This is a genomic window from Pseudomonas sp. Pdm06, from assembly GCF_014851795.1.
Taxonomy (GTDB): Bacteria; Pseudomonadota; Gammaproteobacteria; order Pseudomonadales; family Pseudomonadaceae; genus Aquipseudomonas; species Aquipseudomonas fluorescens_AA.
In genome coordinates this window covers 1-57,671 of sequence record NZ_JACVAH010000009.1, presented here as the reverse complement: position 1 = coordinate 57,671, position 57,671 = coordinate 1, and the positions used below count along the sequence as shown (strand labels likewise).

The window sequence follows — 57,671 nt, the reverse complement described above, 5'->3', positions numbered from 1 at the left end:
GCATGGTCAGCAGTTTCTGGTTCTGCGGCTTCTTTTCTTCGAACCGGTTCAGCGAGGCAAGCAGATCGATCCGGCGCCGTTGCGCGTCGGCGATGACTTTTTGCCGGACGCCTTTGGAGCCGCTGCCGCGTAATCGCAGGCGCGTATCGATATGCCATGTGCCGTGCGCATCGCTCATCAGGGGCGGGCCCTCGCGGGTGGGATCTTTCCCATCGACGATAGAGACCGATTCGCCTTCGACTTTTACTTTGAACCAACTCCCCGCCATTTTTGCGTACCAGTCCCCGCTTCGTTCGTAGAGCCCTTTCAGCGCGCCTTCGGCCTGGAGTTGTCCGGGCTCGGCGGGCTCGTCGATGCTCAAGGCGTCCAGGAGCCGGGTGCTTTTCCTCGCCCGGCCCATCAAGGCGCCACTGGAACGGATGGCCTCGTAGTGTTCGGTCGGCTGCGCCGTACTCGACAACGGTTCGAGCTGTTCTATCACCAGTTCGTGCTTGGGTTTTGGCAGGCTCTCCAGTTCGCGCACCTCCTTCGGTGCCTGTGCCCGATGCGGACTCCTGGCGGCCCTGGCGCGGTCGATGGCGTGGGTGATGATCGCCAGTGCGATGTTCAATAACAGATCGGCGAACGCCTCCCACTTGGCCGGGCGATTGGCTTCGTCGTTGCGCTGCGTCAGCTTGTCGATGTCGTCCATGATCTGCCAGAGCCAGACTGCAGTGCCGACAGTGGTCCCGAGGTAAGGCAAGGCCAGGTTGAAAATCAACCAGCCTGCCCGCTTGAAGGTCTCCCAGCGATTTTCACGGTTGGACACCGCTTGCCGATCGGCCAACTCCACCAGGGCATCGGCATTGGCCTTGAACAACAGCGGCAGAAAGTCCGCCCCAAGGGTCTTGTCAGTCAACCTGACGGGGCCGCTATTGGCCAATGAAGTCAACGGGGCGGCCACGAACGCCACGATGCTCCAAGGGGAGGGCAGCACGTCGGGAAAGACGAACCGGCCGTAATCGTCGCGCACCCCATCGGGCAACCACGCCAGCACCGATTGACGCAAAGAAGGGGTTTGCCTGATCGCGTACAACAGGTTGCTGAACGCCGGGTATTGGCTCAACTGCGGCTCCATCATGGGGCGATACAGCAAGCAGGGCCCGGCGCTCAAGTCCTCGGAGCCGATGATGAACATGTTGGCCACGACATCCTCCGCGTCGCCCAGTTGCAGCTCGGGCACGAAGGCCAGTTTGCGCAGGACGATGGTTTTTCCGTCCACCTTGCGATTGGCTTCTTCGGGCGCCATCAGTGCGGCGACGTAGCGGTAGCCCCGGTCGTCCAGGTGACCCTGGCCACGGATCTTGCATTCCAGCGCGAGCATCGGGAGCTGGATGCGTAATTGGGAGGTGTAGAGCTTTTCGCGGCGGCTCGACTCTGCCGGATCGTCGAGCAGTTTGTGCTTGATCAGCTCGGGGTAGACACGACCGATGTCGACCTGGGTGATGAGGTTCTCGACGTACTCGACGGTCATCCAGTCGGGCAGCTCGGAGTCGTCCATGAACTTGACGATCTTGTCGCCAAGGGGAAGGGCGATAAGGTTTTGCAAGGCGAGCTCGACGAGGCTGAAGCGGGTGGTCTCGATCTTGCCGGGCACCACGAAGCTGCCCCAGACCACGGGGCTGCGCACCTCGATCTCGATTTCCTCCAGGTCGAGCTTCGAGGCGTCGGCATGCTCCGAGACCATCTGCTGCTTCAGCCGGTTTAACGCGTATTCCTTGAGGGGAGGAATTCCATCCAGGTAGGTTTTGCCGGCATGGACCTGGTTCAATATCGACAGGCTTTTCATGTGCTGGGCAAACAGGATCTGGTCGGACGGCGAGGCCCCCAGCAACCACTCGGGCATTTGCCGCTGGAACCAGGCCACGAGCGCGTCTTCGTCCGCTTCTTCGCCGTTGGCCGGGGCCGGTGTGCTTTCGTAGGTGGCCCATGTTTGCGGAAAGGTCCCGATGATCCCGACTTGCCCGGCGATCAACCCGCAGACCTTGTAATCGAAAATGTTGCCGTCGGGCTCGTACAGCCGCCATTGGATTTTCCGGTAGGTGATCGAGCCAAAATGAGACGGCAAGGATTTCCCCAGATCCTGCCGTGAAGCGAACTTCTCATAACCGTTGATAAGTGAGTACGTCAGGATGACTTCCTTTTTATCGACGGTGCCGATCAGCACCACGAGCGAATTGTCACCCAGGCGTTTGACCTCAGGCCCATCAATGTTATCGATGTCGATCAGATACGCGTGGGAGTCATAAGGGTCGTTGTCCTTACGGTCCTTGCGGTCGGGGTGATGGAACAATTGCCTGGCCATGGCGCATTCAGTCGCTGTCCAGCCCTTGACGTGCCCGACGTCCCAGGCCTTGCGCAGGGTGTTGGAGAGTTCATGCCAGAGTGGGCCGGACTCGCCCTGCGGCGCATTCCAATACGCCAGTTGCTGCTCCTGACAGGCGGTCAGCATGGCCGGCACAAGTTCGTTGAGCAGGCGTCCGATCTGGTCGATGCGCACCGGCAAATGCACCTCGGGGTGGGTGAGCGGCAACTGGGTGAGGAAGTGCAAGCCTTCGATCAGCAGCACCGGGTCGCTTTTTTCGTTCACCAGCCCGGCCAGCATCTCGCTGAGGGTTTCGTAGCGGGTCGGGCGCCGCACGATTTCGTCATCGACAATGTCCCAGACCGGCTCGCCGACCACAGTGTTGTGCGGATCGAGGTTGAGCGTGGGGTAGAGCTTCTTGAGGGCATCGCGCAACAGTACGGACGCGACCTCCGGATACGTCGGCCCTGCGAGTAACTGATTGAATACCGCTTCCTTGGGGTCGGCTTTGGGCCTGGTGATAGACGTAGATGTCATCTGAGTCTCCCTGTCTTGTGATCCATGGCGTTCCCGGCGCGAAACGCTCGGGGTTTTCCATGCTAGGGCGGCTCAAAACGGAGAAGGTGGTAACTATGTATGGGGCGTGGAGGTGGCGGGGATAACGCCTGTGGGAGCGAGCTTGCTCGCGAAAGCGGTGTATCAGGCGCCGGTGATGTTGAATGTGCCGGCGTCTTCGCGAGCGAGCTCGCTCCCACAGGTTTTCTGTTTAGCTTGATGAACTCACTGGCCGGACTTGATCCGCGTCCAGGCCCGTGTCCGCGCCCGTTCGGCATCCCGTGGCAAGGGTTGCAAGGTGTAGAGCGTGGTCATGGCCGCTTCGGTCGGGTACAGGTTGGGGTTGTTGCGGATCGCCGGGTCGACCATCTCGGTCGCGTCCTTGTTCGGGTTCGGATAGCCGACAAAATCACTGACCGGCGCGATCACCTGCGGTTGCAGCAAATAGTTGATGAAGGTGTAGGCGTCCCCTGGGTTGGCGGCGCCTTTGGGAATGGCGAGCATGTCGAACCAGATCGGCGCGCCTTCCTTGGGCAGGCGCATGTCCACCGTCACGCCGTTCTTGGCCTCCTTGGCGCGGTTGGCCGCCTGGGAAAAGCTGCCGGAGTAACCCACGGCCACGCAAATGTCGCCGTTGGCGATGTCGGCCATGTACTTGGACGAGTGGAAATAGGTGATGTGCGGGCGAATCTTCATCATCAGCGCTTCGGCCTTGGCGTAGTCCGCCGGCTTCTTGCTGTTGGGGTCCAGGCCCAGGTGCTGCAAGGCCAGGGGCAGGATCTCCGATGGCGAATCCAGCAGCGCCACGCCGCACTGCTTGAGCTTGCTGATGTTCTCTTCCTTGAAGATCAGGTCCCAACTGTCCACCGGCGCGTTGTCGCCCAGGGCGGCCTTGACCTTGTCCGGGTTGAAGCCGATCAGGATGGTGCCGTACATGTAGGGCACGGCGAACTTGTTGCCCGGGTCGTTGGCTTCGATCAGCTTCATCAGCTTGGGATCGAGGTGGTTCCAGTTCGGCAGCTTGCTGCGATCCAGGGGCTGGAATACCCCGGCCTCGATCTGCTTGGCCAGGAACACGTTGGACGGCACCACCACGTCATAGCCGGAATTACCCGTCAGCAGCTTGGCCTCCAGGGCCTCGTTGGTGTCGAAGATGTCGTAGACCAGCTTGACCTGGCTGTTCTGCGCCTTGAAATCCTCCAGGGCCTTGGGCGTGATGTAGTCGAACCAGTTGTAGACGCGCAAGGTGCGCTCCTCGGCCTGGACAGCGCCGCAAAGCAGCGCGGCGCACACGGCTGGAGCCATAAAACGCTTGAGTCTGTTCATGCTGTGATTCCTCATGGGGCGCTTTGGAAACCTTCAAGAACGTTCACGGCATTGATGCCGATTTCTGCCACCGCGTAGCCGCCTTCCATCACGAACAGCGTCGGCTTGCCGAGCGCCGCGATGCGTTTGCCCATCGCCAGGTAATCCGGGCTGTCGAGCTTGAATTGCGAGATGGGGTCGTCCTTGAACGTGTCGACACCCAGGGACACGACGATGACATCGGCGTCGTAACCCCGGATTTGCCCGCAGGCCTGCTCCAGCGCCGCGCTCCAGGTGTCCCAGCCGGAGCCGGCCGGCAAAGGGTAGTTGAAATTGAAGCCCTCGCCCTCGCCCTCGCCATGCTCGTCGGCATACCCCAGGAAAAACGGAAACTCCGCCTCCGGGTGACCGTGGATCGACGCGAACAACACGTCGCTGCGCTCATAGAAAATCGATTGGGTGCCGTTGCCGTGGTGGTAATCCACATCCAGGATCGCGACCTTCTGATGGCCCTGGTCGAGAAAGGCCTGGGCGGCGATGGCCGCGTTGTTGAGGTAGCAATAACCGCCCATCAAATCGCCGGCGGCGTGGTGCCCCGGCGGGCGGCACAACGCAAAGGCACTGCGCGCGCCGCGCTGGATGTCCGCCTGAGCGGTGAGGGCCACTTGCGCGGCGCTGTAGGCCGCTTGCCAAGTGCCAGCGGTAATCGGCGCACCGCCGTCGAAACTGTAATAACCCAACTGGCCATGCAGGCTCGTGGGGATGACCGAGCGCAGCGTTCGCGCCGGCCAGGTAAAGGGCAACAAATCACCGTCGCGGTTGTACTTGGCCCAGCGGTCCCAGGCACCTTTGAAAAACTCCAGGTACGCCGCACTGTGGATGCGCTGGATCGGCCCCAGGCCAAAATCCTGCGGCGCCTCCACCGGCCCCAGCCCCTGCGCCTTGACCCGCTCCAACACATGATCGGCCCGGGACGGCATCTCGAAGCAGGGCATCAATTGCCCATCCATCAACTCGCAGCGCCCGTGGTGCAGGTGGTGATCGTCTGAGTAGATCGTCAGCATTTTTTTGTTCTCCGCAAGGCTGATTCGGTTAAACACAGTCTTGCGGCGCGGGGCGTTTCAGAGAACGGCAGGAGAGGCCAAAAGGGGATCGAAATGGCCAAAAGGTTTGACCGTAAATCGCCCCTTGTTGGCGCGAGTGTGCGCGGGGTTGGGGCAGGGGGAGCGGTCAGAGCCGGGGGCCAATCAGCTTAGAGATTATGGGCATAGCCGCGTTTTTTCTTGGTTGATTTGGAGTAATAAGCCAGATCGATTTTAAAAAGAGCGCGGACGTGGGCGAGCTGTGCTTTGAGATGAGATCGAGTCATGCGATCAGTATTTTCTGAAAACATAAGGTGGTAAATGGCAGGCCAAGTGACAGCTGCGTCCGAAAAATAGATGTCCTCACGAGGGCCCACGACTGAGATGCACTTTGTAGTAGAGAAAAGTGCAGATAAAAATTTGTCATGGATCATGGAGCAAGCGGATAGGAACAGGCGACGTTTTTTCAGGTGAGGTTCTAGGATTTTTGCAAGATCCGTATAGCCGATCTCATTCTGATTGGTCGTGAACAATCCATCTTCGTTCCCATGAGCAGAGATGTGCAGGTACCGATATCCAGACTTCCCGAACTCTGTAACGGCTTCGATGAACTGGTGTCGTGTCCTGACATAACGGTAGATGGGGTTTTTTTCGTGTAGCCTTAAGACTGAAGAAATAACACCCCCTTCAAAGCGGCCATTGCCCTCATCGTCAGGATTAAGTGTTTCAATAATGAAAACGTCAGGGGTCGAGGCCATTTAGAGGTGCTCAAGTAGTTTTGTTTGTAATGAATAATGCTTTTGATCACGCAAGATTTCGTGATTCAGCTCTGTTGAAAATAGAAAACACTGTTGGTCTTGAATTTGTCGGCGTACCAAGCAACGCCGAGAATATGCTTCATTGCTTCCTTTTCTCCGGAAGGAACATCGTCCCGGTTTTTTAAGAATTCTTCAAATTTTACATTGTGGTTGGGAAATATTTCATTTAGCTCATTTAGTTTTTTTCGTCCATTTTCTACGGTTATGGACTTGCTTTTCTTTGAAAATCTATTGGGGTACAACAAATTGAAAGAGGACGAAAGGCGCCAGTGATTGGATACCCTGAGGTCATTGAAGTAATTGAAATGCCGGTTGTAGATGTTGGTGAGCAGGACAAAATCCACGAGATCGAAGCGTTCATGCCCAATTGGACTGTCTTCGGTAAAAAAACCACCCTCACCAAACAGGTAGCCACGCCACAGTTGCATGTCGATCTCTTTGTGACAGCACACAATTAATATGTTGGTGTCTTCGACTCTGCATTGCTTGACTTTTGCTTGGGTGGATTCCAGAAAATCCTTCATTACGTTATCTAGATTTTTCCCTTCTTTCACTGTGATGCCTTGTGGCGTTAAGCGCTCACGCGCGTCCTTAAGCGCCTGCTCGCGGAGTGCGTTATGGGGCATTCTGTTTGAAAAGGTAAGCGTCACTTCGTCAGGGGGGCGTACTTCATCCTTATAAGAAGCGCATTTTACTTCGAGATTATATTTTTCCCCTTTTACAGTTACGCTGAAGTCAACATCTTTAGGCGACGTGACTTTATCTTCGTAGACGAATGCCACATTGGGGTAGTCGATAAATTCATTCATGGCTGTTAGCTCGCAAGCAGCCTGTATATATTGACTCTCGTTAAAAACCCCGGCGCGAACTTGCAATTTTTCTCGGATGAGACGCTTGACTGCGTTCTCGCCTATCTTAGCCTGAAGCGAATTGAGGATTTTATTCAGCGCATGTAGGTACTCGTCGTAATGAATGCTGGTTTTTACAAGGTAGTGCTGGTTGTCAGTAATTTCACTCAGGTGATCGAGGAGCATGCGTCATATTTCCTTGTTCATTTGTTAGCTGAACGAATGCGCGGGTTAACGGGGGAAGCCCCCTGGGCATTGGCTATTCAGGTTTGATATCTGGAAGCGAAAGGGCTGCACGTATTGCGTTCAAGGACGCGTAGAAATCCTCAGTGTTGCCGAACGCCCCTCTGTAGATCTTGTGAACGAGAGCCTCATCTTGCTTGGCGATCTCAATGAACACGGCAAACGTCAAAGAGATGCCCCGTGGCAGCCGGAAGTAACCTTTGTCTATAAGTTGCTTGGCACGCAGTTCAAGCAATGGGAGGTTCGCCTTGAACATAGCATCCACCTTATCGATGCTGTCCAGTTTGAGTTCGCCGCTGAGGTAGCGGTCGTACCGAATGGTGTGGTCGCTTTCATACCATTCCGAAAGAATCTCGATGCCGAACTTTTTCGCCAGCTCGGCATCCATCGCCGAAACCAGCAGATTCGACCGGGCGTAGGTGGAGATGTAGGTGTAGAACTCCCGCTCCAGGGTCTCAAGGATCAAGGCGTTTTTCGATTTGCCAAGGGTATTGGCGACGGCGGCGATGGTCTTGTCCAGGCTGCTGCTCAGATTACGTAGCGTGAACGAGACAGTTTCGGGCTTTTCAACATCGTTCATAGGGAACAACTCAGGTAACGCTCCTTCGAAGCGGAGGAGGAGCAACCATTATTCAATTTTGAAATCATTGTGTCAAAATTGGTTCTTAATTTTTATTTTGGTTCTTTTCTTTGATGTTGAATCTTTTCTGGTTTGGGACATGCCTTATCCTAAGACACGCAGCGCTGTCCGAAAGGCCTGGAGGGAGATGCTCAAGCCAATACCATGGCTGATCTAATTTCAGTGGTGGCAGCTTGATATTTGTTCAAGGTAATCTCATTACTCACAATTGGAGAGACCGCATGGATGATGTCGATCAAATTGAGCGCGCAAGAATCAAAGCGTTTTACAAGATGCTTGTGGATCGGCTCGGCACAGATGTCTGGGCTGAGCGCAAAGCCACCTATGTGAAACGCATACGAGAGAGGGAGTCCAATTTCAACATCAAGTTGCCGATAGAGTCCCAGCTCTTCATACCAGCAGACGATGACATCGATTGGTACATCCTCGCGTCATACCTAGCCCATGATTTCCCTTTTAGTGACTCCCCCTATAGCAGCAGGCGTGTTTACACCTATGCTATGGCCATCGGCGCTGTTGCTGATCAGCTTCAAAACGTGCCCAACATAGGTGCTGTTCTCGACAAGATGCTGGCGAACAACAATCAGCCAGAAAAGCAGTTATTTGAGCTATTGACCGCCTCTTTCTACTTAAAGAATGGCTACGAGGTTTCCTTCATCCCCGAAAACAGCATTATTTGGCCTAATGGGAAAAAGAGATCCCCAGACCTGCTCGTCAAAATGGGCGAGGTGGAGTTTTACGTTGAATGCAAGCGGGCGGATAAGCAAACGAAGTATTCGCGGTCCGAGGAGGAGGCCTGGGCAAGCATCTGGGCTCAGTTGAGCCATCACATGCTCAAGACCGCGCCGTGGAGCATCATCGATCTAACGTTCCATAATCAGGTCGCCGATGCGTCAACGGACGAGGTTATCAAGGTGACGGACCGGGCTATCAAGGCGGGCGGGGAAACAGTGAGAGTTGGCTCGATTAGCGGGAAAATCCGCGCTATCGATAAGATGAGCCTCAAGCGCCACTACAAGACGTTCTCTGTCAGGGCCTGCAGCCCTCAGCAGGAGCTGCTGGTGTTCGGCGATATAGATAGTAATGAAAAGCGAAGCATCGCGACCATCGGTGCTCGGGTCATTCGACCTGGTACGCAAAATGACATTCTCAACATGTTTCTCAAAGACGTTGACCGTTGCGTAGGCTCCCAATGGAGGTGTGACAATGAGATGTCGCTATCTCTACGCTCTAAGCACTTTAAGGGCTTGGTCAATGATGGCGTGACCCAGATTCCTCCAGATCGGCCCGGTGTAGTGCACGTCTGGTATGAGACTCGAGATGGGGTGGAAATCGAGGAGCTACGCCGGGACAAGAACGTCGACAACATTTCCAGCTTCGACGCTTCTGGCACAACAGTGCTTGGGGTCTTCGTGCATGCCGTTAATTACTACCCTTTCGAGGACAACTACGAGTGGGCCGAAACGGTACAAGACTTTGCCCGTGTTCCAGACTTGATGGATCTCTTCCCTTTACAGACCTTGATGCTCGCTTCTGGCCCGGCAACTGCGGTGGAGGGCACCACTCATTGGGCACAAGACAAAGCGGCAAAAGTCTCGCAGTGACTAGGGAGCCGTCTCAATAAATGCGACGGGAGCTGGCCAACCTACATCTGAGCAATTTCGATATGAGTCGTGATCATGAAGGACCCGAACTGCGGCCAAGAGTATTCATCACCAGCCTTATTCAGCCCGGCGATGTTGTTCTGACGACCACCCCCGAGCGGCTGAGCCAAGCGATCCGAAAGATCACTGGCGCGGACATCTCGCACGCCATGATCTGTGTGGGTAAGTCGAGCGTGATCGACTCTACTGGCGACGGCGTTCATGCACGCAACCTTGCCCGGATCATTCTTGAACCGGGCTGCTCTGGTTATGTACTTCGACCGGTAAAGCCACTGACGACTGATCAATTGCTCGCCGTCATATCCTTCGCCAGGGCTGCGGTTGGAACTCGGTACACCAAGGCCGGCGCAGCAAAGAGTGTGTTGGCTGGTTTCGTGGCCGGTCGCAGGCAGTTCTGCTCACGCTTGGTAGCGCAAGCCTACCGTAGTGCTGGCATAGACCTAGTGTCGGAGGCTGACTTTTGCCACCCCGGAGAACTCCAGAAGAGTAAGGCGCTTGTGAAGGTGCCTGATGTGCTTAGGAACCTCAGCGCAGGAGAAGAGGCCTACTGGCGTGAAGATTTAGACAACGTCCAGGTTATGCGCGACGCGACCAACGTTTTGCTTCGGGAAGCGCGCAAACTGTTCTCTGAGATTGAGTCACTCAACGACATCGATGCCTATCTGATGGAGCATGGGGAGGGAGATGCGCACTTGGTGCAAGCCCTGCAAACCTCACGGTATCTGGGGTTGTGGCATGAGGAATTTGAGAGAAGCTCCTGGCAATACCACGTCGCTTTGATGGAGGGACACAATGCCTCGGAGGAGCACAAACGGAAATATTGCGAAGAGCTGCTCGCAGACCAGAAGTTAGGACAAAACCGTTTTGTTCTAAATCACGGGCGCTATGTAGGCTTAAACGCAGAGCATCCTCGCAAGTACTTCGCCTTACAGGTGGAGCTATATGACTGCTTGGCCAGTTTTCACGCCCGACGCATTAAGGCGGCTACCACATGGCTGGAACGTAGAGGGCTGCTTGAGCCCGTACCTCGCAAACTGCTCTGCCCACACTCATCTGAGTGGTTTGCTTCACTACGCGATTGGGATCCGAAACAGGCGGCTATGACAGAAGCGACCATTACAGCGGCGGGGAGCTCGGATGTGTGCAGCATTTGCGCAGATGATCCAGCTCGCGATTATGCCTTTGTGAGTCCTCCGGTGGCTGGGCCAGGAACAATTCGGCTCTGCGACGACTGTTTAGACATCCAATCTAACGACAATCCACTGGAGCCTTTCTAACCGAGCATGCCGACCACGGCTTCTACTTGAGCGCCGAGTATTTACGATTGGGAAGAAGTAACCGGGCAAGAGGCTGATAGCTGACAGGGCTTCCAGTTCGATTGTCAAAGTATGCACAGCGCTTACGCAGGAACATAGGTCTTGAGAAATCCATGCAGAAGTCCATTAACCTTGCTGCTGCATTCGCTAAATGCGTCAGCTGCGTCCTTGAGGTCCTCAATGTCGAGGACTCTCTTAGAGCTCAAACAAGCTTCACCATTCGGCCCGGTACAAGGTTTTTCTTTTCGAACATGCACCAACCGTGCAAACTCCTGAGCCACTGCGCTGAGCTAATTACGCCCGGCTGAGCTGGGTATTATTGTGCACCAGATCAATGAAACGCTTCGCGATTCGCTCCGCGGTAAGTTCATCGTCCACGATCTTGTGTAGTGCTCCCGGTTTAATTCTCTCGCAGCACGAAACCACGTCCCACTCGCAAATCGAGAAGCAAAACGCGACCTGACCTAGGGCCTTCGTAATTCGGCTTCACAGGTTGACGATTGCGGTGACCTTTCATATGCAGTGTTTATGCTGAATCGAAGTAGTCATGAATCATTCCTTAGTTCGTAGAAACCCTAAACCTTGGAGATTAGGATTCGTAAGTGTCCGTTCCTGGTCGGTTGCTGTCTGTGGTTAGAGGAAGCTCGCCGCGCCGTCTTAAAACATACCAAAGACTCACCAACAATTTCCTATTGGAGCGAGCCTGCTCGTGGGGGCTGCACGTTATGCTTCCTCAAATTTATACGGTCCGTGGCGAATAAGCTTGCTCCCTCGCCACGGGGTTGATGGTGAAGCGGCTATTGTGAAACGACGTTTTCCAGCGCTTAATTGTCTGCATTCAACTCCGTTCGATAGTCGATGGGTGCCAAGGGTCGAGCCGTCATAGCGAAATTTTTCTTAATTTTCTTCCTTTGGCATAGGATTTTTTTCGTGTGCCAAGGAAATCTTAAGTTGAACCCAATTTGCTTATTTTTCTTAACTCGCTGGCACTCTTTTAGATGACCACGCAGAGCTACCGCTAATATCCCCTTGGCCGGAATAGGAAAAAGGCATATCGATTAACCGATATGCCTTTTTCTTTGCATTGGCTGCTAGCGTGGATCGACGTTATCCAGCACTCGGTTCGCCAGCAATGAGCTCAGTTCAATCAGTTGCTGGATGCCGAGGGCGATGTGGCGGCGGGGGCCTTCCAGGTCGAAGGCCAGGTTGCTGATCATCGCGTCGGCGGATGCCAGGTTTTCGCTAAGGTTGGCGAGCAGGCATTCGTTGTCGGCGTTTTTTGCCACGGTGAATAGCTGGCCCGGTTTGGATGCATCTTCGGACTTTTCCGGTTTTGGTAGCAGGTAGTAATCCAAGGCGCGTTTAGCAGCTTCGTCCTGCGTTTTGTTTTTGCTACCGGAACGGGGAGCGTTTGGGTCTGTTTCTGGAGGATTTGGAGTTATCTTGAACATATGCATTTTTCCCTTTAGTAGGCCGCAACCATCTCGCTACTAAACGAAGGGGTGGCAGCTGTGCGCAAGTTAGTAGACCGGTGGAAAACACATAAAAGCCCGGCGCGCCCGAGGGCGCCATGCGCACAGCCACCATCAAGTGCAGATAACGCCTGACTGATGAGACTCATGCAACCATTATGTATTTCCAACCAGGGCTACTAAACCCGACCACTGATGGGCAGTGGCAGGGAAAACGATAGAGGCTAGAGACAAGGCGCACAAGCGGGCGGATTCTGGCGTAGTTGTAGGCAATGGCGCAAGGATTCGTAGCTTGGTGGAGGCGTTGCGGAGGGAGAATAAACAAGCCTTTGTAATGCCCAGGATTCGGGGCGAGGGAGCTTGCTCTCGTTCGGTGGCACAGTGATTTTTCTGTAGGAATGAGCCGACTGTTTTGGGGTGATTTTTTCGTCCAGCGGGATTGTGGTGCGGTGAGGGGGAGGCGACATAACCCGGCATTCGGCTCGGCAGCAATGAATGAGTTTGAGTAGTCGTTGGGCGTTGGGGGGGGAACCGTACGGTGAAATTCCTTGATGTTCTACAAGCTGATCCTAACTGGTACCAGAGTCTTGATAGATCAAAAAATGATCGATTATTAGCTGGTTTGGTATGTTTAGCTGTCCAGCTAAACATGCAATTAGAGCTAAGGTAATGCACGTACAGGAAGTTTTGCTGCTGCTCGATGCCTTGGTGTACACCCACGGCCGGAGCGTGCTGCACGGCGACATGAAGCCGAGCAACGTCATGTTGAGCGAGGAGGGCCTGCGTCTGTTCGATTTTGGCTTGGGCCTGGCCGAGGAAGGGCCCTCGCGGTACCTGCCGAACCTGAACCGTGAGCGCCTCAACGCCTGGACGCCAGGTTACGCGGCACCTGAGCTGCTTGAAGGTGCACGCCTGTCAGCGGGTGCCGATGTCTATGGTGTGGCTTGCGTGCTGTATGAACTGGCGAGCGGCCAACACCCGTTCCGACGGTTACCCGCCACCGAGGCCCGCGATGCCCGGTTGGAGCGCGGGCTCAAGGCACCGCGCCACCTGCCCAGGCGTTGCTGGCCGGCGCTGCGAATGGCGTTGGCGTTTGATCCGGGGCAGCGGCGTATTGGTGCGGCTCAGTTGCGTGATGCCTTGGGTGATGTTTCGTCTTGGTGGTGACATTCCCCTTGTGGGAGCGAGCTGTTCGCAATAGCGGTCTTGTCTGACCCGGTGATGTTGAAGGTGCCGCCGTCATCGCGAGCAAGCTCGCTCCCACAGTTTTTTCCGAGTTGTTCATAGGCATTGCGTTCACGCAAATCCCTTGTGGGAGCGAGCTTGCTCGCGAAGGCGGCAGTACGTTACACACCTAAATCCGGCCCTTCTCGATCTGAAGGTGTACGCGATCCGTGGCCAGAGATCGCTCCGTAGGGTGGCGCAGCCGACGTAAACCGGCTGATGCGGTTTTTTCCGGAGAAATGCGTCAGCCTGTTTTGGGGCGGCTTCGCCGCCCAGCGGGAGCAAGCTCCCTCGCCACGGGTTGGTGGTGTTGCGGCTATCGTGGGTCGACGTTATCCAGCGCTCGGTTCGCCAGCAATGAATTTACCTTTTCTGGAACAGCCAAGCGCGATCAATAAAAAAGCGTCGAGACATTACTGCCTTGACGCTTCGTTTTGTGCCCTTGTCCTTTGTCTACCCGTGCGCTCCGAGATGTATCGGCAGGCACATAGGGTCTTTACATAAGTTTTTTATCCAAAGTGTGACTGTACAGGCCGGGGTTTTTAAGTCCTTCTAAAAGGCTGTCACGCTCCGCTTTTAGTGGTGCTTTTTTCTCCTCACTGGCTCCACTTTGCAAATCGGCTTCTATTCGCTCCAATCTGGTTTTCGTGTTTTTTATCGCTATTTCTCGGGCTTCAGCCTGGGTATCCATTGCCTTGATGCACCAAGCCGAGAATTTTTTCTGGCCCTCATTCGGGTCTGGCAATAAAAGAGCCGACATGCACAATTGCTGTTCATCATCGGCAAGCACAACGTTATTAACAATCCCTTCGACTGTTTTTGCTATTTGTTGTATGTGGGCGTCTGATCGTTGGCTACCCATGCCAGTGGTTTCTATTTTTACCTTTATTTCTCCGTCTGCAATGACGCCTTTTGTATCGGCTATTGCGCTGTCGATAACGGTTCTATCGTCTTTCAGGTTTTTGATTTTTTCCGCCAGGTCCGATGCGGTTTGATCCATTTCCGAGGTATCGGCCTTGGCGTCCGCTTTTTTTGCGTCACTGATTTTTTTGTCTACGGCCGTCTTCTCTGTTTCCAGGGCAGAAATTCTATCGCTGACCTTTTCTCTCTCTGCTCTTTGTTCGGAAAGTGATTTTGTCGCTTCGGCCCGCCCACTTGTGGTGAGGGCTATTGGAGGGGCCTTCACCGTTCCTGTCAGTTGCTCAATCGCCAAAAGGGCCACTGTATTTTTTTGGAAGCGCCTCATGAGAAGGTCATATTGAGCGGCGCTTATCGCGCCAGACATGTAGCTCTCACACAAGCGATAGCCGAAATCACGGAGCAACTGGATGCTTTGTGTGCGTATGCCTGTGAATGCGGCTCCATCCTGCATGGCGAAAGCCAATTCACCGCTTGCCTTACCTGGATACCCCCCTTTTGCCGCCAACTCATAAGCAAGGGAGGCCATTGCATCGGGGCTGGGTTCTGCACAGACAAACACCCCGTTCTTTTTGTGCTCCTCCGAAACGAGCTTTCCGGTGGTGTCGTATTTTCTGGTTACGTTCTCATTGGGGGCTACCAGTATGGCTCTCTGTCGAATATCGCTCAGGGAGCTTTCCCCACGAGAAACATCAAAAGTTCGGTAGATGCTGTTCAGGTTGGCGCAGCCGGCGATAGACATAATGATGAAAGCTAATAAGGTCCCCTTCATGGCGCATGGCTCCCTTTGCTTGGCGATGATGGCACTCTGGTATAGCTCATGGAGTCGATGTCCGCGACTGAGCCGAGCAAAAGAATGTTGGGAGGCCAAGCCAAAGCGCATTTTTTTCGGCAAGCGGGGGCGGCTTCGCCGCCCAGCGGGAGCAAGCTCCCTCGCCACGGGGATTTGTGCTTAACCTGCGTGGCTGTACAAGATGTTGTAGAACGAGGTGTGCTCATCGTTGATCAAGGCCAGATCCTGCCCCGTGGGAATTTTTTCGAACAGCGCTTTGTCGACCCCCATCCGACGCCGGATGATCACCTCCAGCAATTGGCCAAACAACGCTTCATCACGGACGTGTTTTTTCAGTTTTAGAACGTCGCGAGGTTTGTCTTTCAGGATGTGAAAGGCGTAATTCATCACAACCATATTGGAGACGAACAGGTTTGCCGTTGACTGAAGCGGATTGACCGCATCGATCAACGCATCAAATATTTTTTTCGGGTCCTGAGCGTACGTGAGCAGAAATACATCGGGGTACATAAGCTCGCTGTGGCGATCATTGATCGCGAAGCGGTAATGAGTCTCGTCGGGCTCGGTGAGTAATCTGACGGTGCTTGTTTGAAAGGTTTTCAACGTACTGAGCAGTTCATGCTCTTTCCTGCTGTCGGCCTTGATCGTTTTGTAGACCCGATCAATCACATCCAGAAAAGCCACGGGCCCCAGCCCGTCGGTCGCCATCATCAGTTGATCGCCTTCGATGCTGAACCGGCGATAAGCCTCGTCATCAATGCTCAATTCGAAAAGCAGGAACCTGAGCATGTAGTTCCTCAGGTGCGCGTCCGCATCCAGGGCGCTTTTCTTCAAGCTGATCAGCTGGATCAGGTAGAAGAAAATAAAGTACTGCTTGTTGGTTCGTTGACGGTTGTCGATTTCAAGCAGGTAGCCAAAACGCGACAGGACCAGCAGCAGGGCGTAGCAGTCGGGTTCTGTGAAGCCGTTCTTCAACATGGCTTTTTCGAAAGCGCTGACGGAAAACAAATCATGCCAGCGGCTAACGCTGAAGGGCGCGCCATTGCGTTTTCTGGCGACAGCGGTCAGCAGCGCAGGCTCGTCTTCTTCGTAAAAAACAGCACCCAACGCCTTCGGATACGGCCGGACGTTCAGGAAGTTTTCAAGCTTGTAGGAGAGAAGATCGAATATGTCCATCTGGCGTTATCCGCAGGTCTTCCATTTTCCGTTCGGGCCTTTTTTCTCGACACGAAATGACGTAATGGTTTTATTGAATTTATCCAATAATCGGAAACCGATGCCTCTGGCCTTGGGCTCATTCGTCTTGGACAGCACGCCATCTTTCAGGCCCGTCTCTTTATAGTCAACGGTAGAGATGTCCTTGTGATTATTGAGCATGCTCACACCTTCGTTATTGACGGTGGCCACTACCCGATACTTCTCATTGCCTGGGTTGAATCCAGGGTTACTGTCCTGGTTGACCCACACCGCTTTCTCTCCTCGAATATTCGGAACCAGGCCACCTTTGCCCCCGTTGGCAGCCTTGGACGAGACGGTTTCGCTTTCGCCCATGTACCGGATAATCTCATTCTCTTTGAGCCCCAGCGGGTCGATCCAGGTAAATGGATTCGGTGCGTAGCGATAGAGATTCAGGCTTGCCGCCAGGCCCAACGGGTCGGGCGTGGTAAAGCGGCCTATGTCGGGATCATAGAAGCGGAAGGTGTTGTAGTGCAGGCCCGTTTCCCGGTCCAGGTACTGCCCCTGAAACCGCAGGTTCTGCTCTTCGATGTAGTACGGTTCACGGACTTCATCAGTGGTGTTGCCCCATACCTGGTAGCGAGCGTGCCATAGCGGATGGCCGTCACTTTCCGTCAAGGCTTGTGGCAAACCATTGGGGTCGTTGTGGTAATAGCGGATGCGTTGATGTTCATCGATGCCGTCGACGCGGGCCAAGGGTTCGTGACTGTCGCCGATGTAGAGGTACAGGCTGGTCAGGCTATTTTTATGTTCCTTGAGTAGCTGCAGGCCATCCCAGTCGAAACGCGTGCAGGCGATGAGACGTCCGTCGTCATCGTGTTCGGTTTTCTCAATCCTTCGGCCCAACGGGTCGTAGCGCATCCTGACGATGCTTTCACCGTCGGACTTGTGCGTTCTAACTTCAACCAGCCGATGATCCGAGTCGTAGCTGAACCGCTGCAGGCCATGCCGGCTGCTGCGCTTTTCAATCATTCGGCCAAAGCCATCGTAGCGATAGTGCTTATCCTGATAGCGCTTGAGTTGGTTGTGCGTAACCCGCCCACTTGTACCCGGTGAACTGTCGAGGAGATTGGCGGCGGCATCGAAGGAAAATGTTTCATTCTGGCTTTGCCGAGTGCCCTGGCTTGCCAGGATCCGGCCCGTCACATCGTAGTGCAGCAATTGGCGTTGTTGACCTGTTGGCAGCCGCTCAAGGCGCCCCACCAGGTGGTCACCAGGATCAAACTCGAAATGGGTCTGATCGGTGGCAGGGATCAACGCCGGTTGGCGGGTATGCCGACGTTGGCGGCTGCGTAAGCGCCCGCTACGGTCGTACTCACTCCGTGTGCTGATTTGGCCTTGGGTGCGTAGCACCTCTCGATGCAGCCGATCGCGTTCGAAGTCGCTGATGACGTGGCCGTCGAGGTTGATTTGGTGCAGATGACCACTGCCGTAGTACAAACGGTTGACCCAACGGCCATCGGGTAGGTGGGTCTGGATCAGGTTGCCGAGTTCATCGTAGTGATGCTTCAGAACACCTGCTGAACTCTGCTCCTCGATCAGATAACCCAGAGCGTCATAGGCAAAGCCCAGTCGTTGTTCGTTGCCGTCGTTATCGATGACCGTGGCTTCGATTAACTGATTCAACGGGCTATAGCTGTACCGGGACTGTCCATCCGGTGTGATTCGGGTTGTCAGCCGGCCAATGGCATCACGTTCTAACTGATGAACAAGGGGCTTTTCACTGGGCTGATGACCACCTCGCGGCGCGGCGACGGTTTCGACTCGCTTTACGTTGTTGAGAGCGTCGTACGTGTAGCCCTTGGCGCTGCCATCAAGGTTGCGCTGTTCGGCCAACCGATCCCCTGCATCCCAGGCAAACCGGTAGCTTTCGCCATTCTCGTTGGTCAGCGCTTGCAGCCGGCCGAAGCTGTCGTAGACAAACTGCACCTGCCGGCCCTGGGCGTCGGTGCGTTGGCGGACCTGGCCGCGGCGGTTGTGTTGGTAGAGCGTGGTGTGCCCGGCCGGGTCGGTGTAGCCGGTGAGCTGGCCGGCGGTGTCGCGCTGGTAGCGCTCGGTGCGGCCGTCCGGCAACTGGCTGCCGAGCAAACGCCCCTGGGCGTCGTAGCTGAATTGGGTGCGTTCGCCGAGGGCGTCGGTGATGGTCTGCAGGTAACCGCGGGCGTCGTAGCTGAAGCGCGTCGGGTAACCCGAGCAATCGACGTGTTCCACCAATTGGCCGAACGGGCTCCAGCGCAGTTTTTTGCTTTTGCCGGTGGCGTCGATGATTTCCACGACCTGGCCGTGGGCGTCGTGGCGATAGCGGGTGACGTGGCCCAGCGGGTCGATTTGCGCTGTGCAGTTGCCGCGTTGATCGTAGCGGTATTTCCAGCTGTGGCCGGCGGGGTTGGTGTCCACCCGCGGCAGGGCCCAGTGTTCGAGCCAGAGGGTGGATTCGCTGCGGCCCAACGGGTCGGTTTCGCTGATCAGGTTGCCAGCGTCGTCGTAGTTGAATTGGTACTGGCCGCCTTGTGGATTGGTGGCGCTGAGCAACTGGCGTTCGTCGTTCCATTCGAACAGCCAGGTCTGGCCGAGGTTGTCGGTGTATTGGGTGATCTGGTGCTGGCTGTTCCACTGCCGGGTGCTGACGCGTTGCAGGCTGTCGCTGATGCGGGTGATGCCGGCCTCGAGGTCATAGTCGAACTGGTAGGTGTCGCCTTCGTCGGTCCAGTGCCGGACCACGCGCCATTCCTGGTCGTCGATCAGGGCCCATTCGTAGAAGCAGTGCAGGCCGGTGGGCAACTGGTGCTCGACCATCCGTTGCCCGGCGTCGTAGCGGAAACGCCGTTGCACCTGGCCGCTGGCGTCGCGCACTTCGGCGAGGGTGTTGGCCGCGTCGTAGGCGTAGCTGACCAGCACCTCCCGCGTTTGGTCGGGGTAGAGGCGCTCGATGTGGGTGACGCGTTCGCCTGCGCGGATCAGCTCGACGTGCACCAGGTCGAAGGTGTCGCGCAGCCGTACCAGGCGTCCGGCGTCGTCGTAGTCGAGGTGGATGCGGTTGTCGTTGCGGTCGCCCAGTTGGCTCAGGCGCAGGTGTGAGGGGTTGGCGGGTGAAGGTTCGAACAAACGGTACAGGCCGTTTTCGCTTTCGATCAGCAGTTGCCCGTTCACATGGCGGCGCACGGCCAGGCCTTCGCCGGCGCTGAACACCGCGCCGCCCAAGGGGATGGAGCCCATGTCGATGGGCCGGCCCTGTTCGTCGGTGTAGACCAGGGTTTCGCCGCCCTCGGGGTGGCGCTGGATTTCCACCTGCACTTCGTAGGCGACGCTCCAGCCGGCGCCGAACAGACTGTCGTGGCGTTCGTCGCGGCTGTTGTAGACGCGCTGCCAGTCAATCGGCAGGATGCCGGGCAAGACGAAATCCAGGTCCTCGTCAGCGCCCAGCACCTTGGCCCCGGTGGCGGCATGCACTGGGTTCGACGAACCCATGGCCGCATTGGCGGCCGCGTTCGCCGCGCTGCTGGCGGCCATGGACACCGCGCCGCCCACCAGCATGCACGGCAGTTTGCTGAAGAACTTGCCCTTGCCGCCCTTGAGCATCAGCAGTGCGGTGACCGCCAGGCCCACGCCCGGGGTCTTGCCGCTGCGAATCTCGCGCACCACCACCGAGCCGCCGCCAATGGTCACGTCAGGGGAAATCAGCCCAGCCGACACCACCGTGGCATCGCAGGTGCTGCGGTCGCCGCTGCGCACGGCGGGCTGGCCGTTGATGGTGACCTTCTCCGAACCTTCGGCCATGAACTGCGGTGGCATGGGTGGGTGCTTGGTGCAGATCACCAGGTCTTCCGGTCGGGTCTCCGTACCGGGGGCGGGCGAGGCGACAGTGGGGCGCCACATTTGCGAGAAGAAACTCCCGGCCATGTCCAGGTAACTGGGTTCTTCTTCCGGCTCGGGCATTTCCAGTTCGGTGCCGGCCGGCGCCACATGGGAAAACACCGCACCGGCCGCCCGGGCCGAGGGGATGTTGTTGGTGAAGGTGTCCTTGGAGCCGGTGAGGATGTTGGCCTGCACCGTGGGCGGAAAGAGGGCGTTGCCGATGCCCTCGCATAAATTGCTCAGGCCTTTGTCGGCCCCGGTCTTGCTCATGGCCAGGCCGACGATGGTGCCCACCACCAGGCCCAGGACGAAGCAACCCAGGCCGCCGGTAACCACGGTAATGCCCGTGGCCGCGACCACGGCGGCGGTCGCCAGGGCGGTGATCGCGATGTTGGCCGCCACCTCCAATACACCGCCCAGGATGTCGGCCATCATCGAGGTGTGGTTGAGTGCATCGCCCAGGCGGGCGGCCCAGAGCGCGTCAGACATGCACGTTGCTCAGACGGGTAGGGTGGCTGGGGAGGGTGTGTTCAAGCAGTTGGATGCCTTCCATTGCATCTGTCCTTGTGGGTTAGGGCATGCTCATCAGGGCCATTCTCAGGCGCTTGATCAGTTTCGGGGTCTTGAGGCAATCGGCCGGGCGTTTGTTGCCCAGGGCGGGCACTGTCTGTTCCAGCCACCATAAGCCTTCCTTGAGCCCCCTTTTGCCGTAGAGCACCACGGCCATGTCGAGGTTGTCATCCATGGCCTTGGCCAGCGCGCGGGCGTTGTCGTCGAGGTAGTCCTCTTCGTACAACCGCACGAAATGCTGCCAATCGGCGTCGCCGACGTATTCGTCTTCCAGTCCCATTTTAAAAACCTGCAAACGAAATCAAGTTGCTGCCGGTCGGGTTTCGCGCCGACGGCGCCAGGATCCCATCATAACCATTAGCCTTGGCCCAGGCGCCGATTTGATGGGTCTGGGTGTATTTGTCGCCGGTAATGCTCTTGAGGGAGACCCCCAATTGTTTGCGCACATCGGCCCGGGTCAGGTCCAGGACGTTGTTGAGCTGCACTTTCTTGCTGACCAGCACCCGTGTGGACAGGTCCACGCCCCAGTGATTGACTTCGCCCATGGCTGTCTTGCGTGAGTTGGCGCCATAGACACCGCCCAGGCCGGGGGCGGTGTAACGGTGCCTGGAGGCGACGTTCCACTTGTGCGCCGTCCAAGTCGTGCTGATCCGCCCCGGCTCTTCAAAGCGATACACCGTTCGGTTGACCTTGCGACCCTTGGGCGGCGTCGAGCATTTCATCAGCCCGAAGGGGTCGATCCAACTCACCGGGTTCGGCGCGTACTGGTAGAGGTTCAGCCCACCGGCTAGGCCGATCGGGTCCGGTGTGGTGAAGCGGCCGATGTCCGGGTCGTAGAAACGCAGGGTGTTGTAGTGCAGCCCGGTTTCGCGGTCCAGGTATTGGCCCTGGAAGCGCAGGTTCTGCTCTTCGATGTAATACGGTTCGCGCAGCTCTTCGGCGGTGTTGCCCCACACTTGGTAACGGGCTCGCCAGAGTGTGTGGCCGTCGGCTTCCGAGAGCTGTTCGGGGAGGCCGTTGAAGTCGTTGTGGTAGTAGCGGACCTTCTGCTGATCACCCAGGCCGTCGACCCTCGCCAGGGGTTCGTGGCTGTCGTCGGCGTAGATGTAGAGGCTGGTCTGGCTGTCGCGGTGTTCCTGCAAAAGTTGCAGCGCATCCCAGGTGAAACGGGTGCGGCTGAGCAGCGTGGCGTTGCGGTCGTACTCGGCTTTTTCGATGCGTCGACCCAACGGGTCATAGGTCATTTTTACGACCGAGCCGTTATCGTTGCGCACTTCCACCAGGCGTTGTTCGGCATCGTAGCGAAAACGCTGGACGCCACGTCGGGCGCTGCGTTTTTCCACCATGCGACCGAAACCGTCATAGCGGTAGCGCTTGTCCTGGTAGGTCAACAAGCGGTTATGCGCGACCTGGCCTGTGCCCAGGCCGTCCAGCAGGTTGGCGGCTGGGTCATAGGCAAAGCTTTCACGCTGGCCTTGAAGGTTGTCCTGGCTGGCAAGGATGCGGCCGGTGGCGTCATAGTGCAGTAACTGGCGATGGGACGCTTCGGGCTGGCTGTCGAAGCGCTCCACCCGTTGATCGCTGGCGTCATAGCCAAACAGCGATTGCGCCACAGGCTGCAGCAGCGTGGATTGACCCTGTTGCCGCCGCTGGCGGGCCCGCAGGCGGCCACTGCGGTCGTATTCGCTGCGGGTGCTCTGGCGCCCCTGGGTACGCAGCACTTCGCGGTGCAGGCGGTCGCGCTCGAAATCGCTGATGACCTGGCCGTCGAGGTTGATCTGGTGCAGGTGACCGCTGCCGTAGTGCAGGCGGTTCAGCCAACGACCGTCGGGAAGCAGCGTCTGGTTCAGGTTGCCCAGTTCGTCATAGCGATGTTCGAGGTTCCCCGCCCAGCCTTGCTCGGTAATCAATTGCCCCAGGGCGTCGTAACGCAAGCCCAGGCTTTGTACTTCACCGGTCTGGCTGGTGAAGGTGATCGCGTTGACCTGGTCGAGCGCGTCATAGCGGTACTCGGTGCGCCCGTCTGCGGTGACTTTCGCCACCAGTCGCCCCATCGCATCGCGCTCCAGCTCATGAATGATGGGGGCTTGGGGGGCGAGGTCCAGGTCAGTGCTGCCAGGCACCGCGAGCGCTTCCACGCGGGTGACGTTGTCCAGCGGGTCGTAGGCGTAGCGCTTGAGGCTGCCGTCCAGGCTGTGTTGGGCGGTCAAGCGGTCGGCGGCGTCCCAGGCGAACCGGTAGCGCTCACCGTTTTCGTTGGTCAGGGCCAGCAGGCGCCCGTAGTTGTCGTAGCTCAGCTCCACCCGGCGACCATGGGCGTCGGTGCGCACCTGCAGTTGACCGCTTAGGGTGTGTTGGAAAGTTGTCGTATGCCCGGCCGGATCGCTATAGCTGATCAACTGTCCGCTTGCGTCACGCTGATAGTGCTCGGTGCGCCCGTCCGGCAGTTGCTTGCTCAGCAGTCGACCCTGGTCGTCGTAGCTGAAAAGCGTCCGCTCTCCCAGTGCGTCGGTGCTGCTGAGCAACAGCCCTCGCTCGCAATAGCTCAACCGTGTGGTGTAACCGGAACAATCGGTGTGTTCGCTGAGTTGCCCAAGCGCCGTCCAGCGCATGCGCTTGCTTTTGCCGGTGGCGTCGATGACCTCCACCACTTGGCCGTGGGCGTCGTGGCGATAGCGGGTGACGTGGCCCAGCGGGTCGGTTTCGCGAATGCGGTTGCCCCGCGCGTCATAGCGGTATTGCCAGGTATTTCCTGCGGCATCGGTTTCAGCCAGGGGCAAGGCCCAGTGTTCGAGCCACAGGGTTGACTCGCTGCGCCCCAGCGGGTCGCGGGTTTCGCAGAGGTTGCCCGCTTCGTCATAGCTGAACTGATGTTGTCCGCCGTTGGGATCGGTCGCCCCCAGCAACTGGCTTTCGTCGTTCCACTGGAAGGTCCAGGTGCGACCCAGCGCGTCGGTGTTTTCGGTAATCTGATATCGGGTATCCCAGCGACGGGTGCTGATGCGCTGCAAACCGTCGGTGATGCGCGTGGTCCCGGCGGCCAGGTCGTAATCGAAGGTGTAGGCGTCGCCCGCGTCGGTCCAGTGGCGAACCACGCGCCATTCCAGGTTTTCAACCAACGCCCATTCATAGAAACAGCGAAGCCCGGTAGGCAGTTGGTGTTCCACCATTCGCCGCCCGGCGTCGTAGGCGTAGCGACGTTTTACCTGGTCGTTGGACTGACGGACCTGCGCCAGATCGCCCTGGCCGTCGTAGCCATAGTGCATCAGCACTTCCCGGCGTTGATCGGCATAGAGGCGGTCGATCCGGCTGACCCGTTGTGGCCAGCGCTCGTCATACGCCAGTGCGATGCGGGTCAGGTCGAAGGTGTCACGCAGTTGCGCCAGGCGTCCGTTATCGTCGTATTCCAGGTGGATACGGTTGTCGTTGCGGTCACCCAGTTGGTTCAGGCGCAGCAGCGCTGCATTGGCTGGCGTGGGTTCGAACAAGCGGTACAGCCCGTCCGCGCTCTCTATCAGCAACTCGCCGTTGGCATGCCGGCGCACGCTGAGGCCTTCACCGGCACTGAACACGGCACCGCCCAGGGGGATCGAGCCCATGTCGATGCGTCGGCCCTGTTCGTCGCTATAGACCAGGGTTTCGCCGCCGTCTGGATGGGGCAGGATTTCGACGCGCACCTCGTAGGGCACGCTCCAACCGGCACCGAACAATCCGTCGCGGCGTTCGTCGCGGCTGTTGTAGAAGCGTTGCCAGTCGATCGGCAAGATGCCGGGCAGGACGAAGTCCATCTCCTCGACATCGCCCAACACTTTGGCCCCGGTGGCGGCGTGCACGGGGTTCGACGAGCCCATCGCGGCGTTGGCCGCGGCGCCCATCGCGCTACTGACCGCCATCGACGCCGCACCGCCGACCAACATGCAGGGCAGGTTACTGAGGAATTTACCCTTGCCGCCCTTGAGCATCAGCAGCGCCGTGACCGCCAGCCCGACGCCCGGGGTCTTGCCGCTGCGGATCTCGCGCACCACCACCGAACCGCCACCGATGGTCACGTCAGGTGAAATCAGCCCGGCTGATACCACGGTCGCATCGCAGGTGCTGCGGTCGCCACTGCGCACGGCGGGCTGGCCGTTGATGGTGACTTTGTCCGAGCCTTCGGCCAGGAACTGCGGCGGCATCGGCGGGTGTTTCATGCAGGTGATCATGTCCAGCGGCTTGGGCACGGCACCGGGCGCGGGCACGGCGACGGTGGGACGCCACATCTGCGAGAAGAAATTCTCGGCCATGTCCAGGTAGCTGGGTTCGGCTTCGGGTGCTTCAAGTTCGGTGCCGGCCGGCGCGACATGGGACTCGATCGCCCCGGCGGCGCGGGCGGCAGGGATGTTGTTGGTCAAGGTGTTGGTGGAGCCGGTGAGGATGTTGGCCTGCACCGTGGGCGGGAAGAGGGCGTTGCCGATGCCCTCGCAGAGGTCGCTTAGCCCCTTGTCGGCCCCGGTCTTGCTCATGGCGAGGCCGACCACGGCGCCCACCACCGCGCCGAGCAGGAAGCAACCCAAGCCGCCAGTGGCAACGGTAATGCCCGTGGCCGCGACCACGGCAGCCGTCGCCACCGCGGTGATCGCAATGTTCGCGGCCACTTCCAGGACGCCGCCGAGGATATCGGCCATCATCGAGGTGTGGTTCAGCGCGTCGCCTAGCCGAGCGGCCCAGAGTGCGTCAGACATGCAGGGTGCTCATCAAGCCTGAACGTCGAACAGCAGCGAACCCTTGATCGTTGCCCAATGCGCCGCTTCGGCATCGCCCAGTTTCTCGGCTTTCACGTAGCTCAGGGCAAGCATTTTGCGGGTGCCGGGCAGCACCAGGGCCAGCTGGAACTGGAAGACCTTTTCATTGCCCTTGTTGAACTGGCTGCGCAGTTCGATGGCTTCGACTTCCTGATTGGCGCCTACGCGCACGGTGGCGCCCGGTTGGCAGCGCAGGTCCTGGACCTGTTTTTCCAGGCGCTTGAGCTGGTCGTCGAGGTTGCTTTGCAGGGTCTCGCCCTCGGCCAGCAAGCTGCGGCTGACGATCAAGGATGTGCCCAGTTCGGGGAACTTGAGGATGTTGATTGTTGCGTCCAGCAATTCGCTGGGCGGCAGCTGGAACTGGAATTCATTGAGGCGGTAAGTCATGGCGCGAAAATCTCGAGGTTAGCCCTTGGGTGCAGGGAACGCGGCTTGGATGTTGGCGTCGATGCTGCCCTTGACGCCCTGGCCGTCCGGCGTGGCTCCGGGGCCGCCACCGTTGTTCAGGTGCAGCACGCCGCCGGTGTTGAACTCGGCATCGCCGCTGGCGTAGAAGCTGATCTGTACGCCGGTCAGGTTGATCTGGCCGCTGGCGTTGAGCTCCAGGATGCTTTCGCCACATACCAGGCGCAGGTTTTCGCCCACTTCAATCACGTAGCTCTGGCTGATGCTGTCGGTCTTGCGCTGGCCGACGGAGAGGATGTCCTCCTGCTTGACGATGCGCAGGCGGTTGTTGCCGATGGTCACCGTCTCGTTGTGGCCGATGCTCTTGTTGCGGTCATGGCCCACCGAATGGCTTTCATCCACCTCGACCACGATGTCCTGGTTACGCTCGGCGTGGATGTACAGTTGCTCGGCGCCTTTCTTGTCTTCCATGCGGATTTCGTTGAAATTCGCTGGCGTGCCGCCCTTGCTCGAACGGCTTTTCATGCCGCTCTGGGTGGCATTGGCGGGCAAGTCATAGGGCACGGTCTGTTCGGCGTTGTAGACGCGACCGGTGATGATCGGCCGATCCGGGTCGCCTTCGAGGAAACTGACGATCACTTCCTGGCCAATTCGCGGGATCTGCATCGAGCCCCAGTTTTTCCCGGCCCATGCCTGGGACACGCGAATCCAGCACGAGCTGTTTTCGTTGGATTGGTCGTGACGGTCCCAGTAGAAATGCACCTTCACCCGGCCGAACTGGTCAGTCCAGATTTCCTCGCCCTTGGGACCCACCACTAACGCAGTCTGCGGGCCTTTGACGATAGGGCGATGGGTGATGGGCAGTGGCCGATAGCTTTGCTGGGCGTCGATACAGATCAGGCTGCTTTCGAACTGCGCCGAAGGCGCGCCACCGCCGGTTTCGCCGCTTTCCTGGGAAATGTAGTAGCGGGCGCCGACGATCAGGTATTCGCGGTTCTGGTCCTGGCGGGTGAAGCCGGTGAGGCTGAACAGATGCCCCGAGCCCAGGCCCCGAGCGTTACCGGCCAGCTCGACCTGTTCGTGCTGGGTCTGCAAGGCTTCGATGCGGGTGCGGGCGTAGTGTTCGCCGTCCTGGCTCTGCACGTAGGTGCCAGGGTAGTCGTACAGGGGATAGTCGCCGGCCGTGTGCGGGCGGGGCATGGCCGAGCGCACGTCGATGCGCGCACTCGGGCGCTGGAAGTCGTAGTCGTTGAGCTCCAGAGAGCCGGGCTGGACTTCCTGGGCCAGGTGCCAGTTGTGAATGTGGTCACGCTCGCGCTGCTGCTCGTTCTTCGGGTAGTACGGTACTGAGCCGTAGCCGGGGGCCGTGGTGTGGGCGCCATAGGCATCGGCCAGCACCAGCACATGCCGGCCCTGCTCATGGCGGAAGAAGTAGTAGATGCCTTCCTGTTCCATCAAGCGGCTGACGAAATCGAAGCTGGTCTCGCGATACTGCACGCAGTATTCCCACTCGCGATACGTCTGGCTCAAGGCGTCTTCGAAATCGGAAAAGCCCAGGTCGCGGAACACCTGCTTGATGATCTGCGGGATGGTCAGGTTCTGGAAAATCCGGCAATCGGAGGTGCGGGTCAGCAGCCAAAACCACGGGCGCAGGGTGGCCTGGTAACTGGCGAACTGGCCCTGGTCGACGTTCTGGCTGAAACGGGCGACGATGCCATGGAAATAACGCTCGCCACCGCCATCGAGTTGCAGGCTCACGCACATGGGCTTGCCGAGCACCTGATTGAGGTCGATGGCGTTGTCCAGCGAGTGCAGCTGCAGCTCATAGTTGAACAGCCGCCCCAGTTCTTCGCCGCCGCCCATGTCCTTGAGCAGCAGTACCTCAGGTCCCAGGGGGCTGGTGATCTTGGCCAGGCGTGAGGCTTGGTTGAATAACATCGCTCATCTCATCGTTGTAATGGCTGCGCCGCTGATTGCCTGAAGACACCGGACGCACTGTGGGAGCGGGCTTGCTCGCGAAAGCGGTGTGTCAGCCAACATTAATGTCACTGACAGATTGCCTTCGCGAGCAAGCCCGCTCCCACACTTGATCCGGTTCCTATCAGGTCAGGCCGCGTCGCTGAAATCGTACTGCAATTCGTTGTCCACCGCGCTGATCCGCACGCCGGCTAAGGCCTTGCCTTCGAGCATGCGGGTCAGGAACTCGCGGCTCATGTCCGGCAGCAGGCTGTTGGTCAGGATGGTGTCGATCATACGCCCGCCGCTCTCGGTTTCGGTGCAACGCGAGACGATCAAATCGATCACCGCGTCGTCGTAGTCGAAGGCCACTTTGTGGGTGCTCTCCACGCGCTTCTTGATGCGGTTGAGTTGCAGGCGGGTGATGGCCTTGAGCATCTCGTCGCTGAGCGGGTAGTACGGGATCGTCACCAGGCGGCCGAGCAGGGCCGGCGGGAAAATCTCCAGCAACGGCTGGCGCAAGGCCTTGGCGATTTCTTCCGGCTCGGGCACGTTCTGCGGATCCTTGCAGACGTCGGCGATCAGTTCGGTGCCGGCGTTGGTGGTCAGCAGGATCAAGGTGTTCTTGAAATCGATCACCCGACCTTCGCCGTCCTCCATCACGCCTTTGTCGAACACCTGGAAGAAAATTTCATGCACGTCCGGGTGGGCTTTTTCCACCTCGTCCAGCAGCACCACACTGTACGGTTTGCGCCGCACGGCTTCGGTCAGCACGCCGCCTTCGCCGTAGCCGATGTAGCCCGGTGGCGCGCCCTTGAGGGTGGACACGGTGTGGGCTTCCTGGAACTCGCTCATGTTGATGGTGATGACGTTCTGCTCGCCGCCGTACATGGCTTCGGCCAGGGCCAGGGCGGTTTCGGTCTTGCCCACGCCGGAGGTGCCGGCGAGCATGAACACGCCAATCGGCTTGCTCGGGTTGTCGAGGCCGGCGCGGGAGGTCTGGATGCGCTTGGCGATCATCTGCAAGGCATGGTCCTGGCCGATGATGCGTTTTTTCAGGTGCTGGTCGAGGTTGAGCACGGTTTCCAGTTCGTTGCGGGCCATGCGGCCCACCGGGATACCGGTCCAGTCGGCGACCACCGAGGCCACGGCCTGGTAATCCACGGTGGGCAGGATCAGCGGGGTTTCGCCTTGCAGGGCGGTCAGGCGCTGTTGCAGGTCCACCAGTTTCTCGCGCAGGGCGTGGCTGGCTTCGCTGCCGTCCTCGCTGTCCACCACGCCGACGCGCTCGCGCAGGGTGGCGCGGGTGGCGAGCAGCTCGTCCACCAGGGTTTTCTCTTCGGCCCAGCGGCTTTCCAGCTCGGCCAGGCGCTCGCGTTCGGCGCTCAGCAGGCTTTCGCTGTGGGTCTGGCGAGTGCCGATGACCACGCCAATCGCGTGCTCACGGGCGATGATTTGCAGCTCGGTTTCCAGCGCTTCGATGCGCCGACGGCTGTCGTCCACTTCGGCCGGCACGGCGTGCAGGCTGATGGCGACGCGGGCGCAGGCGGTGTCCAGCAGGCTCACGGATTTGTCCGGCAGCTGGCGCGCGGGAATGTAGCGGTGGGACAGCTTGACCGAGGCTTCCAGGGCTTCGTCGAGGATCTGCACCTGATGGTGTTTTTCCATGGTCGAGGCTACGCCGCGCATCATCAGCAGGGCTTTGTCTTCCGACGGCTCGGCCACTTGCACCACTTGGAAACGGCGGGTCAGGGCCGGGTCTTTTTCGATGTGTTTCTTGTACTCGGCCCAGGTCGTGGCAGCCACGGTGCGCAAGGTGCCACGGGCCAGGGCCGGCTTGAGCAGGTTGGCCGCGTCGCCCGTGCCGGCGGCGCCACCGGCACCCACCAGGGTGTGGGCTTCGTCGATGAACAGGATGATCGGCTTGGGCGAAGCCTGGACGTCTTCGATGACCTGGCGCAGGCGCTGTTCGAATTCGCCTTTCATGCTCGCGCCGGCCTGCAACAGGCCCACGTCGAGGCTGCGCAGTTCCACGTCCTTGAGGGCCGGCGGTACGTCGCCGGCGACGATGCGCAGGGCAAAGCCTTCGACCACGGCGGTCTTGCCCACACCGGCTTCACCGGTGAGGATCGGGTTGTTCTGCCGGCGGCGCATGAGGATGTCCACCAGTTGGCGGATCTCTTCGTCACGGCCGACGATCGGGTCGAGCTTGCCGCTGCGGGCCTGCTCGGTGAGGTCGACGGTGAAGCGCTTGAGGGCTTCCTGCTTGCCCATGGCGCTGGGGGCCATGGCGCCGCTGGCTTCGCCCGGCACTGCACCGGCATTGAAGCCGTCGCTGGCGGTCAGGGCGTTTTCCGGCGAGTCGCCGACGTATTCGTCAAACCGCTCGCTCAGGGCTTCGACCTTGACCTTGTCGAACTCCGACGACAGGCCCAGCAACGCGTGGCGCAGGCTCGGCGTCTTGAGGATGCCCAGCACCAGGTAACCGGTGCGCACCTGGCTTTCGCCGAACATCAGGCTGCCGTAGACCCAGCCGCGTTCCACGGCTTCTTCGACGTGGGAGGACAGGTCGGTGATCGACGTCGAACCCCGTGGCAGGCGGTCGAGGGCTTCGGTGAGGTCACGGGCCAGGCGCGCCGGCTCGATGTTGAACTGGCGGATGATGCGATGCAGGTCCGAGTCCTGCAGTTGCAGCAACTGGTGAAACCAGTGGGCCAGTTCCACATAAGGGTTACCGCGCAACTTGCAGAACACGGTGGCGGCTTCGATGGCTTTGTAGGCCACGCTGTTGAGTTTGCCGAACAACGCGGCGCGACTGATTTCACCCATGCTCATGGCTCCTTGAGGTCTGTGAGGTGTTGGCCTGTTCGGCGTAATGCCGGGCCAGTATTAAATCGTTGGCATCTGTTTCGGGGCGGCCCAGCCAGGTATTGAACCCCAGGCGGAAACGACCGTTGAGTTGCAGTGCCGGGACTTCGGGCTGTTCCAGGACCAGGTTCAGGTCCCAGTCCAACTCATGGCCCAGGTATTCGGCGACCCAGGCCACCAGCTCGTTGAACGGTTGGCTGCCGGGCAGCATGCCCATGTAGTCAACGAGCTTGAGTGGCCCCAGGCGAATGCGAAATTTGTGCTGGCGATCCCACACGAAGCGGCCCAGGCAGAAGTCCACGCCCAATTGATGAGCGCTGACCCCGACGCGGCTGCGTTCGGGCAGCTCCAGCCATTGGCCGACGTATTCTTCGATCTCCACCGGCAGGCCGAAGTACTCGCTGAGAATCGCCTTCAAACCGTCCGGGTAACGGGTTTGCGCCGACAGGTGGCCGCTGTAGTGCAGCTTCGCCGTGTCGGGGATCAGCCCCTGGTTGAGCAGGCTCGGCATGCCCCGGCCGCTGAGCGCCGCCAGGCGCGCCGACCAGTAGTCATCGTCCGGGCGGTCATGGCTGACGGTCGGCCGTGCTTCGGCCCAGGCCCGGTAGAACAGGCTGAGCAGGCGATGGTGAAACACATCGAGGAAGCGCTTGCTGGTACTGTCGGCGTTGTTGCGCTGGCGTTCGCGCACGTATTCGGTGATGTGCAGCGGCATCGGGCCGTTGGGGCCGCCGAGGCCGAAGAAGAATTGCTCCAGGCGCGCCGGCGTACCGTCGCCGCCCGGTTGCACCGAGGCGAGGGTGGCCGGAGCGAAGGTGCAGTCGGCTTGTTGCCCGAGGCGCAACGGGTCATCGGCCAGGCGCAGGGAATGGCCCAGGCGCGGCAGCTCGGGGGATTCGCACTCGATGCGCCGCAACGCCTGGAAGAAGTCGTATTCCCAGGGTTCCTGGTGCATCGCTTCCAGGGTACTCACAGGGTCGGACGACGTCCGGGCTTGGCTTTCCATCGCATGATCTCGCCGCGTTCGGTGGTACGGATCACCGTCTCGGTAAAACTGTTGATCGACACGTAGCGTGCCAGGAAGCGTTCGAACACCGCACCGAGCAGGAACACCCCGGTGCCGCGAAACGCGTTTTCATCGAATTCCAGGGTGATCTCCAGGCCCCGACCGAACACGATCGGGCCGGGCATCGGCAAGCGCCGGGTGCAAGCCTTGCTGCTGACTTCCCGCAGGCCTTCGATCTGCAATTGCAGCGCCGCGTCGTTGCTGTCGCCGTACAGGCGCAGCAGTTCACGCAGGGCGGCGGCGCCTTGGCCTTGTTCGCTCAACGACAAGTAGTTCAGCGACAACTGGCTGATCAGCCGCCAGGCCTTGGCATCGTGGGCATGGCTGGCCCGTGGGCGACTGGGACCTGCCACGCAACGCACGGCGCCAACCGGTGCACTGTCGGCCAGGGTGAAGTCGGTCTTGCCGTTGCCCACGCCCATGAACAGCGGCAGGTCGCGGTTGGTGCACAACGCCGTCACGCCCAACTGGCGCAGGTCGTGGCGGTAGGGCGCTTGCTGGCTGTCCACCAGGCTGACGAAGGTTTCGCTGCCGATGTAGGTCGAGCGCGGGCCGTTGCGCCGTTGGTCGCTGGACAGCACGCGCGGTTCGCGGCGCACGGTGTAGTAGGCCTGGTCGCGGCCATAGCGGGACGGATCGCGCACGGCGTAGAACGGCAAGAACGGCTGCTCCGGCCCCGTGCCGTGGCCGGTGAGGCCGCTGAGCGAATGCACTTCGAAATCCATCGGCCGGGTGCGGTCGGCGATCACGTGGTGTTCGTTGACCCGCTCCGACAAGTGAATGCGATCCAGGCGCTTGGGGAACAGGTTGATGGCCGGGGTGCAGAACGGCAGGAACTGCGAAGCGCCGACGCTGCCCTCCAGGCTTGGATCGTGACGGTCGAACAGCACGATCAACTCCAGTTCCTGGCCGTCGCAGCGTTTGACCGCGCGGCTCAACTGGGTGAAGTCGACAAACAGGAAACGGTGGGGCAGGGCGAAGTATTCCTGCAACAGGCGATAGCCCTGGAAGGCCCGGGACACCACCGGCAGCGCGGCGTCGGCATCGTCGAAGCCGCGCGAGCGCAACGCATCCTGGGGCAGCCGCTCCACCCAGTCGCCGCCGGGCTTGCGGGCGAACACCGCGCAGGCATTGCCCAGCAGTTGTTCGTAGAGGCGGAAGGGCTGTTCGTCGGCGCCGCTCAAGTACAGCGGCAGGTTGTCCAGGGCCAGGCTGTTGAACGGCAGTTCGGCGCCGGTGCGCAGTGTGATGCGCAGCCCGGCCTTGGCCTTGGGCTCGCTGGCGGCCAGGCGCCCGAGCACCACGGACGGGTTGCCGAAGTATTCGGCCTGGCTGACCTGCAACGGCCACAACGTCACCGCGTGGGCGGTGCGGTACTCGCAGCAGGTCTGGGTTTCGCGACCCAGGGCGGCGCGCAGGACGGTATCGCGGGGCAGCGGGAAGCCACTGCTCAGCGAGCCTTCGTCCGGGTCGGCCTGCATCTGCACCACGGTCATCGACGGTGTCGGCGCCAGGTAATGGGGGTAGGCGATTTCCAGCAGGTTGTGGGTGAAGGTCGGGTACTCGGCGTCGAGCTTGAGCTGCACCCGCGCCGTCAGGTAGGCGAAGCCTTCCAGCAGGCGCTCGACATACGGGTCGGCGCAGTCCATGCCGGACAACGTCAGCCGACTGGCGATCTTCGGGTATTCCTTGGCGAACTCCGCCGCGCTTTCGCGCACGTGGTGCAGTTCCTGGTTGTACAGCTCCAGCAGGCGCGGGTTCATGAGCGTCTCCGCTGGTCGGCGTTGACCACGCGCACATGGCCGGTTTCCAGGTCCAGGTCGGTCTGCAGCATCAGGCGCAGGGGCACCGGTTGGGCCCAGAGGTCGCCCTCGATCTCGAAACTCAAGGCGTTGTGGTTCATCTCGGCGGTCGCCCGGGCTCGTACCCGCAGGGTGTGGCGCAGGATGCGCGGTTCGAAGGTGGCAATGGCCTGGTGGATCAAGGTTTCCAAGGCCGAGACATCGACGTTCGACGCGCTGTTGCCGGCCAGTGCCGGCAGGCCGAAATTCACCACCGAGGTACCCGCGGGGGTGTGCAGCGTGGCATCGGCGTCGAGCAATGACGTGGTGTTGAGCAGCCACGCCAGGTCACGCAGCACCGAGGCTTTCAATTGGGTCAGGGACAGCACGCGTTTGTCGGCGCTTTCCTTGGGGTTGGTCGGATCGTCGTCGGTCAACCGGTCCAATAGGGAGGGCTGGAGGCGATCGCGGGTGGCGATTTCGGTTACCACGTAAAGGGTGCCACGTACATTTTCTGGTCTCCGCCGGAGCCGCAAGCTGCATACAGGCTGACCGTTCCCGCCTCAAAACCTTCCGGCATCTGACGAATAGCCTGCATTTTGCTCAGACAATCGCGGCTGGGGGCGGGCATGTGTTCGCTGCGCCAGACCGCAAAAATCGGGATGTTGTTGAACATTTCCACGCGCAGTTTCTGCTGTTTATCCAAGCTGAAGCCGCACGGCCATTCCATGTCCAGCTTCATGCGACTCTGGTCGGGTTTGACCAGCGTGCATTGGCCCTGATCGTCAACCAGGCTGAGTGACTGGCCCTCGAAAACCGCCTGGGTCGTTGGCGCCCCGGCATGCTCGGCGCACGCGCTCAGGCTGATCAGGCTAGTCGTCAGGCATAAGGCGAGCAGGGGCTTGTTCATTAAATGAGCTCCCAGAACCAGACCTTCTTGGATCGATAGAAAAGGTCGCTGGTTTGGGTCAGGCCACGATTCCATAGATCGATATGGTCGCCGCTACGACCTTCGGCAGTCTCTCCTGATTGCTGAAAGCAGTCCTTGAAGAAAATCAGGCCGGTCTTGCCCATCAATGTCTTTCGATCTTCGGGGCTGTTACTGAGAATAGTTGGATGGCCCAGATGATGTTTCCACAACCAATTCGCCAATGACTCGGCGCCCCTGGCGTGTTCATGCTTACACAGGGGGTCTTTGGTGTAGGTGGATTTGTTGACCTTGATGGTTTTCTCCGCATTGAGCGTCAGGCTCATGCGTATGGCGCATTGGTTTGCCCAGGGACCGTCACAGGGTTTTGCGTCAGGATGGGCAATCAGCAGGTCGGAATAGGCTTTCCACAAATTGATAAACGAAGGCTTGGCCATGACTCAGACACCGAAAGGGAAAAGATTGGATTCGAGCAAGCACCAAACACCCCCGGCGCGTGGCACCGGGGGTATTTTCGATTACACCTTGACGTTCTGACGGATGTTCCAGCCGAACTTGACCGGACCGCCTTCCTTGGTGCCGTCGGCTTTCTGTGGCTGGTAGTCCACCAGCACCTTGGCGAAGTTCAGGGTGACGTTTTCAGTCAGGCGATCATCGCCGCCCGAGCCGCCGGTGCTCAGGGAAGTGACCAGCACTTCTTCCAGGTTGATGATCATGTACTCGACCTGGCTTTCACCGCCGGCCTTGCGCACGGTCAGCTTGACCTTGTCGATGTGCTTGCCGCTGGCGCAGTGCATCATCAGGTTCGGCGAAGCCTTGTCGACGAACTTGGTCAGCGACAGGTCCTGGACGTTGACCTTGCCGGCACCGCCGCCGCTGCCTACGTGCATGTTGCCGGACTGGGACATGCCCCAGCTCCAGTTCAGGACGTCGATCTCGTCCTTGTGGGCCTTGTCCATGGACTCGCCCTTGATGTCGCCGATCTTGATGAAAATATCAACAGCCATGTTTTCTCCCTGTGTGGTTTCTAACCACATTGTTTGGTTGACGCTGACCTTGCGAAATTACGGGTGCTGAACGGGGTGGAAGACGATCTCCAGCCTGCTGGAGATCCCCTGTGGGAGCGAGCTTGCTCGCGATGGCGGCGTCACGTCCGACATCAATGCAAGCTGATCCACCGCTATCGCGAGCAAGCTCGCTCCCACAGGGTTACCGCCACCCGTTTCAATAAGTTTTTACGCGCCCTTGGCCGACGGCAGTTTCGATACCAGGCGCAGCGACACGGTCAGCCCTTCGAGCTGGTAGTGCGGGCGCAGGTAGAACTTGGAGTTGTAGTACCCCGGGTTGCCTTCGACTTCTTCGACGATCACTTCGGCGGCAGCCAGTGGATGCTGGGCCTTGGTGGTCTCGGTGGAGTGCGCCGGGTCACCGTCGACGTAGTTGAGGATCCAGTCCTGCAACCAGCGCTGCATCTCGTCCTTCTCTTTGAAGGAACCGATCTTGTCGCGCACGATGCACTTCAGGTAATGGGCGAAACGGCAGGTGGCGAACAGGTACGGCAGGCGCGCGGCCAGGTTGGCGTTGGCGGTGGCGTCCGGGTCGTCGTATTCGGCCGGTTTCTGCAACGACTGGGCGCCGATGAACGCGGCGAAGTCGGTGTTTTTCTTGTGCAGCAGCGGCATGAAACCGTTCTTCGCCAGTTCCGCTTCACGGCGGTCCGAGATGGCGATTTCGGTCGGGCACTTCATGTCCACGCCACCGTCGTCGGTCGGGAACGTGTGGGCTGGCAGGTTTTCCACTTCGCCGCCCGATTCAACGCCACGGATGCGCGAGCACCAGCCGAAGTGTTTGAACGAACGGTTGATGTTCACCGCCATCGCGTAGGCAGCGTTGGCCCAGGTGTACTTGGAGCTGTCGGCGCCGTCGGTGTTTTCTTCGAAGGCGAAGGCTTCCACCGGGTCGGTCTTGGCGCCATAAGGCAGGCGCGCCAGGAAGCGCGGCATGGTCAGGCCGATGTAGCGCGAGTCTTCCGATTCACGCAGCGAGCGCCAGCCGGCGTATTCCGGGGTGGTGAAGATCTTGGTCAGGTCGCGCGGGTTCGACAGTTCCTGCCACGAGCCCATGCCCATCACGGTCGGCGATGCCGCGGCGATGAACGGGGAGTGCATGGCCGCGCAGACTTTCGACAGCTCGCCCAGCAGCTCGACATCCGGTGGCGACTGGTCGAAGTAGTAGTCGCCCACCAGGCAGCCGTAAGGCTCGCCGCCGAACTGGCCGTATTCTTCTTCGTACATCTTCTTGAAGAGCGGGCTCTGGTCCCACGCGGTGCCCTTGAATTTCTTCAGGGTCTTGTGCAGGTCGGTCTTGGAGATGTTGAGCACGCGGATCTTGAGCTGCTCATCGGTCTCGGTGTTGTTGACCAGGTAGTGCAGGCCACGCCAGGCGCTTTCCAGTTGCTGGAAGTCGGGGTGGTGGATGACCTGGTTGACCTGGGCGGTGAGCTTGGCGTCGATGGCGGCGATGATCGATTCGATCGACTTGATGGCGTCGTTGGACACCAGGTCGGTCTGCGCCAGGGCCTGTTCGGCCAGGGTCCGCACGGCGGTCTCGACGGCTTCGCGGGCGCGCTCGGTCTTGGGTTTGAATTCTTGCAGCAGCAGGGACGCGAACTCGCTGGTTTCTTCTGTCGCGCCGAGGTTCTGTGCGCCTTCGCGGGCTGTATTGTCAGTCATGATCATTGGTCCTGTGCTGGCTTCGGCGCGCTCGCCAGGGCCTGCAACAGCGCTGGGTCCTTGATCGCCTTCATGATGATTTCTTCGGCGCCGGTCTTGCCGTCCATGTAGGTCAGCAGGTTGGCCAACTGGGTGCGCGCTTCGAGCAGCTTGTTCAGCGAGTCGACCTTGCGGGCCACGGCCGCCGGGCTGAAGTCGTCCATGCTTTCGAACGTCAGGTCCAGGCTCAGGTTGCCTTCGCCGGTCAGTTCGTTAGGCACATGGAACGCCACGCGCGGCTGCATGGCCTTGAGGCGCGAGTCGAAGTTATCGACGTCGATCTCGAGGAACTTGCGGTCGGCTACCGCAGCCAGAGGCTCGGCGGGCTTGCCGGCGAGGTCGGCCATGACGCCCATGACGAAGGGCAACTGGACCTTTTTCTCGGCGCCGTAGAGCTCGACGTCGTACTCGATCTGCACTCGAGGCGCGCGGTTGCGCGCGATGAATTTCTGAGAACTTTGCTTCGCCACGTTGCTGCTCCTGGTCGCTTGAGCGACGGTGTTGGCGTCATCGGGGGTGCCGGTGACGTGACTGCGTGATCCGCTCGCTTTTTATTCGCTGTCTGGGCCGCGCAGGTTTTCAAATTGACTCATGCCGTCGGGAATCAGGTTGCGCACAATGGCCGCGAAATCGGCGTGCACCAGATTCTTGGCCCGGTTCAACAGCACCGGCAGCGGGCTGGAGGGCTCATGACGGGTGTAGTACGCGAGAATCCGGTCCAGGCTGCGCAGCACGTCGTCGCGGTTGTTGATGTCGCCGCTGACGGTGTTGGTGCTGTTATTGGTATTACGCGGTGAGCTTGTGACATTTACATGCTCAGCGGGCGCTGCGCTGTTGTCGCTGACGGGATCGGCCTGGGCGTCGTCGCCACTCTGCGGGGCGAACTGGCCGAGAATCTGCAGGGCCATCTTCAACGGTTGCTTCAACGGGCCGAGGTCCACGCCTTGGGCGGAACCGACCTGGTCGCTGACCTGCTGCTCGATGGCTTCGGCGGCGCTGCGGGCTTCGAGCAGGGCGGCGCGGATGACTTCCAACTGCTCGGGGTCGCTGTCGAGCAGGGCCCCGGCGAGCTGTTCGGCACCGAGGTTTTCATCCGGGAAACTTTGCAGGCCACTGGCGTTGGCGGCGGCGCGCAAGCTGACGGCACCGAAGGTCCGCGAACGGGTCAGGATGCTTTCGCGCAGCAGGCGGATGGTGAGATCGGACGTCAGGCCGGCGAGGGCATTGATGCGCACGGTGGGGTCGTTGTCGTCATCGGCGTCCAGGCGCGGATGCAGTTCGGCCCAGTATTGCTTGAGCAATTCGCTGATCAGCGTCAGCACACGGGCCATGCCCGGCAGGCCTTCGAGGGCCAGGGAGCTTTGCATCAGGAAATGGGTGATGCGCAGGTCTTTGCTGCGCTGCAGCAAGTCCAGGCTCTGCTGCTGGATGCTGCGCCATTCAGGGGGTTCGGCAGGCAGGATCGAATCGCCCATGCTGCGCTCGGGTTGGCCCCGGGAGTCGCGTTCCAGGCGCAGGAAATCCGCGTCATATTCCAGATCTTCACCGCACGGAGAAGTCGCGGAAACGGCGGCGAGCAGCAAAGGCACATCCACTTGGATCGATCTCCCTATCACCCGCTTGATAGAAGTCGGGCAGTTCACACGCAAGTTTCGGATGAAACTTCACATGTTCCTTGACGGTAATGGCCCTTTAGATCTGCGATGATCCTAAAGTGCCATCATGTATATTCAAGAAGTTGTGCATTTTTGGTGTAGTACTTATCGCTTGTCAAGGTAAGCTATTTCGCCTGTGTATGCCCTATGTAACAGTTGTGATGCGCTTAACAGCCTGTCCGACCTGCCGGTCGAAGCGGCAACTGACGTGGGGTTTTTGTCACGCAAGCCGGTTATGATCAGCGATCATGCTGGCAAAAAGCCGTTTTTACGGTTGTTGGCAGGTTGCCGGCGGGTGGTCAGGGTCTGAACCCTCACTCCCGCCCGCGCGCGAAGTATTCAGCAAGGAGGCAAGATGCCGCTGTGTTTGACTATCACTAGTTATCACAAAATTACCCCAGGCCAGTGTTCTGAAAAGTCCATGGACCAGGGGGTGATGGCAATTGGCCGTAATTCCGATAATGACTGGGTATTACCGGACCCTGAGCGCCTGGTTTCCGGTAAACATTGCGTTATCCAATACAAAGACGGGCGTTATTATTTGACCGATAACAGCACCAATGGTGTGGAATTGGTCAAGGCCGGCGTTCGCTTGCGCAAGGGCAACAGCGAGCCCCTGCAAGACGGCGAAGTGATCCGCATTGGTGATTATGAAATCCAGGCCCGCGTCGATTTCAACCTGCCGGTCACCGACAGCAATCCGTTCGCCGAATCGCCCAGCAGTTTCGAGGCCTTGATGGGGCAGCAGAGCGCCGCGGCGCATGTGCCGTCGCCGATCCAGGTGGCCTCGCCTGCGCATTTCCAGGGCGTGTCGGCCATGGACACCCTGCCGGACCTGTTCGACTTCTTGGCCCCGAGCAGTGTCCCGCCGGCCACCCAGCCTGACCATGTCCCGGCCGAGCAACACAATTTCCGCCCGCCGACGCCAATTGCCCGGCCGAGCCCGCCCCCCGTGGTCGAGCCGGTTGTACCGCCGTCTGCCTCGGTGATTCCGGACGACTGGGACCCGTTCAGCGACAAGCCTGCACCGGTGGCGGTTGCCCCGCTGCCCGTGGCCCCGCCGCCGGTGCCGCTACCGCCAGTGGTTGAGCCGATCGCGACACCTGTTCCGCAGCCTCCGCTCGTCGACATCTTTGCTGAAATCAGTGCACCGCCGCCGGCACCCGTGCGTGAAGCACCGGTGACCCGCGTCGAGACCCCGGTCGCACCTCCAGTTGCCCCTCCAGTTGCCCCGGTTGCTCCAGTTGCTCCGGCCGCCTCAGTTGCCCCAGTTGCTCCGGCCGCCCCGGTCGAGGCCGCCCAACCCGACTTGCTGCAAGCCTTCCTGCGCGGTGCCGGGCTGGATCAATTGCGCCTGGACAAGGCCAATGCCGAAGCACAGATGGAAAGCATCGGGCGCAGTTATCGCTTGATGGTCGAAGGCCTGATCGATGTCTTGCGCGCCCGCAGCAGCCTCAAGGGTGAGTTCCGCATCCAGCAGACGATGATCCAGCCGGTGGAAAACAACCCGCTGAAGTTCGCCCCCAATGTCGACGAAGCCTTGCTGTTGCTGTTGCGCCACGGCAACCAGGCGTTCATGGCCCCGGACGCGGCGGTGCGTGACAGTTTCGATGACTTGCGGGCCCACCAACTGGCGGTAATGGCCGGTGTGGAAGCGGCCATCAAGCATTTGCTGGGGCGCTTCGAGCCGGCGCAACTGGAGGAACGCATGGCCAAGCCCGGCGGGCTTTCGGGGATTTTCAGCGGCTCGCGGCAGGCCCAGTACTGGCAGCAATTCACCGAGCTCTACAGCAACATTTCCCGGGAAGCCCAGGAGGATTTCCAGGACCTGTTCGGTCGCGAGTTCAGTCGCGCCTACGAAGAACACAGCACACGACAGCGACGCCGTTGAGCGGCGCTGTCCTATAACAATAGAACGGATAGCTCAAACGTCATTGAGGACGCAGGATGATTCCCAGGTTTTTACTCGCAGTCGCCACCGCGCTTCTGCTGACGGCGTGCGCCAAGGATGCGGCCAACCCCCAGCCCGAAGAAGCTGAGGCCGACACCGCCGCCATCGAGTTGCATTTTCATGCCATTGCCGGCCTCAACCCCGGCGCCACCGGCCAGCCGGCCCCGGTCCGGGTGCGCATTTTCGAACTGAAAAATGCCGCGACCTTTGGCCGTTCCGATTATTTCGCCCTGGCCGAACGAGCCCAGGCCACGCTGGGCGCCGACCTGATCGACCAGGACGAGGTGCTGATCCAGCCCGGTCAGCAACTGAGTCTGCAACGCGACCTCGACCCGGCCACGCGGCATATCGGAATACTGGTGGGCTATCGCGAGCTGGACCAGTCGTTGTGGCGCACGGTGATGAATGTCCCGGCGCGCGAATACACCGAATACCAGATCAGCCTCGATGTGCGCGCCGTGCGCAGCGCCGTCGTCGTTCCCCCATCCAGCCCTGCCCAATAAGCAATCGGAGCCCCCATGTCCTGGAACAATCGCGTGGTCTGGTCGGAAGGCATGTTCATTGGAACGCAGCACTTCCAACAGCATGACCGTTACCTGGAAAACCTCATCGACGCACGCAGCCGCCCATTGTCGGCCGGCGCTTGGGGTTTTTCCGAATTGCTGATCGACCAGGGCCTGCTGGCCCAGGGCAAGCTGGCGATCATCTCGGCGCGGGGCCTGTTGCCGGACGGCACGCCCTTCAACATTCCCCAGGATGACCTGGCGCCGACGCCGCTGAACGTCGATGACAACCTGCGCGATGGCCTGGTGTACCTGGCCTTGCCGCTCAAGCGCGCCGGCGCCCGTGACACCGTGGACGAAGGCGAGGACCTCGGCGCTGCACGTTATGTGAGCCAGGTGTGCGAAGTGCGCGACGACAACGCGCCGTTCGAAAACCGCGCGCCGGTGGCCCTTGGCTCCCGGGCCCTGCGGTTGTTGACCGAACAGGATGGCATCGGCGACTACGCCGCCATCGGTGTGGTGCGCATCAAGGAAAAACGTGCCGACCGTGCCTTGGTGCTCGACGACACCTACATCCCGCCACTGCTGGATGTCATCGCCTCCAAACCGCTGGCGGCGTTTCGCAGCGAACTGCTGGGCCTGCTGCATCAACGCGGCGAAGCCTTGGCCGGGCGGGTGGTGGCGTCCGGTGCCGGTGGCGCCTCGGAGATTGCCGACTTCATGCTGCTGCAACTGGTCAACCGCGCCCAGCCGCTGATCCAGCACCTGAGCCAGTTGAGCCCGCTGCACCCCGAGCGCTTCTACAGCGAACTGGTGAGCCTGGCCGGGGAGTTCTCCACGTTCACCGCGTCCGGGCGACGACCGCAGCAATACCCGCCGTACCAGCACGATGACCTGGCGCTCAGCTACGCGCCGGTGATGCAGGCCCTGCGCGAAGCCCTGTCGATGCTGATCGACAGCAAGGCGACGCCGATTCCGATTGTCGAGAAAGCCTACGGCATCCACGTGGCGATGCTGGCCGACAAGACCCTGCTCGACAGCGCCAGCTTCATCCTGGTGGTGCGTGCCGATGTGCCGGCCGAAACCCTGCGCAGCCGCTTCGGCCAGCAGAGCAAGGTCGGCTCGGTGGAGCACATCCGCGACCTGGTCAACCTGCAGCTGCCGGGCATCGGCCTGCTGCCGTTGCCGGTGGCGCCACGGCAACTGCCGTACCACGCCGGCTCCACCTACTACGAACTCGACCGGGGCAGCGACCACTGGCAGCAGTTGAGCAACTCCGGCGGCTTTGCGTTCCACATCGCCGGCCAGTTCCCAGGGCTGAACCTGGCTTTCTGGGCGATCCGAGGATAAACCGCGATGAGCAACGACGATCGTACCCAATTCATGCCGACGCCCGGTGGCCGTGGCGCCGATCCATTCCGCCCGGACCCTGGCCGTCCGGACCCGGCTCGTCCACAGCCGGCGCCGCTGTCGATGCCGGCCGCGCCGGTCCTGACCGGCAAGGCCGAGGGCCTCAACCCGTTGGAAAGCGCCGCCGGCCCGCTGTTGGCCCTGCTGACGCGCCTGCGCAACACCATCGCCCACCCGGCGCCGGCCAGTTTGCGCGCGCAACTGCTGGCCTACCTGCGCCAGTTCGAAGAGCGCGCCGAGGCCGCCGGTGTGGTGCGCAACGATGTGTTGCTGGCCCGCTACGCCTTGTGCACCGCGCTGGACGAAGCGGTGTTGAGCACGCCGTGGGGCGGCACCAGTGACTGGGGCAAGCAAAGCCTGTTGATCACCGTGCACAACGAAGCCTGGGGCGGCGAGAAGGTGTTCCAGTTGCTGGAGCATTGCCTGCAAAGCCCCCGCGAGCGCCTGTATCTGCTGGAGCTGTTGTACCTGTGCATGTGCCTGGGTTTCGAGGGGCGCTACCGGGTGATGAACGACGGTCGCAGCCAACTGGAAGCGTTGCGTGAGCGCACCAGCGCGGTAATCCGCAGCGCCCGGGGCGACTACGAGCGCGAGCTGTCGCCGCACTGGCGCGGTGTCACCGTGGCCCGTGACCGACTGGCGCAATTCATGCCGCCATGGATCGCCGTGGCCATCGGCGCGGCCTTGCTGCTGGCGCTGCTGTTCGGCCTGCGGATGAAACTGGCCTCCGATGCCGAGCCGGTGTTCAAGAACATTCACTTCCTGGGCGAAATCCCGGTGCAGACCATCGACCGCCCCGTGGTGCAGCCCAAAGTGGTCGAGCGCCCACGTCTGGCAGGCTTTTTGGCCGATGAAATCCGCGCCAACCGGATTGCCGTGGAAGACGCGGTCGACCGCTCGGTGGTGACCATCCGCGGCGACGAACTGTTCGCCTCGGGCAGCGCGAGCATCAAGGACGATTTCCAGCCGTTGATGCTGCGCATCGCCGATGCGGTGCGCAAGGTCAAGGGCCAGGTCCTGGTCACCGGCCACAGCGACAATCGGCCGATCGCCACCCTCCGGTTCCCGTCCAACTGGGCGTTGTCCGAAGCGCGGGCCCAATCGGTGCTGCAAATTCTTTCGGCCAAGACCGGCCAGCCCGAGCGCTTCAGCGCCGAAGGCCGCAGCGACACCGAGCCGTTGGCGTCCAACGCCACCCCAGAGGGGCGTGCGCGCAATCGTCGGGTTGAAATCACAGTATTGGCGGAGGGGGTCGAGTGAAGGCGTTTTTCAGTTTTATGACCCGCTGGGTCATCCCATTGCTGGGGCTGATCGCCCTGAGCCTGATCATCTGGTTCGTCGGCCCGCTGCTCGATTGGCTGGTGCCTGAAGGCCGCCGCTGGGCCTTGATCATCCTGGTGTTCGCGGTGTGGATCGCCTACCGGGTGTTCCGCATCATCCAGGCGCGCCGTCAGGCCGCTGAAGTGATGCGCAGTCTGGCCGCGCAAACCCCGCCCGACCCCACCAGCATCGCCACCGCCGAAGAGCTCGAAACCCTGCGCCAGCGCATGGACGAAGCCTTGGCCCTGCTCAAGAAAGCCAAGCTGGGCGGGGACGAGCGTCGCAACCTCTACGAGCTGCCGTGGTACGTGATCATCGGCCCGCCGGGTTCGGGCAAGACCACCGCGCTGGTCAACTCCGGACTGCACTTCCCACTGGCCGCGCAACTGGGCGCCGGTGCCGTGCGCGGTGTCGGCGGTACGCGCAATTGCGATTGGTGGTTCACCGACCAGGCGGTCCTGCTCGACACCGCTGGCCGCTACACCACCCAGGACAGCGACGCGACCATCGACAAGGCCGCCTGGCTGGGCTTCCTGGGGCTGTTGAAAAAGCAACGGGCCCGACGCCCGATTGACGGTGCGTTCATCGCCATCAGCCTGTCCGACCTGCTGCTGGGCAGCGACGCCGAGCGCGCCGCCCATGCTGCGGCGATTCGCTTGCGGATCCAGGAGCTGTACACCCAGCTGGGTGTGCGCTTCCCGATCTACCTGATGCTGACCAAGCTCGATCTGGTGCCCGGGTTCATGGAGTATTTCGATACCCTGAGCAAGGAAGAGCGCGCCCAGGTCTGGGGCATGACCTTCGCCCTGGACGATGGCAAGAGCAACGACAGCCCGCTGGCGCACCTGCAAAGCGAATTCATCGGCCTTGAGCAACGCCTCAACGACCGCCTGGTGGAGCGCCTGCAACAAGAGCGCGACCCGGCGCGGCGCGACCTGATCTACGGCTTCCCGCAGCAGTTCGGCGCGCTGAAAGATTGCCTGCAAAGCTTCCTCGAAGGCGTGTTCAAACCCAACGCCTTCGAAGAGCGCGTGTTGCTGCGCGGTGTGTATTTCACCAGCGGCACCCAGGAAGGTAGCCCGATCGACCGCCTGATCGGCTCCATGGCCCAGAGCATGAACCTGGACCGCCAACACCTGGCGCGCCAGACCGGCACCGGGCGCAGCTACTTCATCGAAAAACTCTTCACCGCCGTGGCTTTCGCCGAGCGCGGGCTGGTGGGCGTCGACCCGAAAGTCGAGCGTCGACGCAAGTGGATCGCCCGCGGCGTACTGGCCTCCACCGTGGTGCTGGTGCTGGTGGTCAGCACGTTGTGGTGGGTCAGCTACCGTGCCAACCAGGCCTACATCGCCCAGGTCGATCAGAAGGTCGCGCCCTTGGGCCAGACCGTACAGAACCTCAGCCCGGCGCAACGGGATGTGCTCGCGGTGTTGCCATTGCTCAACGCCGTGAAACACCTGGCCGACGACGCCCCGAGCTGGGCCGAAGGCCTGGGCCTGTACCAGGGTGACATGCTCGAAGCCGAGTCCGGCAGCGTCTACCGCAAGCTGCTGATCGCGGTGTTCGCGCCACGCCTGCTGACGCGCATCGAAGAGCAACTGCACAGCGGCGGCAATTCGGATTTTCTCTACGAAGGCCTGAAGGCCTACCTGATGCTCGCCGACACCGAGCATTACGATGCCGACTTCATCAAGGCCTGGATCGCTCTGGATTGGGACCGCAGCCTGCCGCGGGACTTGCCGGCCGAGCAGCGCCAGGCCCTGACCGCGCATTTGCAGGCGTTGTTCGAGCGGCGTCCGCCCCTCGCGCGCCTGGACCAGCGTCTGGTCGAAGACCTGCGGCGCCAGTTGCAGCAATTGCCGGTGGCCCAGCGGGTCTATGACCGGATCAAGCGCCAGAAACTGCCCGAAGGCATCCCGGACTTTCGTATCAACGAAGCCGCCGGGCGTGACGCGGCGCTGGTGTTCAGCCGCAAGAGCGGCAAGCCGCTGGGCGAGCCCCTGAGCGGGTTCTTCACCGTCAAGGGCTACCGCCAGGGCTTCTTGCTCACCAGCCTGAGCCAGACCGGCACCCTGGCTGAAGAGCAGTGGGTGCTGGGCCATGAACAGGCCGATCAGCAGAACGTCGCCAGCCTGGCTGCCGATGTGCGTCGCTTGTACTTCCAGGACTACCTGCGCCAATGGGACGCCTTGCTCGCCGACATCGACTTCGTGCCGATCACCAGCGTGGCCCAGGCCGCCGATGTGCTGCGGGTGATTTCCGGACCAACCTCACCGCTGAAAAAACTGCTGGTGGCGGTGGCGAAGGAAACCGACCTGCAACAGGATGAACGCCTGCTGGCCGCCCAAGGTGCGCCGGTGGAAGGCGGCGTGGACAAGCTCAAGGAGCGTTTGGGCAGCTTGCTCGGCCAGGAGCAGGCGACGCCAAACGCGCCGGCGGCGAGCGATGACCCGATCACCGCGCACTTCGCCGAGCTCAACAGCATCGTCAGCAAAAGCGAAGGCGAGCCGGCGGCCATCGACGGTCTGTTGGCCGACATGAACGCTCTGTACGTGCAGGTCAGCGCCATGGTCGGGGCCAGCGGCGATGCCTTGCTTGGCGAGGCCAAGAACCAGGCCACGGCCGCCGCCACTCGCGTCAGCCTCAACGCCGAACGCCAGCCACCGCTGGTGCAGGGCCTGGTCAAGTCGGTGGTCAACTCCACCACCAACAGCATGATGGGCGGGGTGCGCAACCAACTGAACGCCGCCTGGACCAGCGAAGTGGTGAACATCTATCGCCAGTCCCTGGCCGGGCGCTATCCGATGTCGCCGGGCAGTGCGCGAGACGCGACCCTGGACGATTTCGGCCAGTTCTTCGGCGTCGGCGGGGTGATGGACAACTACTTCCGCAAGTACCTGCAACCCTACGTCGACACCTCGACGCCGACCTGGCGCTGGCAGCCGGGCGCGGCGCAGAAGCTCGGCATCGCCCCCGGTGTACTGCAGACCTTCCAGCGCGCGGCCACCATCCGCGATGCGTTCTTCCGCTCCGGCGGCACCCAGCCGATGGTGCGCTTCGAACTCAAGCCGGTGGCGATGGACTCGACCATCACCCAGTTCCTGCTCGACCTCGACGGCCAACAGCTGAGCTATGACCACGGCCCGAGCCGCCCGACCGCCATGCAGTGGCCGAACCCGGGCAGCATCGGCGTGGTGCGGATTTCCATCATGCCGCCGTCGTCCAGCGGTCGTTCCGGCATCACCCTGGACGGGCCGTGGGCCTGGTTCCGCTTGCTGGAACAATCGGACCTGACCGCCGGCAACTCGCCGGATCGCTTCAACCTGCGGTTGCGGGTCGATGGTGCCAGCGCCTCTTACGAGTTGCGGGCCAACAGCGCCTTCAACCCGTTCAAGAGCCGGGTGCTCAGCGGCTTCAGCCTGCCGGAGCGGCTATGAGTACGCCGGGCTTCTACGGAAAGTTGGCCTGCCGCGGCGACTTCGTCAACCGTGGCTTGCCCCAGGGGTTTATCGGCCCGTGGGATTCGTGGTTGGCGGCGGGTCTGCTCGCCAGCCAGAGCAGCCTCGGCGAGCGCTGGCTGGATGCTTATCTGGTCAGCCCGCTGTGGCGCTTCATGCTCGCGCCGGGGGTGTGTGGCCCGGACGCCGCCGTCGGAGTGGTGATGCCGAGCATCGACCGGGTCGGCCGTTATTTCCCGCTGACCGTCGCGGTGCTGCTGGAGCCCGACGCGGACCCGGCGTCCGTGGTGGGCGGTGCGGACGAGTGGTTTGAGCGGGTCGAGAACCTGTTGCTGAGCACGTTGAGCGTGGAGGCCAGTTTCGAGGCGTTCAACGAACAGCTGGAAACCCTCGGTAGCCCGATGTACCTGCCGCGCACGTCGAGCAGCCGTTTCGCCAGCCTGCATCGCTTCGATGCCACCGACCCGCAGCGGCGCATGAGCGCCTTGGCCGAGGCGGCCTGCGAAGGCGTAAGCCTGTGGTGGGGCCAGGGATCGGAGCGCATTGCCCCGGGTTTGATGCGCTGCCAGGGATTGCCGGCAGCCGCTGATTTTGCGCAATTTTTGCTCGGCCAAGAAGGTGTTGTGTAGATGCGTCCAAGTGCCGGAAAAGCAATCAAGTCTGCAAGCAAGAGCCATGTCGGGATGGTCCGCCAGGTCAACGAAGATGCTTGCCTGGACCTGCCGGAAAACGGCCTCTGGGTGGTGGCCGACGGCATGGGCGGGCACGCGGCGGGCGATTACGTCAGCAGCCTGATCGTCGACAGCCTGCGCGGCATCGCCGTGGGGCGTTCGCTGGACGAATACGTCGCGGCGCTGCAAAGCGACCTGCTACGGGTCAACGCCGCCGTGCGGGAAGAAACCGCCAACCGTGGCGTGACCATGATGGGCAGCACCGTGGTGGTCCTGGCCGTCCGTGACCTGCGGGGCATGTGCCTGTGGGCCGGTGACAGCCGCCTGTATCGCCTGCGCGACGGCGTGCTCGAAGGCATCTCCCGGGACCACAGCTACGTCCAGGATCTGCAGGACAGCGGCCTGCTCAGCGAAGCCGAGGCGCGGGTGCACCCGCGGGCGAACATCGTCACCCGGGCCATTGGCGTCGAGGCGCAACTGAACCTGGCGCTGACCGAATTGCTGCTGGTGCCTGGCGACAGCTACCTGTTGTGCAGCGACGGGCTGACCAAGACTGTCGAGGACGAGGAGATCCGCGAAGTACTGAGCCACGACGAGCCCGGCGAAATCGCCAGCAGCCTGGTGTCCCTGGGCCTGATGCGCGGCGCGCCGGACAACATCACCGTGGTGGTCGTGAAGGTGCCGTCATGAGCTTGACCCTGAACATTGTCATCCCCGGCTACGACATCGAAGGGCCGATCGGCGAAGGCGCGATGGCCAGCGTGTACCTGGCGACCCAGCGTTCGCTGGAGCGCAAGGTAGCGTTGAAAGTGATGGCGGCAGCCCTGGCCGCCGACCCGACGTTCTGCGAGCGGTTTTTGCGCGAAGGCAAGACCCTGGCGCGCTTGTCGCACCCGCACACCGTCACCATCCATGACATCGGCAACGTCGGTGAGCTGTATTACATGGCGATGGAGTACCTGCCCAACGGCACGCTCAAGGAACGCATCGCCGCGGGCCTGACGCCGGAGCAGGGCCTGACCTACATCCGCCAGATCGCCTCGGCCCTGGGGTATGCCCATGGCTTGGGCCTGGTCCACCGCGACGTCAAGCCGGCCAACATCCTGTTCCGCGCCGATGGCACGGCGGTGCTCTCGGACTTCGGCATCGCCAAGTCCCTGGACGACCGCACCCAGTTCACCCAGGCCGGCTTTGCCGTCGGTACGCCCAGCTACATGAGCCCGGAACAGGCCCGTGGGCAAGACATCGACGGTCGCGCCGACCTGTACGCCCTGGGCGTGGTGCTCTACGAAATCCTTGTCGGCAAACTGCCGTATACCGGCAACGACGCACTGTCCACGGCCTTGGCGCACCTGACCGAACCGTTGCCGGAGTTGCCGGTGCACCACGGCCGTTATCAGGACGTGTTGCGCAAACTGTTGGCGAAGGACCCGGCGGAGCGTTTCCCGGACGCGGCGGCATTGCTGCGGGCGCTGGATAACCTGCCTGAGGAATCGTCGGAAGCGACGCTGATCCGGCCGTTGTCGTTGCAACTGCCGACCACGCCGCCTTCGGTGGATGACTTGGCGGGTTTGACGCCCATGTCCATCGACATTCCCAGCGGCCCGGCTTATTCACCACCGCAGCCACAATCGCAGTCCAAGCCCGTTCCGCCGCCGATAAAACCGACGGTTCAATCCTCGGTGTCGGAGCAACGCAAGGGACCGGTGTTCGCCTTGGCTGCCGTTGCGGTCGCCGTGGCGCTGGCGTTGGGTGGCGCGGGTTATTGGTGGTTGGCCGGTGACGATGGCAAAGAAGTGAAGACGCCGGTGGCCACGACCACCTCGGTCAAGCCACCGGAAGTGAAGCCGCCGAAGGCCCCGGACGTACCGGCGGTCAAGCCACCCGTCGCCCCGCCGGCCCAGCCCCCCGTGGCGACCGAGGCCGACGGTGGCCAGCGTCCGCTCTTGATGGCCGGCAAGAAAACCCTGTTCCAGCGTGTGCTCAGCAAGCCGGGGGCGAAACTCGCCGAGGCGCCGGGTGCCGCACCGGGCAAGGCACTGCCGGCGTTTTCGGTGCTGTACGTGTATCAGCGCAAAGACCTCGATGGCAGCGCCTGGGTACGGGTCGGCGCGGCCACCGACGGGCGCAGCGACGGCTGGTTGCCCGCCGCCCAGGTCAGCGACTGGAAGCAAAGCCTGGTGCTCAAATTCACCGAACGTTCCGGCCGTGCGCCAGTGATGTTCCTGCGTCAGCCTGGCGAAGTGGAAAAGCTCCTGGCTAACCCCTCGGCCGCCAAGAACGTGTTGCTCAAGGCCCAGCAGAGCCCGCAGGACGACCAGCAAGTGCTGGCCCTTGAACCGGCCGCCAGCGCGGTGCCGCAGAGCCAGTTCTATCTGTTGCCGATCTTCGATTCCCGCGAAAGCCTCGATGAAAACGGCCAGCCGGTGCAGTTGCTGAACGTGGCGTCCATCGACCCTGGCAACACCCCCAAGGCGGCGGGCAACACGCCGATCACCACCGCCAACGCCGACGCGTTCCGCACCGCCGTGGTGCTGGTGGTGGACACCACCGTGTCGATGCAGCCCTACATCGACCAGGTGCGCGACGTGGTCCACGAACTGCAAACCCGCATCGCCGAGCGCGGCGAGTTGGACAGCGTCAGCTTCGGCATGGTGGGTTTCCGCAGCAGCATCAAGAAAACCCCGGGCCTGGAATACGTCGCCAAGACCCTGATCACCCTCGAGCAAGGTCGCGACCCGCAACGCTTCATGGAGCTGGCGCGGCAGGTCAAGGCGTCCACGGTGTCGAGCCATTCGTTCAACGAAGATGCGTTCGCCGGGGTCATGGAAGCCGTCGAAGGCATGGACTGGTCCGGTTACGGTGGGCGCTTGATCCTGTTGGTCACCGACGCCGGAGCCCTGCGCAAGAACGACCCATTTGCCGCCACGCAAATGAACGAGGCCGAAGTGCGCCAGGCGGCGCTGGGCAAGCAGATCAAGATCTACGCCTTGCACCTGCTCAGCGACGCGGGCAAGAAAACCCATGCCGGCGCCCAGAGCCAGTACCGCACCCTGACCGCCGACGCCAACCCGCAGATCGGCGACCTGTACATTCCGGTGCCGGGCGCCGACGTGCGCAAGTTCGGCGAGCGGGTCGACGAGATCGGTTCGGTGTTCGCCGACCTGGTGCATCAGGTGCGCAGCAACAAGGCGCAAAGCGTGCCGCTGCTCAGTGCCGCGCCGAGCCTGGCCGACAAGTCGGCGGCGGTCGGCTACGCGATGCACATGGATTTCCTGGGGCGCAAATCCGCCAGCCAGGCGCCGCAACTGGTCAGCGCCTGGACCGCCGACCGCGACCTGACCAACCCGGCGCTGCCGGCGTTCCAGGTCTGCGTGATGCTGACCAAGCTGCAACTCAACGACCTGCAGCAGTCGCTGAAGCTGATCGTCGACGCGGCCCGCAAGACCCAGAGCTCGCCCAAGGATTTCTTCCAGGAAATCGCCAGCGCCAGCGCCTACATGAGCCGCGACCCGTCGGCCCTGCGCAAGGGCGGCAACCTGGCCGACGGCGGGATTCTGGGCGAGTACCTGGAAGGGCTGCCGTACCGCAGCAAGTCGCTGAACATGACCCAGGACTTGTGGCTGTCCTTGAGCGTGGCCGAGCAGGAAGATTTCATCGACGAGCTGGATTCGAAAATCCGCCTCTACGAAACCTTCCACAACGACCTCGCCAACTGGGTGCGCTTCGGCGACGCCGAGCCGGGTGATGCCTTGTACCGCGTTCCGTTGTCGACGCTGCCGTGATGCTGACCCTCAACGCCGTGCACAAAAGCCGGGGCGCCGGCAGCCAGCGCTACAGCCTGGTGATTCCACGGCTGCAATTGCGCGGCGGTGAACAACTGGCGGTGGTCGGCCCCAGCGGTTGTGGCAAGAGTACGTTGCTGGACCTGCTGGCGCTGGTGTTGGCACCGGATCAGGCCGGCCGGTTCGACTTCACGCCCGCCGACACGCCGCTGGACATCGCCAAATTGTGGCGTGCGTCGCAACAGGGCGCCTTGGCCGAGCTGCGCAGTCGTTACCTGGGTTATGTTCTGCAAACTGGCGGCCTGTTGGGCTTCCTGGATGTGCGCGGCAACATCGCGTTGTCGCGCAAATTGCTGGGCTTGAAGGATGACGCAAGCGTGACGCGCCTGGCTGGGCAGTTGGACATCGCCGATCAACTGGACAAGAAACCGGCGGACTTATCCGTCGGCCAGCGCCAGCGGGTCAGCTGTGCCCGGGCGTTGGCCCATGGGCCGCGCCTGCTGCTGGCCGATGAGCCGACCGCCGCCCTCGACCCGCTGAACGCCGAGCGCGTCATGCGCTTGCTGGTGGCCCAGGCTCGCGAACACGGCGTGTGCTGTGTGGTCGCCACCCACGACGAGGCGTTGGCTCGCGCCAGCGGTTTGCAGGTGCGACGCATCAGTTGCCGTCGCGATGCCGACGGCGGTGTCACCGCCACCCTCGGGGAGGCTTGCTGATGCGCGGCGCGCTGGTGGCTTCCCTGGCCTGGCAGGATTACCGCAACGATGCCTGGCTGTCGGCCTGCTCGGTGCTCGCGCTGGTGGCCGTGGTGGCGCCGCTGCTGGTGTTGTTCGGCCTGAAGTTCGGCCTGGTCAGCAGCCTGACCGAGCGCTTGCAGAACGACCCGGCTACCCGGGAAATCATCCCCTTGGGCGGCGGTCGCTTCAGTGCCGAATTCATCGAGCAGTTGAGCCAGCGCGGCGACGTGGCCTTTGCCTTGCCGCGCACCCGCCAGATCGCCGCCACGGCGGATCTGAGCAGCGAGGCTTCGGCCGTTACGGTCGAGATGATTCCCACCGCGGCCAACGATCCCTTGTTCGAGCATTTGCCGGTGCCTCAAGGCTTGGATCAAGTGGTGCTCAGCCAGACCGCCGCTGAAAAGCTCGGCGCCAAGGCTGGCGATTGGGTGCAAGCCAGTTTCGGCCGGCAGGTGGCCGGTCGCAGCGAGGCGCAGCGCACCCGCGTTCAGGTACTGCACGTGCTGCCCTTGGAAGCCTTCGCCCGGGACGGGCTGTTTGCACCGCTGGCCCTGCTGGAGGCCGCCGAGGATTACCGCGACGGCCGTGCCGTGCCCGCGTTCGGCTGGCCGGGCGATGCGGTGAGTGTGGCCGGGCAACGGGTCTACCCGGCGTTTCGTTTGTATGCCCGCAGCCTCGGCGACGTCGAGCCACTGCGTCAGTATTTCGCCGGGCAGAACCTGCTGGTCTCGACCCAGGCCCAGACCATCGCACAAGTGCAATCGCTGAGCCGCAATCTGTCGATCGTGTTCTGGATCATCGCCGGGTTGGCCTTGGCCGGTGCGTTCGCGGCGATCTTTGCCGGCGCCCTGGCGGCGGTCGAGCGTAAGCGCCGGGAGTTGTCGGTGTTGCGCCTGCTGGGGGTTTCCACCGCGGCGCTGTTGCTGTTCGTGGTGTTGCAGGCCCTCTACAGCGCCACGTTCGCGGCCCTGCTGAGTGCCGGTCTGTATGGCCTGGCGCAGTCGGGCCTGAATTATTTATTTGCACAGATGCCCGGCGAATACGCCAGCCATCTGTTGGTGCGTCACTACACTTTGGCCCTGGTGGCCGTGCTCGGCGTCAGCGCCGTCGCGGCGGCTTGTGGTGGCTGGCGGGTGGCGCGCATCCAGGCGTGTGAAGGAATTCGCGATGTATAAGTTATTGGGCGCCGCCGTGGCGCTGAGCCTGGCCAGCATGGTCTGGGCTGATGAAAGCACGGACAAACTGGACAACCCCAAGCCGTTGCCCGACGACGTCAGCCTGCCGCTGCCGTGCGAAGGCCAGATGGTGTTCCGCTACGTCTACATCCTCGCCCAGGGCACTCTGGACGATCGCGAGATCAGCCTCGGTTACCCGTTCAGTGAAGGCGAGGCCGGTTACCAGCAGTCGTTCATTTCCGGCTACCGGCGCGACTTCATCAACGGCCAGTTCACTCTCAAGGACTTGCCCAAGGACTGGAACAAGACCATCACGCCGTTGATGCCCAAGACCGACGCCAAGACGCCGCTCAAGCCGATGCTGTATTTCATCGGCAAGTACGAGGTCACGGCCCGCCAATACGCCCAGGTCATGGCCCAGGCGCAATCGCTGGCCAGCGGCGAAGCGGCGCCGGCCTGCGAAACCCTGCAAGCCGATTTGCCCCAAGGGGTGGCGGGGCGTTTGCCCAAGGTGAAACTGTCGAAGTTCGAGGCCGAGCGCTTCTCGGCGGTGTACAGCGCCTGGCTGATGAAATACCACAAGGACCTGCTGCCGGTGAGCGGTCGCGGCACCTCCGCCGAAGACGGCGGGTTGGGTTTCGTGCGCTTGCCGACGGAAGTCGAATGGGAATTCGCCGCCCGCGGCGGGCAAGCCGTGAGCCGCCAGGACCTGGAAGGGCGCCTGTTTCCCCGGCGCCTGGAGGGCAGTGAAAGCGACGGGCCGCTGGCCGATTGGGCGGTGTTCAACCAGGTCGCCGGTGGCACCGGTCAGGCGGCGCGGCTGATGCCCATCGGCACCAAGTTGCCGAACCCTATCGGCCTGTTCGATGTGGTGGGCAACGCGGCCGAGATGGTCCAGGAATCCTTCCAGTTGGTGCACGCCGGTCGCCGCCAGGGCGCTTATGGCGGCTTCGTGGTCAAGGGCGGCAACTACCTGGAAGGCGAGGGCACGCTGTTCACCGGCATGCGCCGCGAATACCCGTTGTTCGCCGCCGACGGCACCGAGCAAAGCAACGAAACCACCGGTTTTCGCGTGGCCGTCGGGGCGTTGTCGGCGCCGCGTTCGCGCTACAAGGAATTGTTCGCCCAATGGCAGAAAGAAGGGCGGCTCGCGTCGCTGACCGACGCCATCGATGACGCCGACGACCCGACCAAACGCCTGGACAGCATCATCGCCGCCAGCGTCGATCCGCGCCTGCAAGCCGAACTGGGCCTGGTCAACGAAGAGCTCAAGCGCAACGTCTCGCTCATCGCCCAGCAGCGCGAGGAAGCGGCGGGCAACCTGATCCAGTCGTCGGCCCTGGTGGCCGAGACCGTCAACAACTACAACATCCGCCTGACCAATCTGCAGAACAGCCGGCAGGCCGCGCTGGATGCCAAGGATGAGGCCAGCGCCACGCTGTTCGCCACGGCCATCGACAACGGCCGCAGCGCACTGGATGGCGCGGTGGCGATCTACATCGACAACCTGGCCACCGGCACGCGCTACACCGATGCGGTGATCCAGGCGCAGTTCCAGCGCATCAAGGAAGAATTGGAGCGCAAACCGGTACTGGGCAAGAGCCTGGTGGCGCGTGCAACGTTATTCGTTCGTCATGTCGGGGATTATCGTCAGCAAAAACGAGCCGACCCGGCGGCGATATTGAAGGAATTGCTCGCATCGAACGCTCAGCGGTCTTGAGTGTTCGTTGTCAGCGAGCTTGGAAGGGACTCAGGCGGCGATAGCGCCGTGCTGAGCTGGTCAACACTTAAACGAGAACACAACTATGCTTTTCTCCCGTAAACCATTTGCTTCGGTTTCCAAGCGTCACTTGCTGATGGTCGCTGTCGGCTTCAGCACCGTACTGACCGGCTGCGCCACGTCGCCGACCTCCAAGGTCGCCTCGAGCACCAAGGTCGAGTACTACCCGAACTGCTACGAGCCGGTGCAGCACCTGCGCTCCACCGAAGGCAACATGACCAAGTCGGTCGTCACCGGTGCCGCTGTCGGCGCTGTCGGTGGTGCACTGTTGGGCGCCCTGACCGCCGACAAGGAAGACCGTGGCCGCAACGCCGCCATCGGTGCCGCGGGCGGTGCATTGGCCGGTGGTGCCGCCGGTTACTACACCGAGCGCCAGAAGCAGATCGCCGATGACAACCAGCGCATCGCCTCCTACGCTGCCGACGTCAACAAAAGCGTCTCCGACATCGACCGCAGCACCGCTTACGCCAAGACCTCGCAGCAGTGCTACCAGAACGCGTTCAGCAAACTGGTTGCCGACCGCAAGGCCAAGACCGTCAACGACACCGAAGGCCGCAAGCGCCTGGCGGAAATCGTTTCCGGCCTGAAAGAGTCGAATGACCTGATCGTCGCGGTCAACGGCAAAGCCTCGGAAGACCTGAACAACTACACCCAGGCCTACGAGAAAGACCTGCAGCAGGTGGGTGTGCAGCGTACTGACGTGGTGACTGTGGCCACTGCTGATACCCCGGCGGTCGTGGCTCAGACCACCACCAACAAGAAAAAGAACAAGAACGTGCAGCCGGCGAAGAAGAAAGACCTGCCGACCGTGCCGAAAGAAGCGGTGACCACCGAGAAAACCCTGCAGACCGCCAAGGTCAAGCAGGATGAAAGCAAGCAGGTGGCCAGTGCCGGTACCACTCAGGTCAACAGCATGTGCAAAAACCCGGACCTGGGCGACTGGGCACCGGTGCCTTGCCCGAATGTTTGATTGAGTGAGGGCTGCTGATCTTTGGTCAGCAGCCAAAACCTGTGGGAGCGAGTCTGCTCGCGATAGCGTCCGTTCAGTTGGCATCCATGTCGACTGACCCGCCGCCATCGCGAGCAAGCTCGCTCCCACAGTTGTTTTGTGTTGCCGGTGATATCTGCGACACCTCCAATCCCCTGTGGGAGCGGGCTTGCCCGCGAAGGCGGCCTAGCAGCCGGCCTATCTCTTGCGGTTGTACCCGATCCAATTGTGGGAGCAAAGCTTGCTCGCGAAGGCGGCCTAGTAGCCGGCCTATCTCTTGCGGTTGTACCCCGATCCAATTGTGGGAGCAGGCTTGCCCGCGAAGGCGGCCTAGTAGCCGGCCTATTTCTTGCGGTTGTACCCGATCCAATTGTGGGAGCGGGCTTGCTCGCGATGGCGGCCTAGTAGCCGGCCTATCTCTTGCGGTTGTACCCCGATCCAATTGTGGGAGCGGGCTTGCCCGCGAAGGCGGCCTAGTAGCCGGCCTATCTCTTGCGGTTGTACCCGATCCAATTGTGGGAGCGAGCTTGCTCGCGATGGCGGCCTGACAGCCGGCCAGGATGTTGTTGACTGAGTACATATCCGTTGCTGCGGTAACGGCGGCTGGCGGTTCCGCTCTTACAGCGGGTCACTTTTGGCAAACGCCCCAAAAGTAACCAAAAGGTCTTTGCCGGTATGACTCACCCACATGGGTTACAAATCAGTTCACGCACATAGGTAACAGTTTTTAACTGGCAGGGTCGATTTCGCGAGGATCTGACCATGCCCTGGAGAGAGCTGAAACCTATGGACCTCAAAG

38 protein-coding genes and 1 pseudogene (1 of these 39 running past the window's edge) are annotated in these 57,671 nt (G+C 61.1%); 15 read left to right on the top strand and 24 right to left on the bottom strand.

Features of this window, described 5'->3' with window-relative positions; genetic code table 11:
- From IB266_RS16020 to IB266_RS15995, 6 genes are all read right to left on the bottom strand, one after another.
- On the bottom strand, positions 1-2,881 hold the 5' portion of the coding sequence (locus IB266_RS16020) for a dermonecrotic toxin domain-containing protein (RefSeq protein WP_192261754.1). 1,733 nt of this gene lie to the left of the window's left edge; only the first 2,881 of its 4,614 coding nucleotides appear in the window; the start codon lies at positions 2,879-2,881; its stop codon lies off the left edge, out of view.
- Between the two features lie 243 nt (positions 2,882-3,124).
- Complete coding sequence (locus tag IB266_RS16015; protein WP_192261753.1) at positions 3,125-4,225, bottom strand: polyamine ABC transporter substrate-binding protein; 1,101 nt, start codon at positions 4,223-4,225, stop codon at positions 3,125-3,127.
- An 11-nt stretch (positions 4,226-4,236) separates the two neighbouring features.
- Positions 4,237-5,268 carry a histone deacetylase family protein gene (locus IB266_RS16010; protein WP_192261752.1) on the bottom strand — a complete coding sequence of 344 codons (1,032 nt, stop codon included), beginning with the start codon at positions 5,266-5,268 and terminating at the stop codon, positions 4,237-4,239.
- Between the two features lie 188 nt (positions 5,269-5,456).
- Entirely contained in the window at positions 5,457-6,044 is a 588-nt protein-coding gene (locus tag IB266_RS16005) for a hypothetical protein (RefSeq protein WP_192261751.1), read from the bottom strand.
- Between the two features lie 65 nt (positions 6,045-6,109).
- Positions 6,110-7,138: a hypothetical protein gene (locus IB266_RS16000; RefSeq protein ID WP_192261750.1), complete on the bottom strand. Its 1,029-nt coding sequence runs from the start codon at positions 7,136-7,138 to the stop codon at positions 6,110-6,112.
- 73 nt (positions 7,139-7,211) lie between these two features.
- A complete protein-coding gene (locus IB266_RS15995) occupies positions 7,212-7,775 on the bottom strand; it encodes a hypothetical protein (protein ID WP_192261749.1) in 564 nt (187 codons plus the stop codon).
- Positions 7,776-8,056: 281 nt separating this feature from the next.
- Between IB266_RS15995 and IB266_RS15990 the strand changes: the two genes are divergently transcribed.
- Positions 8,057-9,439: a hypothetical protein gene (locus IB266_RS15990; protein ID WP_192261748.1), complete on the top strand. Its 1,383-nt coding sequence runs from the start codon at positions 8,057-8,059 to the stop codon at positions 9,437-9,439.
- Positions 9,440-9,459: 20 nt separating this feature from the next.
- The gene (locus IB266_RS15985) at positions 9,460-10,776 is read left to right on the top strand and encodes a YiiX/YebB-like N1pC/P60 family cysteine hydrolase (RefSeq protein ID WP_225613555.1); all 1,317 of its coding nucleotides are present in this window, start codon (positions 9,460-9,462) and stop codon (positions 10,774-10,776) included.
- Positions 10,777-11,906: 1,130 nt separating this feature from the next.
- Here the strand turns inward: IB266_RS15985 and IB266_RS15980 are convergent.
- Positions 11,907-12,266: a DUF6124 family protein gene (locus IB266_RS15980; RefSeq protein ID WP_192261747.1), complete on the bottom strand. Its 360-nt coding sequence runs from the start codon at positions 12,264-12,266 to the stop codon at positions 11,907-11,909.
- 708 nt (positions 12,267-12,974) lie between these two features.
- On the opposite strand from IB266_RS15980, the pseudogene IB266_RS15975 reads away from it, so the two are divergent.
- Positions 12,975-13,454 (top strand): annotated as a pseudogene (locus IB266_RS15975) (protein kinase domain-containing protein); the annotation flags it as partial.
- Between the two features lie 553 nt (positions 13,455-14,007).
- On the opposite strand, the gene IB266_RS15970 reads toward IB266_RS15975, so the two are convergent.
- The 17 genes from IB266_RS15970 to tssA form a co-directional block, all read right to left on the bottom strand.
- Complete coding sequence (locus tag IB266_RS15970; RefSeq protein WP_192261746.1) at positions 14,008-15,201, bottom strand: hypothetical protein; 1,194 nt, start codon at positions 15,199-15,201, stop codon at positions 14,008-14,010.
- A gap of 180 nt (positions 15,202-15,381) precedes the next feature.
- Positions 15,382-16,398 (bottom strand): hypothetical protein, encoded by a 1,017-nt coding sequence (locus tag IB266_RS15965; protein WP_192261745.1) that lies wholly within the window; start codon positions 16,396-16,398, stop codon positions 15,382-15,384.
- 6 nt (positions 16,399-16,404) lie between these two features.
- Positions 16,405-20,802, bottom strand: a complete 4,398-nt coding sequence (locus IB266_RS15960) for an RHS repeat-associated core domain-containing protein (RefSeq protein WP_225613554.1) — start codon at positions 20,800-20,802, stop codon at positions 16,405-16,407.
- 82 nt (positions 20,803-20,884) lie between these two features.
- On the bottom strand, positions 20,885-21,163 hold the full coding sequence (locus tag IB266_RS15955) for a hypothetical protein (RefSeq protein WP_092168349.1): 279 nt from the start codon (positions 21,161-21,163) through the stop codon (positions 20,885-20,887).
- Between the two features lies 1 nt (position 21,164).
- Positions 21,165-25,604, bottom strand: coding sequence for an RHS repeat-associated core domain-containing protein (locus IB266_RS15950; protein WP_192261744.1), 4,440 nt, complete (start codon positions 25,602-25,604; stop codon positions 21,165-21,167).
- Positions 25,605-25,616: 12 nt separating this feature from the next.
- Positions 25,617-26,051 carry a DcrB-related protein gene (locus IB266_RS15945; protein ID WP_072407508.1) on the bottom strand — a complete coding sequence of 145 codons (435 nt, stop codon included), beginning with the start codon at positions 26,049-26,051 and terminating at the stop codon, positions 25,617-25,619.
- Positions 26,052-26,069: 18 nt separating this feature from the next.
- Positions 26,070-28,007, bottom strand: a complete 1,938-nt coding sequence (tssI, locus tag IB266_RS15940) for a type VI secretion system tip protein TssI/VgrG (RefSeq protein ID WP_092168355.1) — start codon at positions 28,005-28,007, stop codon at positions 26,070-26,072.
- A 168-nt stretch (positions 28,008-28,175) separates the two neighbouring features.
- Entirely contained in the window at positions 28,176-30,854 is a 2,679-nt protein-coding gene (gene tssH, locus IB266_RS15935; RefSeq protein WP_192261743.1) for a type VI secretion system ATPase TssH, read from the bottom strand.
- Positions 30,847-31,899: a type VI secretion system baseplate subunit TssG gene (gene tssG / locus IB266_RS15930; protein WP_060740015.1), complete on the bottom strand. Its 1,053-nt coding sequence runs from the start codon at positions 31,897-31,899 to the stop codon at positions 30,847-30,849. The genes tssH and tssG overlap by 8 nt, the downstream gene beginning before the upstream one ends.
- On the bottom strand, positions 31,863-33,722 hold the full coding sequence (gene tssF / locus IB266_RS15925; RefSeq protein ID WP_060740016.1) for a type VI secretion system baseplate subunit TssF: 1,860 nt from the start codon (positions 33,720-33,722) through the stop codon (positions 31,863-31,865). The genes tssG and tssF overlap by 37 nt, the downstream gene beginning before the upstream one ends.
- Positions 33,719-34,231, bottom strand: a complete 513-nt coding sequence (tssE, locus tag IB266_RS15920) for a type VI secretion system baseplate subunit TssE (RefSeq protein ID WP_058542707.1) — start codon at positions 34,229-34,231, stop codon at positions 33,719-33,721. Before tssE ends, tssF begins: the two co-directional genes overlap by 4 nt.
- Positions 34,225-34,650, bottom strand: a complete 426-nt coding sequence (locus tag IB266_RS15915; RefSeq protein WP_060740017.1) for a hypothetical protein — start codon at positions 34,648-34,650, stop codon at positions 34,225-34,227. Before IB266_RS15915 ends, tssE begins: the two co-directional genes overlap by 7 nt.
- Positions 34,650-35,105, bottom strand: coding sequence for a type VI secretion system amidase effector protein Tae4 (locus IB266_RS15910; protein WP_060740018.1), 456 nt, complete (start codon positions 35,103-35,105; stop codon positions 34,650-34,652). Before IB266_RS15910 ends, IB266_RS15915 begins: the two co-directional genes overlap by 1 nt.
- Before the next feature lie 81 nt (positions 35,106-35,186).
- A complete protein-coding gene (locus IB266_RS15905) occupies positions 35,187-35,675 on the bottom strand; it encodes an Hcp family type VI secretion system effector (RefSeq protein WP_025216165.1) in 489 nt (162 codons plus the stop codon).
- Positions 35,676-35,903: 228 nt separating this feature from the next.
- Positions 35,904-37,400, bottom strand: a complete 1,497-nt coding sequence (tssC, locus tag IB266_RS15900; RefSeq protein WP_060740019.1) for a type VI secretion system contractile sheath large subunit — start codon at positions 37,398-37,400, stop codon at positions 35,904-35,906.
- A gap of 2 nt (positions 37,401-37,402) precedes the next feature.
- Positions 37,403-37,909 (bottom strand): type VI secretion system contractile sheath small subunit, encoded by a 507-nt coding sequence (tssB, locus tag IB266_RS15895; protein ID WP_003206923.1) that lies wholly within the window; start codon positions 37,907-37,909, stop codon positions 37,403-37,405.
- 81 nt (positions 37,910-37,990) lie between these two features.
- A complete protein-coding gene (gene tssA / locus IB266_RS15890; RefSeq protein ID WP_192261742.1) occupies positions 37,991-39,034 on the bottom strand; it encodes a type VI secretion system protein TssA in 1,044 nt (347 codons plus the stop codon).
- A gap of 415 nt (positions 39,035-39,449) precedes the next feature.
- Between tssA and tagH the strand changes: the two genes are divergently transcribed.
- The 12 genes from tagH to tagQ all read left to right on the top strand — a co-directional run bounded on the left by tagH (position 39,450) and on the right by tagQ (position 56,854).
- Positions 39,450-40,985 (top strand): type VI secretion system-associated FHA domain protein TagH, encoded by a 1,536-nt coding sequence (gene tagH / locus IB266_RS15885; RefSeq protein ID WP_192261741.1) that lies wholly within the window; start codon positions 39,450-39,452, stop codon positions 40,983-40,985.
- Positions 40,986-41,041: 56 nt separating this feature from the next.
- Positions 41,042-41,548, top strand: a complete 507-nt coding sequence (gene tssJ / locus IB266_RS15880; RefSeq protein ID WP_060740022.1) for a type VI secretion system lipoprotein TssJ — start codon at positions 41,042-41,044, stop codon at positions 41,546-41,548.
- Between the two features lie 15 nt (positions 41,549-41,563).
- A complete protein-coding gene (gene tssK, locus IB266_RS15875) occupies positions 41,564-42,898 on the top strand; it encodes a type VI secretion system baseplate subunit TssK (RefSeq protein ID WP_072407490.1) in 1,335 nt (444 codons plus the stop codon).
- A gap of 6 nt (positions 42,899-42,904) precedes the next feature.
- The gene (locus IB266_RS15870) at positions 42,905-44,218 is read left to right on the top strand and encodes a DotU family type VI secretion system protein (protein ID WP_060740024.1); all 1,314 of its coding nucleotides are present in this window, start codon (positions 42,905-42,907) and stop codon (positions 44,216-44,218) included.
- Positions 44,215-47,715: a type VI secretion system membrane subunit TssM gene (tssM, locus tag IB266_RS15865; RefSeq protein ID WP_192261740.1), complete on the top strand. Its 3,501-nt coding sequence runs from the start codon at positions 44,215-44,217 to the stop codon at positions 47,713-47,715. Before IB266_RS15870 ends, tssM begins: the two co-directional genes overlap by 4 nt.
- Positions 47,712-48,365 (top strand): type VI secretion system-associated protein TagF, encoded by a 654-nt coding sequence (tagF, locus tag IB266_RS15860; RefSeq protein WP_192261739.1) that lies wholly within the window; start codon positions 47,712-47,714, stop codon positions 48,363-48,365. The genes tssM and tagF overlap by 4 nt, the downstream gene beginning before the upstream one ends.
- Positions 48,366-49,097 carry a PP2C family protein-serine/threonine phosphatase gene (locus tag IB266_RS15855; protein ID WP_060740027.1) on the top strand — a complete coding sequence of 244 codons (732 nt, stop codon included), beginning with the start codon at positions 48,366-48,368 and terminating at the stop codon, positions 49,095-49,097.
- Positions 49,094-52,192 carry a serine/threonine-protein kinase gene (locus IB266_RS15850; RefSeq protein WP_192261738.1) on the top strand — a complete coding sequence of 1,033 codons (3,099 nt, stop codon included), beginning with the start codon at positions 49,094-49,096 and terminating at the stop codon, positions 52,190-52,192. Before IB266_RS15855 ends, IB266_RS15850 begins: the two co-directional genes overlap by 4 nt.
- Positions 52,192-52,908, top strand: coding sequence for an ABC transporter ATP-binding protein (locus IB266_RS15845; protein WP_192261859.1), 717 nt, complete (start codon positions 52,192-52,194; stop codon positions 52,906-52,908). The genes IB266_RS15850 and IB266_RS15845 overlap by 1 nt, the downstream gene beginning before the upstream one ends.
- Positions 52,908-54,104: an ABC transporter permease gene (locus tag IB266_RS15840; protein ID WP_092334073.1), complete on the top strand. Its 1,197-nt coding sequence runs from the start codon at positions 52,908-52,910 to the stop codon at positions 54,102-54,104. Before IB266_RS15845 ends, IB266_RS15840 begins: the two co-directional genes overlap by 1 nt.
- On the top strand, positions 54,097-55,824 hold the full coding sequence (locus IB266_RS15835; protein ID WP_060740031.1) for a formylglycine-generating enzyme family protein: 1,728 nt from the start codon (positions 54,097-54,099) through the stop codon (positions 55,822-55,824). The genes IB266_RS15840 and IB266_RS15835 overlap by 8 nt, the downstream gene beginning before the upstream one ends.
- Positions 55,825-55,909: 85 nt before the next feature.
- Positions 55,910-56,854, top strand: a complete 945-nt coding sequence (gene tagQ / locus IB266_RS15830) for a type VI secretion system-associated lipoprotein TagQ (protein WP_192261736.1) — start codon at positions 55,910-55,912, stop codon at positions 56,852-56,854.
- Positions 56,855-57,671: the final 817 nt, after the last annotated feature.

Bases quoted from the DNA above. Each gene is read 5' to 3' on its own strand.
- IB266_RS16015 (WP_192261753.1), bottom strand. From the start codon at position 4,225: ATGAACAGACTCAAGCGTTTTATGGCTCCAGCCGTGTGCGCCGCGCTG.
- IB266_RS16010 (WP_192261752.1), bottom strand. From the start codon at position 5,268: ATGCTGACGATCTACTCAGACGATCACCACCTGCACCACGGGCGCTGC.
- IB266_RS16005 (WP_192261751.1), bottom strand. From the start codon at position 6,044: ATGGCCTCGACCCCTGACGTTTTCATTATTGAAACACTTAATCCTGAC.
- IB266_RS16000 (WP_192261750.1), bottom strand. From the start codon at position 7,138: ATGCTCCTCGATCACCTGAGTGAAATTACTGACAACCAGCACTACCTT.
- IB266_RS15995 (WP_192261749.1), bottom strand. From the start codon at position 7,775: ATGAACGATGTTGAAAAGCCCGAAACTGTCTCGTTCACGCTACGTAAT.
- IB266_RS15990 (WP_192261748.1), top strand. From the start codon at position 8,057: ATGGATGATGTCGATCAAATTGAGCGCGCAAGAATCAAAGCGTTTTAC.
- IB266_RS15985 (WP_225613555.1), top strand. From the start codon at position 9,460: ATGCGACGGGAGCTGGCCAACCTACATCTGAGCAATTTCGATATGAGT.
- IB266_RS15980 (WP_192261747.1), bottom strand. From the start codon at position 12,266: ATGTTCAAGATAACTCCAAATCCTCCAGAAACAGACCCAAACGCTCCC.
- IB266_RS15970 (WP_192261746.1), bottom strand. From the start codon at position 15,201: ATGAAGGGGACCTTATTAGCTTTCATCATTATGTCTATCGCCGGCTGC.
- IB266_RS15965 (WP_192261745.1), bottom strand. From the start codon at position 16,398: ATGGACATATTCGATCTTCTCTCCTACAAGCTTGAAAACTTCCTGAAC.
- IB266_RS15960 (WP_225613554.1), bottom strand. From the start codon at position 20,802: ATGTCTGACGCGCTCTGGGCCGCCCGCCTGGGCGATGCACTCAACCAC.
- IB266_RS15955 (WP_092168349.1), bottom strand. From the start codon at position 21,163: ATGGGACTGGAAGACGAATACGTCGGCGACGCCGATTGGCAGCATTTC.
- IB266_RS15950 (WP_192261744.1), bottom strand. From the start codon at position 25,604: ATGTCTGACGCACTCTGGGCCGCTCGGCTAGGCGACGCGCTGAACCAC.
- IB266_RS15945 (WP_072407508.1), bottom strand. From the start codon at position 26,051: ATGACTTACCGCCTCAATGAATTCCAGTTCCAGCTGCCGCCCAGCGAA.
- tssI (WP_092168355.1), bottom strand. From the start codon at position 28,007: ATGTTATTCAACCAAGCCTCACGCCTGGCCAAGATCACCAGCCCCCTG.
- tssH (WP_192261743.1), bottom strand. From the start codon at position 30,854: ATGGGTGAAATCAGTCGCGCCGCGTTGTTCGGCAAACTCAACAGCGTG.
- tssG (WP_060740015.1), bottom strand. From the start codon at position 31,899: ATGGAAAGCCAAGCCCGGACGTCGTCCGACCCTGTGAGTACCCTGGAA.
- tssF (WP_060740016.1), bottom strand. From the start codon at position 33,722: ATGAACCCGCGCCTGCTGGAGCTGTACAACCAGGAACTGCACCACGTG.
- IB266_RS15915 (WP_060740017.1), bottom strand. From the start codon at position 34,650: ATGAACAAGCCCCTGCTCGCCTTATGCCTGACGACTAGCCTGATCAGC.
- IB266_RS15910 (WP_060740018.1), bottom strand. From the start codon at position 35,105: ATGGCCAAGCCTTCGTTTATCAATTTGTGGAAAGCCTATTCCGACCTG.
- IB266_RS15905 (WP_025216165.1), bottom strand. From the start codon at position 35,675: ATGGCTGTTGATATTTTCATCAAGATCGGCGACATCAAGGGCGAGTCC.
- tssC (WP_060740019.1), bottom strand. From the start codon at position 37,400: ATGACTGACAATACAGCCCGCGAAGGCGCACAGAACCTCGGCGCGACA.
- tagH (WP_192261741.1), top strand. From the start codon at position 39,450: ATGCCGCTGTGTTTGACTATCACTAGTTATCACAAAATTACCCCAGGC.
- tssJ (WP_060740022.1), top strand. From the start codon at position 41,042: ATGATTCCCAGGTTTTTACTCGCAGTCGCCACCGCGCTTCTGCTGACG.
- tssK (WP_072407490.1), top strand. From the start codon at position 41,564: ATGTCCTGGAACAATCGCGTGGTCTGGTCGGAAGGCATGTTCATTGGA.
- IB266_RS15870 (WP_060740024.1), top strand. From the start codon at position 42,905: ATGAGCAACGACGATCGTACCCAATTCATGCCGACGCCCGGTGGCCGT.
- tagF (WP_192261739.1), top strand. From the start codon at position 47,712: ATGAGTACGCCGGGCTTCTACGGAAAGTTGGCCTGCCGCGGCGACTTC.
- IB266_RS15855 (WP_060740027.1), top strand. From the start codon at position 48,366: ATGCGTCCAAGTGCCGGAAAAGCAATCAAGTCTGCAAGCAAGAGCCAT.
- IB266_RS15850 (WP_192261738.1), top strand. From the start codon at position 49,094: ATGAGCTTGACCCTGAACATTGTCATCCCCGGCTACGACATCGAAGGG.
- IB266_RS15845 (WP_192261859.1), top strand. From the start codon at position 52,192: ATGCTGACCCTCAACGCCGTGCACAAAAGCCGGGGCGCCGGCAGCCAG.
- IB266_RS15840 (WP_092334073.1), top strand. From the start codon at position 52,908: ATGCGCGGCGCGCTGGTGGCTTCCCTGGCCTGGCAGGATTACCGCAAC.
- IB266_RS15835 (WP_060740031.1), top strand. From the start codon at position 54,097: ATGTATAAGTTATTGGGCGCCGCCGTGGCGCTGAGCCTGGCCAGCATG.
- tagQ (WP_192261736.1), top strand. From the start codon at position 55,910: ATGCTTTTCTCCCGTAAACCATTTGCTTCGGTTTCCAAGCGTCACTTG.